38 protein-coding genes and 1 tRNA gene are annotated in these 55,801 nt (G+C 73.2%); 16 read left to right on the top strand and 23 right to left on the bottom strand.

What is annotated here, in order from left to right; translation table 11 throughout:
* Positions 1–158: 158 nt before the first annotated feature.
* Complete coding sequence (locus ACFCY7_RS10340; protein ID WP_376483148.1) at positions 159–830, bottom strand: hypothetical protein; 672 nt, start codon at positions 828–830, stop codon at positions 159–161.
* Between the two features lie 304 nt (positions 831–1,134).
* Between ACFCY7_RS10340 and ACFCY7_RS10335 the strand changes: the two genes are divergently transcribed.
* A complete protein-coding gene (locus ACFCY7_RS10335; RefSeq protein WP_376483146.1) occupies positions 1,135–1,968 on the top strand; it encodes a hypothetical protein in 834 nt (277 codons plus the stop codon).
* A 242-nt stretch (positions 1,969–2,210) separates the two neighbouring features.
* On the opposite strand, the gene ACFCY7_RS10330 is transcribed toward ACFCY7_RS10335, so the two are convergent.
* Positions 2,211–2,747, bottom strand: coding sequence for a hypothetical protein (locus ACFCY7_RS10330; RefSeq protein ID WP_376483144.1), 537 nt, complete (start codon positions 2,745–2,747; stop codon positions 2,211–2,213).
* Between the two features lie 1,009 nt (positions 2,748–3,756).
* On the opposite strand from ACFCY7_RS10330, the gene ACFCY7_RS10325 reads away from it, so the two are divergent.
* Together ACFCY7_RS10325 and ACFCY7_RS10320 are read left to right on the top strand one after the other, a co-directional pair.
* Complete coding sequence (locus ACFCY7_RS10325; protein WP_376483142.1) at positions 3,757–9,639, top strand: RHS repeat domain-containing protein; 5,883 nt, start codon at positions 3,757–3,759, stop codon at positions 9,637–9,639.
* 20 nt (positions 9,640–9,659) lie between these two features.
* Positions 9,660–10,181, top strand: a complete 522-nt coding sequence (locus ACFCY7_RS10320; RefSeq protein WP_376483140.1) for a hypothetical protein — start codon at positions 9,660–9,662, stop codon at positions 10,179–10,181.
* 247 nt (positions 10,182–10,428) lie between these two features.
* Here the strand turns inward: ACFCY7_RS10320 and ACFCY7_RS10315 are convergent.
* Positions 10,429–10,501: transfer RNA gene (locus ACFCY7_RS10315), tRNA-Arg, on the bottom strand.
* A 302-nt stretch (positions 10,502–10,803) separates the two neighbouring features.
* On the opposite strand from ACFCY7_RS10315, the gene ACFCY7_RS10310 reads away from it, so the two are divergent.
* The 8 genes from ACFCY7_RS10310 (at position 10,804) to ACFCY7_RS10275 (ending at position 20,109) form a co-directional block, all read left to right on the top strand.
* On the top strand, positions 10,804–12,426 hold the full coding sequence (locus ACFCY7_RS10310) for a dynamin family protein (protein ID WP_376483138.1): 1,623 nt from the start codon (positions 10,804–10,806) through the stop codon (positions 12,424–12,426).
* 1 nt (position 12,427) lies between these two features.
* Positions 12,428–14,284, top strand: a complete 1,857-nt coding sequence (locus ACFCY7_RS10305; RefSeq protein WP_376483136.1) for a GTP-binding protein — start codon at positions 12,428–12,430, stop codon at positions 14,282–14,284.
* A 276-nt stretch (positions 14,285–14,560) separates the two neighbouring features.
* Complete coding sequence (locus tag ACFCY7_RS10300) at positions 14,561–15,055, top strand: single-stranded DNA-binding protein (protein WP_376483134.1); 495 nt, start codon at positions 14,561–14,563, stop codon at positions 15,053–15,055.
* Between the two features lie 224 nt (positions 15,056–15,279).
* Positions 15,280–16,713, top strand: a complete 1,434-nt coding sequence (locus ACFCY7_RS10295) for a Cys-Gln thioester bond-forming surface protein (protein WP_376483133.1) — start codon at positions 15,280–15,282, stop codon at positions 16,711–16,713.
* A gap of 252 nt (positions 16,714–16,965) precedes the next feature.
* Positions 16,966–18,630 (top strand): energy-dependent translational throttle protein EttA, encoded by a 1,665-nt coding sequence (gene ettA, locus ACFCY7_RS10290; RefSeq protein WP_376483132.1) that lies wholly within the window; start codon positions 16,966–16,968, stop codon positions 18,628–18,630.
* Positions 18,631–18,635: 5 nt separating this feature from the next.
* Positions 18,636–19,061, top strand: coding sequence for an acyl-CoA thioesterase (locus ACFCY7_RS10285; RefSeq protein WP_367828056.1), 426 nt, complete (start codon positions 18,636–18,638; stop codon positions 19,059–19,061).
* A complete protein-coding gene (locus ACFCY7_RS10280; RefSeq protein WP_376483130.1) occupies positions 19,058–19,723 on the top strand; it encodes a hypothetical protein in 666 nt (221 codons plus the stop codon). Before ACFCY7_RS10285 ends, ACFCY7_RS10280 begins: the two co-directional genes overlap by 4 nt.
* Positions 19,720–20,109, top strand: a complete 390-nt coding sequence (locus tag ACFCY7_RS10275) for a GNAT family N-acetyltransferase (RefSeq protein WP_376483128.1) — start codon at positions 19,720–19,722, stop codon at positions 20,107–20,109. Before ACFCY7_RS10280 ends, ACFCY7_RS10275 begins: the two co-directional genes overlap by 4 nt.
* Positions 20,110–20,236: 127 nt before the next feature.
* Here ACFCY7_RS10275 and ACFCY7_RS10270 read toward each other — a convergent pair whose 3' ends face one another.
* From ACFCY7_RS10270 to ACFCY7_RS10250, 5 genes are all read right to left on the bottom strand, one after another.
* Positions 20,237–20,827 (bottom strand): hypothetical protein, encoded by a 591-nt coding sequence (locus ACFCY7_RS10270; RefSeq protein WP_376483126.1) that lies wholly within the window; start codon positions 20,825–20,827, stop codon positions 20,237–20,239.
* Positions 20,828–21,042: 215 nt separating this feature from the next.
* Positions 21,043–22,026, bottom strand: a complete 984-nt coding sequence (locus tag ACFCY7_RS10265; RefSeq protein WP_376483124.1) for an ABC transporter ATP-binding protein — start codon at positions 22,024–22,026, stop codon at positions 21,043–21,045.
* Entirely contained in the window at positions 22,023–25,001 is a 2,979-nt protein-coding gene (locus tag ACFCY7_RS10260; protein ID WP_376483123.1) for an FtsX-like permease family protein, read from the bottom strand. Before ACFCY7_RS10260 ends, ACFCY7_RS10265 begins: the two co-directional genes overlap by 4 nt.
* Positions 25,001–28,369 (bottom strand): FtsX-like permease family protein, encoded by a 3,369-nt coding sequence (locus ACFCY7_RS10255; protein ID WP_376483121.1) that lies wholly within the window; start codon positions 28,367–28,369, stop codon positions 25,001–25,003. The genes ACFCY7_RS10260 and ACFCY7_RS10255 overlap by 1 nt, the downstream gene beginning before the upstream one ends.
* 230 nt (positions 28,370–28,599) lie before the next feature.
* On the bottom strand, positions 28,600–29,004 hold the full coding sequence (locus ACFCY7_RS10250; RefSeq protein ID WP_376483119.1) for a globin: 405 nt from the start codon (positions 29,002–29,004) through the stop codon (positions 28,600–28,602).
* 97 nt (positions 29,005–29,101) lie between these two features.
* Here ACFCY7_RS10250 and ACFCY7_RS10245 point away from each other — a divergent pair, with 97 nt between their 5' ends.
* Entirely contained in the window at positions 29,102–30,055 is a 954-nt protein-coding gene (locus ACFCY7_RS10245) for a methyltransferase domain-containing protein (protein ID WP_376483117.1), read from the top strand.
* 8 nt (positions 30,056–30,063) lie between these two features.
* Here the strand turns inward: ACFCY7_RS10245 and ACFCY7_RS10240 are convergent, their stop codons facing one another.
* The 14 genes from ACFCY7_RS10240 to ACFCY7_RS10175 all read right to left on the bottom strand — a co-directional run bounded on the left by ACFCY7_RS10240 (position 30,064) and on the right by ACFCY7_RS10175 (position 48,936).
* Positions 30,064–31,452, bottom strand: coding sequence for an FHA domain-containing protein (locus ACFCY7_RS10240; RefSeq protein ID WP_376483115.1), 1,389 nt, complete (start codon positions 31,450–31,452; stop codon positions 30,064–30,066).
* 41 nt (positions 31,453–31,493) lie between these two features.
* Complete coding sequence (locus ACFCY7_RS10235) at positions 31,494–32,831, bottom strand: VWA domain-containing protein (RefSeq protein WP_376483113.1); 1,338 nt, start codon at positions 32,829–32,831, stop codon at positions 31,494–31,496.
* Between the two features lie 53 nt (positions 32,832–32,884).
* A complete protein-coding gene (locus ACFCY7_RS10230; RefSeq protein ID WP_376483112.1) occupies positions 32,885–34,267 on the bottom strand; it encodes a PP2C family serine/threonine-protein phosphatase in 1,383 nt (460 codons plus the stop codon).
* A 2-nt stretch (positions 34,268–34,269) separates the two neighbouring features.
* Entirely contained in the window at positions 34,270–36,738 is a 2,469-nt protein-coding gene (locus tag ACFCY7_RS10225; RefSeq protein WP_376483111.1) for a tetratricopeptide repeat protein, read from the bottom strand.
* A gap of 59 nt (positions 36,739–36,797) precedes the next feature.
* Complete coding sequence (locus tag ACFCY7_RS10220) at positions 36,798–38,075, bottom strand: hypothetical protein (protein WP_376483109.1); 1,278 nt, start codon at positions 38,073–38,075, stop codon at positions 36,798–36,800.
* A gap of 56 nt (positions 38,076–38,131) precedes the next feature.
* The gene (locus tag ACFCY7_RS10215) at positions 38,132–39,163 is read right to left on the bottom strand and encodes a glutamate ABC transporter substrate-binding protein (RefSeq protein ID WP_376483107.1); all 1,032 of its coding nucleotides are present in this window, start codon (positions 39,161–39,163) and stop codon (positions 38,132–38,134) included.
* An 11-nt stretch (positions 39,164–39,174) separates the two neighbouring features.
* Positions 39,175–40,602 carry a hypothetical protein gene (locus ACFCY7_RS10210; protein ID WP_376483105.1) on the bottom strand — a complete coding sequence of 476 codons (1,428 nt, stop codon included), beginning with the start codon at positions 40,600–40,602 and terminating at the stop codon, positions 39,175–39,177.
* A gap of 296 nt (positions 40,603–40,898) precedes the next feature.
* Positions 40,899–41,873, bottom strand: coding sequence for an N-acetylglucosamine kinase (locus tag ACFCY7_RS10205; protein ID WP_376483104.1), 975 nt, complete (start codon positions 41,871–41,873; stop codon positions 40,899–40,901).
* Positions 41,864–43,129 carry a 6-phospho-beta-glucosidase gene (locus ACFCY7_RS10200; RefSeq protein ID WP_376483102.1) on the bottom strand — a complete coding sequence of 422 codons (1,266 nt, stop codon included), beginning with the start codon at positions 43,127–43,129 and terminating at the stop codon, positions 41,864–41,866. The genes ACFCY7_RS10205 and ACFCY7_RS10200 overlap by 10 nt, the downstream gene beginning before the upstream one ends.
* A gap of 8 nt (positions 43,130–43,137) precedes the next feature.
* On the bottom strand, positions 43,138–44,022 hold the full coding sequence (locus tag ACFCY7_RS10195; RefSeq protein WP_376483100.1) for a carbohydrate ABC transporter permease: 885 nt from the start codon (positions 44,020–44,022) through the stop codon (positions 43,138–43,140).
* A 3-nt stretch (positions 44,023–44,025) separates the two neighbouring features.
* Entirely contained in the window at positions 44,026–44,907 is an 882-nt protein-coding gene (locus tag ACFCY7_RS10190) for a carbohydrate ABC transporter permease (RefSeq protein WP_376483187.1), read from the bottom strand.
* Positions 44,908–45,040: 133 nt separating this feature from the next.
* Entirely contained in the window at positions 45,041–46,384 is a 1,344-nt protein-coding gene (locus tag ACFCY7_RS10185; protein WP_376483099.1) for an ABC transporter substrate-binding protein, read from the bottom strand.
* Positions 46,385–46,433: 49 nt separating this feature from the next.
* Positions 46,434–47,648, bottom strand: a complete 1,215-nt coding sequence (locus ACFCY7_RS10180; protein WP_376483098.1) for an ROK family protein — start codon at positions 47,646–47,648, stop codon at positions 46,434–46,436.
* A gap of 208 nt (positions 47,649–47,856) precedes the next feature.
* Entirely contained in the window at positions 47,857–48,936 is a 1,080-nt protein-coding gene (locus ACFCY7_RS10175; protein WP_376483097.1) for a mechanosensitive ion channel family protein, read from the bottom strand.
* A 249-nt stretch (positions 48,937–49,185) separates the two neighbouring features.
* Between ACFCY7_RS10175 and ACFCY7_RS10170 the strand changes: the two genes are divergently transcribed.
* On the top strand, positions 49,186–49,749 hold the full coding sequence (locus ACFCY7_RS10170; RefSeq protein WP_366305888.1) for an HNH endonuclease: 564 nt from the start codon (positions 49,186–49,188) through the stop codon (positions 49,747–49,749).
* Between the two features lie 74 nt (positions 49,750–49,823).
* Here the strand turns inward: ACFCY7_RS10170 and ACFCY7_RS10165 are convergent, their stop codons facing one another.
* The gene (locus ACFCY7_RS10165; RefSeq protein WP_376483095.1) at positions 49,824–52,943 is read right to left on the bottom strand and encodes a beta-N-acetylglucosaminidase domain-containing protein; all 3,120 of its coding nucleotides are present in this window, start codon (positions 52,941–52,943) and stop codon (positions 49,824–49,826) included.
* Positions 52,944–53,180: 237 nt separating this feature from the next.
* On the opposite strand from ACFCY7_RS10165, the gene ACFCY7_RS10160 reads away from it, so the two are divergent.
* Genes ACFCY7_RS10160 through ACFCY7_RS10150 form a run of 3 tightly spaced genes read left to right on the top strand, consistent with a single transcriptional unit; the run spans position 53,181 to position 55,751 of the window.
* The gene (locus ACFCY7_RS10160; protein WP_376483189.1) at positions 53,181–53,381 is read left to right on the top strand and encodes a hypothetical protein; all 201 of its coding nucleotides are present in this window, start codon (positions 53,181–53,183) and stop codon (positions 53,379–53,381) included.
* 1 nt (position 53,382) lies between these two features.
* Entirely contained in the window at positions 53,383–55,503 is a 2,121-nt protein-coding gene (gene malQ, locus ACFCY7_RS10155; protein ID WP_376483093.1) for a 4-alpha-glucanotransferase, read from the top strand.
* Between the two features lie 20 nt (positions 55,504–55,523).
* Complete coding sequence (locus tag ACFCY7_RS10150) at positions 55,524–55,751, top strand: hypothetical protein (RefSeq protein ID WP_376483091.1); 228 nt, start codon at positions 55,524–55,526, stop codon at positions 55,749–55,751.
* The last annotated feature ends 50 nt before the right edge of the window (positions 55,752–55,801 follow it).

The raw sequence follows: 55,801 nt of genomic DNA, 5'->3' as shown, positions 1-55,801 counted from the left end.
CATCGGGCGGTGGTGCATGCCCGCCCTCGGGCGCATCGGGCGGTGGTGCATGCCCGCCCTCGGGCGCATCGGGCGGTGGTGCATGCCCGCCCTCGGGCGCATCGGGCGGTGGTGCATGCCCGCCCTCGGACGCATCGGACGGTGGTGCACGCCCGCCCTCAGACGCATCGGGCGGTGATGTCGCCGAACGACGTGTCGGCGTGGATGTGCAGTCCGGCGTCGACCCCCTCGGCGTTCCCGAGGCCGTTGGCGATACGGCCGAAGGCGGTGCGGGCGTCGAGCGTCGCGGACGTGCCGCGGGCCGCGCCGACGGTGATGCCGCCGGCCTCCGTGCGCAGCGTGACCGTGCCCCGTACCGCCTCCGTGACGTCGATGTCGCCCTTCTGGGTCCTGATCTCGGCCGTGCCGCCGAGCCGCCCCACCGCGATGTTCCCGGCCTGCAGCACGATCCGCCCGCCCGCGACCTCGTCGAGCCGCACGGTGCCCGCGGCCCCCTCGAACACCACGTCCCCGAGTCGGCCGGTGCCCCGCAGCTCACCGGCGGCCGTCGTGGCCTCGACCCGCGACCCGGCGGGCAGCAGGACGTCGACCTCGACGACCCCGGAGTTGCCCAGCACCCGATTCTTCGCGGCCGGGGTCGCGATCCGCAGCACGCCGTCCGCGTACCCGACCTCGACCTCCTCGGCGGCCTTCACGTCGCGCCCCTTGGAAGCGTCGGCCGGCCGGACCTCGACGGTCGCCTCACCCTTGTCACCCGCGACGAACCGGATGTTCCCGGCGGCGATGTCCACGACGGCGACGATCTCGGCGGCGGTGGCGAAGTTCTGCATCGTTCTCTCCTTCTCCTTCGGCGAGCGCTCCACCGGCTCGCCGTTTCTGATGATGGAAAAGCTACGTTGCGTTCGATGGTCTGGCAACAGCCCCGTTGCGTAGAAACCTAATAAATGCAGGTCACTCCAGTAATTTCATTGCAACGACTCTGAAGGTAATGCAACAACCCACCCCCTCGCCCATTGCAATGAACTGACGCTGAACGCTCTTCGGTCCCGGCTCGGGGTCCCGATCCGCCGGTGACCGGCGGGAGTCCGGATCGTTGCCCGGTCATCAACGAACGAAGGCAGCCGGAGGTGTGCGGTGGGCGGACAGCGGACGAGCGCGACGCGGGACCTGGTCCTGAGCGAGGCCGAGGACGTGCGGAGGGCGGCGGAGGCGCTGGCCGAAGGGGCTGCCGTGGTGCACGGCTTCGGCAACTTCTACGCCTTGACGGCGCGCCCCGACCGGGAGGTCGTCGAGCGCGTGAACCGGATGAAGGGGCGCCCGGTCGATCAGGTCGGCAGCGTCACCACCGTCCGCGAACGCGTCGGCTCGGTCTTCGACTGGACCCGGCTCCCCGTCCCGCTCCCGCGCCGTCAGGTCGAGGACCTCGTCGACGAGCTGCTCGACCTCGGCCCGTTCGGCGTCCGGGGCCCCGCCGCCGCGCACATCCCGCCCCACCTCACGGCCGTCCAGCACGGCGTCGGCACCGTCCAGCTGATCGTCCCCGGCTACTCCTGCCCCTCCAACGCCTTCCTCGCCGAGGCCCTCGACCGCACCGGCACCGGATTCCTCTCCGTCACCTCGGTCAACCGCTCCCGCCACGCCACCGGCGCGGACCACGAACCGGCCCACTGGACCGCCGACGGCGCCATCGCCGAATTCGGCCACGAGCCCGACGTCCGCATCCTCGCCCACGCCGACGACGCCGCCGCCCGCCGCCGCCACCCCCACCACGCCACCACCTCCACCACCGTCCTCTCCTTCCACCACACCCCCGGCTACGGCCGCCCCGGCATGCCCACCCTCACCCTCGAACGCCACGGCTCCCTCTCCGCCGACCACACCCGCGCCATCGCCGCCAACCACGGCTTCACCCTCGCCCTCTCCCCCCACTCCCCCCACCGCCTCCCCACCCGTACCTACCCCGCCTGACGACAACCCCTCGCGGCCGGCGCCGACCTGCAGCGCAGCGGAGCGCGGCAGCGCGGCGCCGAGCGAGCGCGCACGTGTTACCCGGCGACGCCGGCCGGTCCGCCTTCGCAGACCGGAAGCGGGCCGGCCCGAAGGCATTGCCCCCCGGGGAGATGCCACTGCTCGATGTCCACCTGTTCACCGGCACCCGTGAGCCGCGCGGCCGTTCCTGGTGCTTCGTTCGTAGGTGCCGACCCGCGATGTCACTCCAGCAGGGCGTCGTACAGCTCGGCGTCGGCGGGGATCCACGGGAAGGCGATCAAGGGGTACGCGGTCGAGCGGTCCTCGAGGTCGAAGGCGAGGACGGCGTCGACGAACTCCTGCGGCGGCAGGTAGCCGTGATCGAGCACGTAGTGCCCGATCAGGGAGGGGGCCGCGTAGGCGGTTCCCGGCTCCCCCGGCACCCGTATCTCTCCTGCACCGGCGCTCGCGCACCGATGCCCTGGCCGGGGTTCGTACCATGGGCGGGCGTCGTCGAGCAGTTCCGGACACAGGTCGCACTCGTGAAGACCCAGGGCCTGGTTCACGGCCTGCTCCTCCAGCACCGTCAGCAACTTGGACGTGAACTCTTCGGGTACCGGCCCGGCAGCCCAGGGCCGTCCCGCCTCCAGCCAGCCGACGTTGAGCCGTCGGTAGGCATCGCGCACGGTGACGAACCGCACGCCGGGACCGCCCTCGGTGAACACGTCGCCGTCCTCGGCGATGCAGTAGGCGTAGAGACTGAGATCGTCGTAGAACATGACCGCATCCCAGCAGAACGACGGCCCGCGGGCCGACTGATTACTCGAGCAGCAGCCGTTCCAGCCTGAACTGCGTCTTCGGGCCGGGATGCCGTTGCAGGGAACTCGTCCGCTACAAGCAGGCCAACCTCAACAAACGGCTCGGAGGCTGGGAAGCCATTCCGGGAACTGGTATTTCGACAGTGTCCACGTGATCGAGCGGTACAGCACCGTCCGGATCGCATCACTCCAACACAAGCGCATTGCAGAGCTGACAGAAAAAGCATCTGCCGACCCTGCACCTCAAGGCTGATTCGTGGTCATGGTGGTCCTGTGGCGCACCTGTCACGGGTGCGACGATCGCTCGCTCGGGAGGCTGCGTCGGAGGCAACGAAGCTCCGGTTGTAGACGGATGGCCATCCCAAGTCGTCGTCCACGGGCGGACCTTCGACGTGTCGTCAGTCTGCCGCCGTCGGCCTGGCTTGGCGCACCGCGGAGTGGCACTCAGACGCCCCAAGCCCCGGACTGTTGAGCAGAAAATGATCCGGACCCGACTTTTCCACCAAGATCCACTTTATCTGGTTTTCCTTTCCGGGAGACCTTTGGCTCCCATTTCTCCTGCAACAGGAAAAGCCCTGGCGGGAGGCCTGTTAGCCTGCGTCGGATTCCATGGGACTTTTCTTGGGGGGAATTAATGAGACGCGACCGCAGGCATGGCCTGCATGTACTCATGGCCGCCGTGATATCGGTCGGGATGCTGCCCGGCGCCGCGGCTGCCGCAAGCCCGGACGACAGACCGCGGCTTCCTGATCTGAAACAGCCGAAGCCCGTCGCAGTGACGGGAGTTGCGACGGGGGGTGCCAAGTGGCCGGACGCTGCCACCGCCCACTCCTGGCGGAAGAATCCCCCCAGGGTGACCTGGCCGGCGCAGGGCAGCGCCGAGGTGTCTCTGTCCGCAGGAGGACGGGCGGGAACTCTGCCCGTCTCCATAGCGCAGGCTCCCTCAGCGGGCCGCGCCTCGATGTCGGCCATGGTGAAGGTCTCGCTTGTCGACCGGAACGCGGCCCTCAAGGCGGGCGTCGAGGGCCTGATGCTGACCGTCGCCCCCAGCAAGGCGGGGAGCAAGGCGAATCCGGCCCGGGTCTCGGTGGACTACGGGGCCTTCCGGGGCGCCTACGGTGGTGACTGGGCCTCCCGCCTCCGCCTGGTCGAACTCCCGGCCTGCGCGCTGACCACACCCGAGGCCGCGAAGTGCCGCGTCCAGAAGCCGCTCGCCACGAAGAACGACGTCCGCGCGGGCAGGCTTACCGCGAACAGCACCGTGCCGATGTCCGGCGCCATGGTCCTGGCCGCGACGGCGGATGCCGGAGGGCCCATCGGCGACTACAAGGCGACCTCCCTGCAGGCGTCGGGCTCGTGGAGCGGCGGAGGTTCGACAGGTGCCTTCGCCTGGTCGCAGCCGATCGAGGTTCCCGAGGCCCCGGGTGGCGGGAAGCCCGAGATCACGCTGAACTACAACTCGCAGTCGGTGGACGGGCTCACGGCCGCAGCCAACACCCAGCCGTCGTGGATCGGTGACGGCTGGAACTGGGAGCCGGGGTTCATCGAGCGCAAGTACAAGGGCTGCAACGAGGACAAGACCGGTGGCACCAACACCGCGGACGTCGGCGACCTGTGCTGGTACAACGACAACGCGACGCTGAACCTCGGCGGCAAGAACACCGAGCTCGTTTACGAGTCGGGCAAGGGCTGGCATCCGGCTTCCAACTCGGGCGAGAAGGTCGAGAAGCTGACCGGTGCTGCCAACGGCGACGACAACGGTGAGCACTGGAAGATCACCGCTATCGACGGCACCCAGTACTTCTTCGGTCTGAACCGGCTGCCCGGCTGGAGCGACCACGGCACGGACGCCGACGACCCGGTCACCAACTCCGCCTGGACTGTGCCCGTCTTCGGCAACCAGTCGGGCGAGCCCTGCTACAACGCGAGCTTCGCCAGCGGCTGGTGCCAGCAGGCCTGGCGCTGGCAGCTCGACTACGTGGTCGCGCCCGGTGCTGACGCCATGGCCTACTACTGGGACGCCGAGAAGAACAACTACGCCCGCAACGCCGACCGGACGACGGGCAAGGGCACGGTCACGCCGTACACCCGCGGCGGCTGGCTGAACCGGATCGACTACGGTCTGCGCTCCGACGCCGTCTACACCGGCAAGCCCGCGGGTCAGGTGCAGTTCGGCGTCGCCGAGCGGTGCCTGACCACCTGCGGCACGTTCGACGAGACCAACGCCAAGAACTGGCCGGACGTCCCGTACGACCAGTACTGCAAGGACGGCTCGACCGAGTGCAAGAACCAGTTCTCGCCGACGTTCTGGACTCGCAAGCGGCTGACCTCCATCACCACCAAGCTGCTCACCGGCGGGGCGTACAAGGACGTCGACACCTGGACCCTGGCCCAGGACTTCCCCGCCTCCGGTGACGGCATCTCCACCCCGATGTGGCTCAAGTCCATCCAGCGCACCGGCAAGGTGGGCGGCACCGCCACCCTCCCGCCCATCACCTTCGCGGGCGAGCAGATGGCCAACCGCGTCGACAAGACCGGTGACGGGCTGGCTCCGTTCATCCGTCTCCGCCTCTACCAGATCAATACGGAGACCGGCGGCACCATCGGTGTCACGTATTCCCAGCCGGAGTGCACCGCGACCACTCTGCCCGCGGCTGACGGAACCAACACGACCCGCTGCTACCCGGTCAAATGGGCGTACGAAGGTGAGACGGCGAAGACCGACTGGTTCAACAGCTATGTCGTGAACACCGTGGTCGAGGGCGACAACCTGGTCGAATCCCCGGACAAGGTCACCTCGTACTCCTACCTGGACGGCGCCGCCTGGGCCAAGAGCACCGACGAGTTCACCAAGGCCGAGGACCGCACCTATTCCGTCGCGCGCGGCTACGAGCGCGTCCAGGTCCGCACCGGCGCCGCCTCCGACCCCCGCACCCTGACCGAGACCCGCTACTTCCGCGGCATCGACGGCCAGAGCGTCAAGGACTCCGCGGGTGACTCCGTCACCGACCGCGAACAGTTCGCCGGCATGAAGCGGGAGTCCGCCACCTACAACGGCGACGACACGAGCAAGCTCGTCTCCGCCACCTCGTACACCCCGTGGCGCTCCGCTGTGATCGCCTCCCGCACCCGCAGCGGTCTGCCGGCGCTCGAGGCGTACCAGACGGGCACGGAGCGGGAGGTCAGTCGGGCGACCACCAGCACGGGTGTCGCCAGGACCGAGGTCTCGCGGGACTTCGACGCGTACGGCCTGGTCACCGCCGAGTCCTCGACCGGCGACACGAGCAGGACCGGCGACGAGAAGTGCGTGACGACCAGCTATGCGCGGAACCTCACCACCTGGTCGCTGAACAAGCCCTCGCGGATCGAGACGGTCGCCGTTCCCTGCGGAAGTCCCGTCAGCCGTCCGGCCGACATCATGGACGACGTCCGCACGTACTACGACAACGGCGCCCTGGGCACTGTCCCGGGCCGGGGCATCGTCACCAGGACCGAGCGCATCAACGGTGAGGGCGACGGATACGACGCCACCGCCACCATCCCCAGCACCTGCGGCGCGGACGCCAAGCAGCTGTGCGTGGACGTCCACGGCCGGACGCTGGCCGCGGCCGACGCGCTCGGCAACGTGACCACCACGGCCTACACGCCGGCGACCGGTGAGGTGCCGACGAGTTCCTCGGTGGCCAACTCGCTCGGACACACCACCACCACGGTCCTGGAGCCGCTGCGCGCCCAGCCCACGCAGGTCACGGATCCCAACAACAAGGTCGTCACCACGGCCTACGATCCGCTGGGACGCGTGACCAAGGTCTGGCTGGCGACCCGCTCGGCCACGACGTATCCGGACTCGCCGAACTACGTCTTCGCGTACCTGGTCCGCAACGACGGCCCGATCATCACGACCACCAGCACGCTGACGCACGACTCCCAGTACAAGACGGCCTACGCGATCGCCGACGGCATGCTGCGGCCGCGCCAGACGCAGGAGCCCTCGCCCGACGGTTCGGGCCGACTGGTGACGGAGACCTTCTACGACACCCGCGGCCTGGTCTGGCGCACCTCGGGCAGCTTCTACGCCGAGGGCACCCCCGAGCCGCTTCTGGTGACGGGACAGGAGCTGAAGTACCCGGCGTCGGTCGACACCGAGTACGACGGTGCGGGCCGTGTCGTCGCCAAGATCTCCAAGCGCTTCGGCGACGAGACCAGGCGCACGACCAGCGTCTACACCGGTGACACCACGACGGTGATTCCGCCCGCGGGAGGCACGGCCACGGCTTCGGTGACCGATGCTCTCGGCCGCGTCGTGGAGACCAAGCAGTTCACGAACGCCGCGCGCACGACGGCGTTGTCCACGAAGTACTCCTTCGACAAGCACGGACGTCTCTCCCAGGTGGTCGACCCGGCGAACGCCAAGTGGACCTACGCCTACGACGTCCGCGGCCGGCAGACCGAGGTCGACGACCCGGACAAGGGCCTGTCGAAGACCTACTACGACCAGGCCGACCGCGTCACGGACATCACCGACGCCCGGCTTTTCACGCTGCACTACGACTACGACGAGCTCGGTCGCAGGACCGCGGTGAAGCGGGGCGCCACCACCCTGGCCACCTGGGTGTACGACACCGTGTCCAAGGGACAGGTGTCGAAGTCCACGCGGTTCGTCGACGGCAACGCCTTCGAGTCGGCCGTCACGTCGTACAACAGCCTGTACCAGCCGGTGGGGCAGCAGGTCACGATCCCCGCCTCCGAGGGGCTCCTCGCGGGCACCTACAAGTGGATCAACTCCTACAACCCCAACACCGGTCAGGTGATGTGGGTGCAGCACCCCGCCGCGGGCGGGTTGGCGCAGGAGAAGCTCGCCAACACCTACACCGCAGGCGCCGGCCTGCTCAACAGCGTCGGCGTCGGCTCGGACCCGATTATTTCGGCGAACACCTATGACCACTACGGCCGCAACATCCGCCAGGAGTTCGGCGCCTTCGCCCGGCACCTGTGGGTGAGCAGCGAGTACGACGAGCACACCAGCGCCCTGACCCGCTCGTACACCGACCGCGAGGTCGCACCGCAGCGGATCGAGGACACCCGGTACGGCTACGACCCGGCCGGCAACATCACCTCGCTGGCCACGGCCTACGGTCAGGACGCCGGACGCACCACGGACACCCAGTGCTTCGCGCTCGACGCGCTGCGCCGGATCACCGAAGCCTGGACCAACACCGGTGCGACGTGCGCCTCCGCGCCCGCCGACTCCGTGGTCGGCGGCCAGGACGCGTACTGGACCTCGTACACGTACGACGCGGTCGGCAACCGCACGACCGAGACGAAGCACAAGACCGCCTCCGGTCCGACCGCCGACACACTGCGCACGTACGCGGCCCCGAACCCCGGACGTCACGACCTTCCCAAGGTCGTCCAGACCGGGACCGTCCCGCACGAGGAGTCCTTCACCTACGACGCCGCGGGCAACACCGAAACCCGCACCATCGGCGGCGCGGCCCCGCAGACGCTCGCCTGGGACGACGAGGGACACCTCAAGTCGGTCACCCAGGGCATGAAGGTCAGCACGTACGTGTACGACACCGCGGGCCAGCGTCTGATCCGCAGGGACTCGACGGGCACCACCCTGACCCTGCCGGGTGGGACCGAGCTCAAGCTCGACAAGGCCGGCACCACGGTCACCGGCACCCGGTACTACTCGGTGGCGGGCAAGGCCGTCGCCATGCGCACGGGCGGGAAGCTCACCTTCCTGTTCTCCGACCACCACGGCACCGGCACGACGCAGGTCTCCGCCGACGCCGCCCAGGTGGTCACACGCCGCAAGACGTCGATCTTCGGTGAACAGCGCGGCGCGCAGCCCTCGGGCTGGGGCGGCGACAAGGGCTTCGTCGGCGGGTCCAGGGACGTCGACAGCGGGCTGACCCACATCGGCGCTCGTGAGTACGACCCGGCCCTGGGCCGGTTCGTCTCCGTCGACCCGATCCGCGACCTCACCGACGCGCAGCAGCTGCACGGCTACACGTACAGCAGCAACAACCCGGTGACGCGCAGCGACCCGACGGGGCAGTACGACCCGGACGAGCGCTCGTTCTGCAGCGGCAACCCGGACAGCTGTACCGGCGGCCGTTACGACCGCCAGAAGGCGGAGCAGGACACCGGGGCGAAGAAGCGCAACAAGCCGAACTACTACACCACCGAGTACAAGGCGGTCGACGGCTCGTACCTGTTGAGCAGGTTGAACTCGACGCGGGCCGCCGAGCTCCGCAAGAAGCGGTTCCAGAACATCTACTACAAGCGGGACGGCTATTACGGCGACGTGGTCCAGCTGCTCGACACCGCGACCAGCCTGTGCTGGGACACCCGCTTCGCCTGCCAGCGGGCAAAGAAGTTCGACATGGACGTCATGGAGGACAGGATCGAAGCGGCTCTGGAGAAGATCGACGAGTCGGTGGGCCACCCCAACGAGGACACCGAGTTCGCCTGGGAAGACGACGACTTCCACGTCGCCATGCGGATCGCGATGGACATGCACGACGTCCACTCGATCGTCGCCCGCCGGGAGAACGAACCGGCTCCCGGCGCCGCCGGAAACAAGCAGTTCGACGGATGGGTGGACGGTGTCAGGTCGGAGTTCAAGCGGATCAAGGGTGACAACCCCGACGCGCTCCAGAACCATCTGACCACCGCCAACCGCCAGGGCGCCGACCGGGTGTACGTCGCCGTGGAAGACATCGGTGAGCGGGACATCATGAACAAGTTGAACGGCTGGGTGCAGAACCCGAGGACGCGTGAGGTCCGACTGACCACGGTGATCTTCCTCGGTGAGAATTACATCAAGGAAGTCGACCTCAAGTAGAAAGGGAGAAGACCAGCACCATGGGTAGCTCGTACGCGTTTCCCGTCCTGGCGACCTCCGATGCCGCCGAGGCCTTGGCCGTGGCCCGGCGCCTGCTGCTGCTTGCGGAGAACCGGCATCTGACCACGGTCGACGGGCAGGTCCGTGCGGCCGACGAGGCCGCACTGCGGCGGCTCGCCGCCGTGGTGCCCGAAGGCTCCGACTACCTCGCGGAGGCACCGCCGCTGACGCTGGAGGTGCCCGAGGGCATCGCCGAGGGAACCTTCGAGGAGGCGTTCGTGGGGGCGCTGGGCGATGCTCCGGCCTGGCTCCGGTGGGATGTGGGAGCCTGGCCGGCCGGACCCTTCGGCTTCCGTGACACGGAGTACAGCGGGGTGCAGATCGCGTTCAACTCGCGGGATCTGTACTTCGCGCCGCCTCCGCCGGGCGGCGAGTCGCACATGCTCTCCGTCTGCGTGGGTATGAGGGACCTGGCGCGCGCCCGGTGGATCGCGGAACAGACCGGGCTGGAGGTTCTGGGCGAGCCCGTGCAGTCTCTCTGACCGGATCCCGTGCGGGACGGCGGTCCCCAAGACCCGATGGGTCTTGGGGACCGCCGTCGTCGTACGGAGGAGGGTGCTCCGCACCCGTAGTCGTACTTGTTCCGTCGCGGCGACCTTGACACCTTGCCTCGCCCCGCCCCCGTGCCCCGGTCCACCCTGCCGACGGGAGTCGAGGGGCGACTCACCGCCGACCAAAACCACCCCCGACCAGCAAAAAGGACCCTCCCGAAGGAGGGTCCTTTCCTTGCGCCCCCGGCAGGACTCGAACCTGCGGCCAAGTGCTTAGAAGGCACCTGCTCTATCCACTGAGCTACGGGGGCCGGGTGGTGATGGTGGGGCTGGGCGGCCCGGGTGGGTGGGGTGGGGCCTGCCGGGACAAGGATAGGGCTCCGGTGGCCTTGGCCCGGTTGCTTCACCTGCGTGGCACGATGTGGAGGTTCGGTGAAGCGGAACGATAATCGCAGGCAGGTGCGATTCGCGCAGCGCTTTTGACGTCGCTGCGGGCGGGTGTTGTGCACTCGTTATGCCGTGGCTTCCGGTTGTGACCCCTTTCTTCGGCGCGCAGGGCCGTAATAGGCTTCAAAAACACTCATAAATTGGGCATTCTTCGCATGTGGTGACCTTGGACGAACGGCCTCAGCTGATCGACGCACTTTCCGCCCTGCGCGACCGTGTCGCCGCCGTGCGTCTTCCCCTCCCTCTGCCGGACACGCCGCGGGCCCGACAGACGAGGGCGGAGTTGCTCGCCCAGCTGGACGACTACCTGGTGCCACGGTTGAAGGACCCCGACGCGCCACTCCTCGCGGTGGTGGGGGGCTCCACGGGGGCGGGGAAGTCCACACTGGTCAACTCCCTTGTCGGGCGGCGCGTCAGCGAGGCGGGGGTGCTGAGGCCGACGACCAGGACGCCGGTGCTCGTGTGCCATCCCGAGGACCACCACTGGTTCGCGGGGATGCGGGTGCTTCCGCAGCTCACCCGCGTCTGGCTGCCCCAGACCGACGAGGACCACCCGGCGGAGGAGCACGCCCCCGAGGAGAACGCGCTCCGGGTCGAGACCGCCGCCGCGCTGCCCCGGGGCCTCGCCCTGCTCGACGCGCCCGACATCGACTCCCTGGTCGTGGAGAACCGGCTGCTCGCCGCGGAGTTGATCTGCGCCGCCGACATCTGGGTGATGGTCACGACGGCCTCGCGGTACGCCGACGCCGTGCCCTGGCATCTGCTGCGTACCGCCAAGGAGTACGACGCCACCCTCGTCACCGTCCTCGACCGCGTCCCGCACCAGGTCATCGGCGAGGTCTCCCGGCAGTTCGAGGCGCTGCTCGACAAGGCGGGGCTCGGCGAGGTGCCGCGCTTCACCATCCCGGAGCTGCCCGAGTCGACGGGGGGCGGCAGCGGCCTGCTGCCCGACAGCGCCGTCGCCGCCCTGCGGGGCTGGCTCGCCCACTGCGCCCAGGACCCGGCGGCCCGGCAGCAGGCCGCCGACCGGACCGCCTCCGGCGTCATCGACTCCCTCGACACCCGCCTCCCCGAGCTGGCCGGCGCGGTGGCCGCGCAGTACGCCGCGGCGGTCCGCCTCGGCGGCGTCGTCGAGACCGCGTACCGGGAGCAGGCCAGGCGGGTGCGGCAGCAGTTGGGGCGCGGCGCCGTCCTCGCGGGCGACGCCCGGACGCGCTGGCGCGGCTACCCGCGCGACAGCACCGCCGAGGAGCTCCTCGACGCCCTCGCCGAGTCCCTCGCCGCCCTCCTGCACTGCGCGGTCTCGGCCGCCGAGGAGCGCGTACGGGACATCTGGCGCCGCGAGCCCGCTTCGGAGCCCCTCGCTCCGCTCCGGACCGGCGGGGGCGACCGGGAGGCGGTGGAGCGGATCGGCATGGAGGTGCGGCGCTGGCGCCGCGTACTCGAAGAACTGGCCGAGGAGGAGGTGCGCGCCGTCGAGCGCCCCTCCGGTTCGCGCGCGGCCCGCACCGCCGTGCCCGAGGCCGACACCGTCGCCGCCCTCCTGGCCGCCTCGCTCCTCGGCGGGCGGCGCACCCGGTCCGCCGGCGAGCGCCTCGCCGAACTCCTCGGCGCCCAGGCCGCCCTGCGGCTGCGGGACAAGGGCGGTGAGCTGGTCCTCTCGTACGTCGACCGCGTCCTGCACGCCGAGCGCGACCGGCGCCTCGCCCCCCTCGAATCGCTCGACGTGACCCCCGAGCCGCAGGCGGAGCTGATCGCCGCGCTCTCCGTACTGCAGAAGGAGAAGTGACGTGGTGGACGTGGCGGACGACGGCCGGGGGCGCGGGCGGGACCGGGACGGGGCGGGCGGCCGCGGCCGGGAGAGCTGGGACGACGGGCTGATCGCGCGGCGCGCGAGCGAACGGGCCGCCGCCAAGGACGCCCACCCCGGGGAAGACGCGCGGGAGCCCGGGGAGGCCAGGGAGGAGGACACGCTCCCGCCCCTCGGCGGGAGTTACGGCGGTCCCCTCCGCACCCGCCTCGACGCCCTCCACGAGCTCGTCGGACTCTCCCGCACCCGGGTCGAGGGCGAGGCCCTCGCCGAGGCCGGGCGGGTGCTCGACGAGGCCGCGGCCCGGCAGCGGCTCTCCTCCCGGCACACCGTGATCGCCATCGCCGGCGCGACCGGCAGCGGCAAGTCGACGCTCTTCAACGCCCTCGCGGGCGTGCCCGTCTCCGAGACCGGCCTGCGCCGCCCCACCACGTCCGCACCGATCGCGCTCAGCTGGTCCGAGGGCGCGGCGGGGCTGCTCGACCGGCTCGCCGTGCCCGGCCGGCTGCGCCGCAAGCCCCTCGCGGGCGGCGCCGCCGACACCGAACTCCAGGGGCTCGTCCTCATCGACCTGCCCGACCACGACTCGGCGGTCATCGCCCACCGCGACCAGGTCGACCGGGTGCTCGGGCTGGTCGACGCCGTCATCTGGGTCGTCGACCCCGAGAAGTACGCGGACGCCGCCCTCCACGAGCGCTACCTGCGGCCGTACGCCGGGCACGCCGAGGTCACCTTCGTCGTCCTCAACCAGATCGACCGGCTCGGCACCGACGCCACCGACCTCGTCCTCGACGACCTCCGCCGGCTCCTCGACGAGGACGGCGTGGCCCTCGGCGAGCACGGCGAACCCGGCGCCACCGTCCTCCCCGTCTCCGCGCTCACCGGCGAGGGCGTACCCGAACTGCGCGAACTCGTCGCCCGGTTCGTCCAGGAACGCACCGCTCCCGAACGCCGGCTCGCCGCCGACGTCGACGCGGCCGCGGCCCGGCTGCGCACGGCGTACGTCGCCGACGGACGGTCCGGCCTCGACGAACGGGCCCGGGACGCCTTCACGGACCGGCTGGCCGTCGCCGTCGGCGCCCAGGCCGCGGGCGAGGCCGCCGAGCGGGTCTGGCGCCGGGGCGCCATCCGCGCCTGCGGCACGCCCTGGCTGCGGCTCTACCGCCGGTACGAGCGGATGCGCGCGCACGGCTTCACCGACCCGAACCCCGCCTCCCCGGTCGAGGAGGAGCTGACGGCGCGCCAGCGCGTCGAGCAGGCCGTACGGATCGTCGCCGACGAGGCCTCCCGTGGACTGCCCGTGCCCTGGGCGCAGGCCGTGCGCGAGGCCGCGGAGCGCGGTGCGGACGGACTGCCCGAGGCCCTGGACGAACTGACGGTCACCATCGGCGACCCGGCCGCCCGGCCGCCGCGCCCCGCCTGGTGGCCCGCGGCCGTTCTTGCCCAGGTCGTGATGACGCTCCTGCAGATCTTCGGCGCGCTCTGGCTGATCGGCCAGATCGTCGGCGTCGTACCGCCCGGCCTCCTGCCGCCGGTCCTCGTGATGCTCGGCGGCATCGTCGGCGGCCCGCTCGTCGAATGGGCCTGCGAGGGCGCCGTGAAGGGCCCGGCGCACCGGTACGGGCAGGAGGCCGAACGCCGCCTGCGCGAGGCGGCCGCCGCCTGCGGCCGGGCCCGCGTGCTCGACCCCGTGGCCGCGGAACTGGTGCGCTACCGCGAGGTGCGCGAGCAGTACGCCACCGTGGTGGGCACTCGCCCGTCGGCCCGGGTCGTCGGCGGAGGCCGCCCCGGTACGGCCCGGCTGGGTGCCACGCGCGCGGGGGCACGGGGGAGGTAGCGCGGGGCCGCCCCTCCCGCGCGGGCCCCGCCCCCTCCGGGCCCCGCCCTCTCCCGCTTTGCCCGGTATCCCCCTTCCGGGCGGGGGAGTTGTCCCCATACGCCCGGTCGTCCACAGGCCCCGGCGGGGTTTCCCGTGACGCTCCACCATGGAACAAGCCCGGACACAACGGGAACAGGCCAGGGGCGCAACGGGAACAAGCCCGGACACAACGGCAACAAGCCCGGGCGCAACGGGAACAGGCCCGGGACACAACGGGAAACAAGGGGGCGAACCATGAACGACACGACCGTGACGCTCGTCGGCAACGTGGCGACGGCGGTGGAGTACCGGGACACGGCGGCGGGCGGGGTGGCCAGGTTCCGCTTCGCGGTGACCGCGCGCCGCTGGGACCGCGAGCAGGGCACCTGGTCCGACGGGCCCACCAGCTTCTACACGGTCTCGGCCTGGCGCTCGCTCGGCGCCAACCTCGCCGCCTCCGTTTCGGTCGGCGAACCGCTGGTGGTCCACGGTCGGCTGAAGGTGCGTGAGGACGAGCGCGACGGTCAGCGCAAGACCTTCGTGGACGTCGTGGCGCTCGCCGTGGGCCACGATCTGAGCCGCGGGACCGCGGCCTTCCGCCGCGCGGCCCGACCGGACCCCGAACTCCGCGCCGACGGGGGGCCTCAGCCGCTGGTCGGGACGGCTCAGGGGGCACCGCCGGGACCGGAGCAGGACCCGTGGACAGTGGCTGCGGACGAGGCGACGACGCGCCTGGTAACCGCCTCCTGACCATGTGTCGTGGGGATTTGTCGACCAACTCGTTTGGTGGATAACGATTCCGAGACGGAATGGTTATCTGACCGTATGGCCGGGCACCGGGGGGTTCCGCATCCCTAGGATTCCCGGGTACTCATGTGGCACGTGAGCCCATCGAGTCTGTGAGTCTGCTGGCGTGCGCTCCCCCCACGTGAATCGACCAAAGTTCGCGGAGCTGCCGCCCGGAGGGGAATCCAATGTTTTCAGTTCGTGGGCGGGGCACTGTTCGCCGCCTTGCCGCTGCCACCCTGGTCTCGGGCCTCGTCGCCACCGGCGCGATAGCCGTCGCGGGACCGGCTGCGGCCGATGAGGTTCCGGGTGCGAGCGGTGGCGCCACCGCCACGCTCGGCCAGCTGAAGATCGCCGACACGGTGAAGGTCGTCGAGAAGGTCGACGGCGAGGACAAGGTCCGCGAGTACGGCGCCGGTCTCTTCGAGATGAAGGTCGACAACGGCGGCAAGCTGCAGACCTACTGCATCGACTTCCGCACCGGCGCGCGCGAAGGCAAGCAGTACAAGGAGGTCGGCTGGGGCGAGTCGTCCCTCCACAACAACCCCGACGCGGGCAAGATCCTCTGGATCCTGGAGAACTCCTACCCGAACGTCTCGATCGCCGGGCTCGCCGAGAAGGCCAAGGTCGAGGGGCTGACCGAGGAGACCGCCGCCGCCGCCACGCAGGCCGCGATCTGGCACTTCTCCGACAAGGTCGACGCCACCCCGAAGGACGAGCACGGCAAGGAGCTGACCGAGTACCTGCTCGAGAAGGCCACCCAGGTCGAGGAGCCCAAGGCCTCCCTCAGCCTCTCCCCGTCCTCGTTCGCGGGCAAGGCCGGTGACCGTCTCGGCCCGTTCAAGGTCGGCACCAACGCCTCCGAGGCCGTCCTCTCGATGGTTCCGGGCGCCCCCGCCGGTGTCGGCGTCGTCGACAAGGACGGCAAGGCCGTCACCAAGGCCAAGGACGGCGACGAGATCTACGTCGACGTTCCGGCCGGCACCGCCGACGGCACCGCCGACGTCAAGGCCGAGGCCACCACGAAGGTCCCGCTCGGCCGCGCCTTCGTCAGCGTCAAGGGCAAGAGCCAGACGATGATCCTGGCCGGCTCCAGCGACTCCACCGTCACCGCGACGGCCACCACGTCCTGGGCCAAGAAGGGTGCCGTTCCGGCCGTCACGGTCGCCAAGGACTGCGCCAAGGGCGGCCTGGAGATCATCGCCTCCAACGCGGGCGACGAGGCCTGGACCTTCGACCTGAAGGGCACCTCGTACACGGTCGCCCCCGGTGAGAAGAAGACCATCACGGTCCCGCTCGCCGAGGACGAGGCGTACAAGTTCACGATCACCGGCCCGAACAAGTTCTCGGAGACCTTCGAGGGCATCCTGGACTGCAAGACGGCCACCCCCGGCCCGCAGCCCTCCGAGACCCCCTCCACCTCCCCCTCGGTCGAGCCCTCCCCGTCCACCCCGGGCGCCACGGGTGACACCACCACCGGCACCACCACCGGCGGCGGCGACCTCGCCGAGACCGGCAGCTCCAACGCCACCCCGATGATCGCCGGCATCGCCGCCGCGCTCGTCGTGATCGGCGGCGGCGCGGTGTTCTTCCTCCGCAAGAAGAAGACCGCCGGCCAGTAATTCCCGGCCACGGGTGCCGGGCCCCGCGCCCGGCACCCCCACGGGGTGATCCACGTCACACGTGACCGCCCCGTACCCCCGCCCGACCCCGGACCGCACCCGCGCCCGGGGTCGTCGCACGTCACACCCCGTTTTCCACCCCTCACGCCCCCCTCCGGGCCCCCGCTCCACCCGAACCGGTTTCCGCCGGAGGGTGGCGGTCAGGCAAGATGGGGTGTATCTGCCCACTCACTCCTAGCCGGACGGTTTCTCTTGGCTGAGTACATCTACACGATGCGCAAGACGCGCAAGGCGCACGGCGACAAGGTCATCCTCGATGACGTGACGCTGAGCTTCCTGCCGGGTGCGAAGATCGGTGTGGTCGGCCCGAACGGTGCCGGTAAGTCCACCGTTCTGAAGATCATGGCGGGCCTGGAGCAGCCGTCGAACGGTGACGCGTTCCTGTCGCCCGGGTTCTCCGTCGGCATCCTGATGCAGGAGCCGAAGCTCGACGAGACGAAGACCGTCCTGGAGAACGTCCAGATGGGCGCCGCCGAGATCATGGGGAAGCTGAAGCGCTTCAACGAGGTCGCGGAGCTCATGGCGACCGACTACTCGGACGCGCTCATGGACGAGATGGGCAAGCTCCAGGAGGACCTGGACCACGCCAACGCCTGGGACCTCGACACCCAGCTGGAGCAGGCCATGGACGCCCTGGGCTGCCCGCCCGGCGACTGGCCGGTCAACAACCTCTCCGGTGGCGAGAAGCGCCGTGTCGCGCTCTGCGCGCTCCTCCTGGAGGCCCCCGACCTGCTGCTCCTCGACGAGCCCACCAACCACCTCGACGCCGAGTCGGTGAACTGGCTGGAGCAGCACCTCGCGCAGTACAAGGGCACCGTCGTGGCCATCACCCACGACCGGTACTTCCTCGACAACGTCGCCGAGTGGATCCTGGAGCTCGACCGCGGTCGCGCCCACCCCTACGAGGGCAACTACTCCACCTACCTCACCAAGAAGTCCGAGCGACTCAAGGTCGAGGGCCAGAAGGACGCCAAGCGTGCGAAGCGCCTGAAGGAAGAGCTGGAGTGGGTGCGGTCGAACGCCAAGGGGCGTCAGGCCAAGTCCAAGGCGCGTCTGGCGCGCTACGAGGAGATGGCGGCCGAGGCCGACAAGATGCGGAAGCTGGACTTCGAGGAGATCCAGATCCCGCCGGGCCCGCGCCTGGGCTCCATCGTCGTCGAGGTCGAGAACCTCTCGAAGGCCTTCGGCGACAAGGTCCTCATCGACGACCTGTCCTTCACCCTGCCGCGCAACGGCATCGTCGGCGTCATCGGCCCGAACGGCGCCGGCAAGACCACGCTCTTCAAGATGCTCCAGGGTCTGGAGACCCCGGACTCCGGCTCCGTCAAGGTCGGCGAGACCGTCAAGATCTCGTACGTCGACCAGAGCCGCGCCAACATCGACCCGAAGAAGACGCTGTGGGCCGTCGTCTCCGACGAGCTCGACTACATCAACGTCGGCCACGTCGAGATGCCCTCCCGCGCGTACGTCTCCGCGTTCGGCTTCAAGGGCCCGGACCAGCAGAAGCCGGCCGGCGTGCTCTCCGGCGGTGAGCGCAACCGCCTGAACCTCGCGCTCACCCTCAAGCAGGGCGGCAACCTGCTGCTCCTCGACGAGCCGACCAACGACCTCGACGTCGAGACCCTGTCCTCGCTCGAGAACGCGCTCCTGGAGTTCCCGGGTGCGGCCGTGGTCATCTCCCACGACCGCTGGTTCCTGGACCGGGTCGCCACGCACATCCTCGCGTACGAGGGCGAGTCGAAGTGGTTCTGGTTCGAGGGCAACTTCGAGTCGTACGAGAAGAACAAGATCGAGCGCCTCGGTGCGGACGCGGCCCGTCCGCACCGCGCCACGTACAAGAAGCTGACCCGAGGCTGAGGTCCGTGACGAGGCACATCTACAGCTGTCCCCTGCGCTGGTCGGACATGGACGCCTTCGGGCACGTCAACAACGTCGTCTTCCTGCGGTACCTGGAAGAGGCGCGGATCGACTTCATGTTCCGGCTGGCTCCGGGGGACGGTTCCCCCTCGTTCTCCGGCGGGTCCGTCGTGGCCCGGCACGAGATCGACTACGTGCGGCCGCTGGTCCACCGGCACGAGCCGGTGACCATCGAGTCGTGGGTCACGAAGATAGGCGCGGCGTCGCTGACGATCGCCTACGAGATCAAGGACCCGGACGTGACCTACGTCCGCGCGTCCACGATCGTCGTGCCCTTCGACCTGGAGGCGCAGCGCCCGCGGCGGATCACCGCCGAGGAGCGGAGCTTCCTGGAGGAGTTCGTGGACGACGGGATGTCCGCCGCCGCATGACCGTCCTCGCACCGCTCCACTTCGCCGACGCCAGGGAGGCGGCGGCCCTCGCCGCCTTCCTGACCCGGCTGGTCCACTACGACCGGGCCGCCGCCGTCCGCCTCCAGGCGGGCGGCGGGGCGCTGGCCGTCTTCGGGCGTCCGGCGTCCTTCGAGGTGCTGGCGATCCGCACGGCCCGCCTCGTCGACGCCGTGGACCTCGACGTCACCGTCTCCGCCGGCGAGCTCCTCGAAGGCATCGAGGAGTCGGCCGGCAAGGCGGTCGTCCCGGACTCGGTGACCGGACCGCCCTGGGCGGGCGTCCTGCCGCCGCGCTCGGGCTGGCGGCCCGTCGAAGGCCTGCCGGGCGCCGCCGAGATGCGGGGTGCGGTCGCCGCCGCGGTCGCCGAATTCCGCGCCCGCGACGAGGAGTTGCCCGAGGAGCGCCGAACCAGGGCGGAGCGCGACCGGATCGGTCACGACATCTGGTCCCGCACCCTCGGCGCCACCGGACTGCCCCTGCGCGCCGTGCACGCCGCCCAGTCGCTCGGCTTCCTGCCCCCGGTGGAGCAGGAGGGCGCCGTCGCGCTCCTCGCCTCCGGCCCGTGGCTTCGGCTGCGTACCCCGTACGGCTCGATCGCGCTGCGCACCGCGCCGATGTCGCTGACGGTGGCCCCCCGGTGATCGACGTACGGGTCGACGGACCCCTCACCGGGGACGAGCTCAACACGCTCTTCCACGCCGCGTGGCCCGGGCACCGGGACACCGACTTCGGTCCCGTCCTCGCCCGCAGCATGCTCCGGGTCACCGCCCGTCGCGCAGGGCAGCTCGTCGGGTACGTGAACGTCGTCGGCGACGGAGGCGTGCACGCCTTCCTGCTCGACACCACTGTCCACCCCGACGCGCGCCGGCAGGGCCTCGGCGTCGCCCTCGTACGGGCCGCCGCCGCGGCCGCCCGGGAGCGCGGCGCGCACTGGCTGCACGTGGACTACGAGCCCCACCTGGCCGTGTTCCACGAGCGGTGCGGCTTCCGGCCCACCGCCGCCGGGCTCATGGACCTGACGGGCTGATTCCGCCTGACGGGCTGACTTCGCCTGACGGCCTGAGGTCCTGACTTCGCCTGACTCCGTCCGACGGCCTGACTCCGTCCGACGCCCGAGGCGGCTGAAGCCCAGGGCGCCCGAGAGTCCGCGCCGGTCACTCCTCTCCGCGCCCCTCACGGGAGATCGCGACCACCGACAGCACCGCCGACAGCGCGAGCAGGGACGCGGGGACGACGGGGGAGCCGTGGGCCTTGTTCCGGCGTTCCAGGACGGGGTCCATGCGGTGGGCGGGGTCGTAGGCGATGCGGACCGCGGTGCCGGAGGAGCCGATGCGTTCCTCGGCCGAGAACTCGGTGGGGTAGCCGCCGGCGCAGTCCAGGGTGTGGTGGTAGAGGGTCTTGGCTTCGGGTGCGCCCTCGCCGAAGGTCGGGTGGTGGGTCACCTCGACCTCGCCCACCACCACGCAGTCGGTGACCGCGCCGCGTACGGCGGAGTCCCGGGCCTCCACCCAGACCGCCGTGAGGCCCGCGAGCACGAGGACGGCGGCGGCGATGCTGCCGCCCTCGCGGAAGAGCGCGTTGTGCGCCAGGAGCGCGGCCGCGGTGAGCACGAGGCCGCCCGCCACCCCCAGCGCGGTGGGCAGCCCGTGCGGGCTGCGCAGGCTCCGGTCCGCCCACGTCCACAGGAGCGTTCCGGCGAGCGCGGGCACGAGCAGCGCCCCGGCGTACGGCACGGCCTTCCCCATGGGTCCCCCCCCCGGGAGTGACGTCGACCGGTCCCCGTCGGGAGTGGCGTCGACTGCGGTCAGGTCCGTGGGCGGGGACGCCGGTTCGGGGGTACGCGGTTGCGCGGCCGCTTGAACTCCGGTCCCAGGATCCCCCGGATCCCCCGGATCCCCCGGATCCCCCGGATCCCCCGGATCCCCAGGAGGCCCAGGAGGCCCAGGGATCGGGGCCCGCCTCAGTGCTCCGCGTCGTCCGGCCAGACCCCGATGTGGTCCTGTTCGAGTTCGAGGGCGACCCGGTGCTCCATGCCCAGGGCCTGGGTGTACTCGGCGGGGAGCTGGAGGCGGCCGGCGCGGTCGAGCATGGCGTACTCGCGTGCGACGAGGGACTCCTGGCCGAGCTCGTCGACCTCGGTGCGGCGGAGCACCTCGGAGGAGGTGCGGCCGTCGCGGATGGCGACGGTGCGGCGGACCTCGGAGGCGACGGCCTGGTCGTGGGTGACGATGACGATCGTCGTGCCGAGCTCCTCGTTGGCGCGGCGGAAGGCCGCGAAGACCTGCTCGCCGGTGGCGGAGTCCAGCTCGCCCGTCGGCTCGTCGGCGAGGAGCACGGCCGGGTTGTTGGCCAGGGCGACCGCGATGGCCACCCGCTGCTGCTGTCCGCCGGAGAGCTGGTGCGGCCGCCGGTCGCGGATCTCGGAGATGCCGAGCATGGCGAGCAGTTCCTCGGCGCGCTCGGCCTTCTGCTTGGAGCGGCCCCGCAACTGCATGGGAAGGGCGACGTTCTGGGCGGCCGTCAGGTAGGGGAGGAGGTTGCGGGCGGTCTGCTGCCAGACGAAGCCGACGACCTCCCGGCGGTAGCGGAGGCGCGCCTTGCCGTCCATGGCGAGCAGGTCGCAGCCGGCGACGCGGGCCGCGCCGGCGGTCGGTACGTCCAGGCCCGCGAGGATGTTCATCAGGGTCGACTTGCCGGAGCCGGAGGCGCCGACCAGGGCCATCAACTCGCCTTCCTTCACGAGGAGGTCGAGTCCCTGGAGCGCCTGCACCTCGACGCCGTCCGTGGTGAAGATCCGGACGAGGCGGTCGCAGGCGATGAGGGCGTCGTGGCCGTACGAGGGCCGGTCGCGCCGCGCCGTGGCCCGCCGCTCCAGCTCTTCGAGGGTGGTGTCCGAACCGGTGTCGGTCAGCGTCGTCCCACCCGGGGTCCCGGTCTTGGTCATCGTGCGTCTCCTGCCCTGAGTTCCTTGATCGAGCCCCTGCGCCCCGCCCACCAGGCCTGTCCCGCCGCCGCCAGCCCCGTGAGGACGACGACGGCGAGGGCGGGCAGCACCAGCGACCACGGGTCCGCCCGCAGCGGGGCGCTGTCCAGTCGGGCGAATCCCGGCGCCGTCGCGAGCGCCAGTCGGAACAGGTCGATGCCCGGGGCGAGCAGCGGAACCGTCGCCCAACCGACCAGGGTGCCGCCGAGTGCCGCGAGGACCGCCTGCGGCAGTGCTTCGAGGCCGAGCAGCCGCCGGCCCTGCTTGCGGGTGAGGCCCATCGTCCGGAGGCGGGCGAGGAGCTTGGTCCGTTCCGGCGCGCTCTGCATGAGGGAGAGCAGGACGGCGACCATCGCGTAGCCGGCGCCCGCGCCGATCGCGCCCAGGTAGATGCCCTCGGCGCCCGACTGGAGCGGCGAGTCCACGTAGGTGGCCCGCTCCTCGCTCCGCATCGTCACCAGGAAGTCGCCGGACGCGGACCCGGACTCGGACGCGGACTTCGCCCCGGGCGCGGACCCCGACCCGGACCCCGTCGCGGACCCCGACGCGTCCGCGACGGCGGCGCGCAGCGCGGCGCCGTTCGGCGAGCCGGTGACGAGCAGCGTCGTGGGGATCCGGCGGGTGAGGTCGGCGGCGTTGACGAGGAGGAAGTCGGCGCCGGAGACGGCCGGGGTCGTCGACCGGACGGCGACCACCTTCACCCGGAACGTGCCGGCCGCCGCCACGATCTCCAGGGACTCCTTGCCGAGCCGCTCGGCGACCGACGGCGAGGCGACGGCGGGCAGCACCCGGCCGGTGTCCCCGACGGCGTCCGGGCCGCCCCGCCCGGTCGACGCGAGCAGCGCGGCCGGGAAGGGGCCGAAGCCGGTCCGGTCGGCGAGCCGGGTGTACGAGCCGGGCTCGACGCCGACGAGCTGGGCGCTCATCTGCTGGGCGGAGGTGCCTTCGACGGACGGCACCGTCACCCCGTACTCGACCTGCACCGGGGCCAGGTCCCGTACCCCGGCGGTCCGGCGCACCCGGTCGGTGAGCCCGGCCGGCAGCGGCGTCCACTCGACCGAGCCGTCGATGCGGGCGTCCGCGCCGGTCGCCAGGAGAGCGGCCCGGTCGCGGGCGTCGGCGACACCGGCGAGGACGGAGCCGCCGAAGGCCGCCGTGGTCAGCGCGAGGACCAGTGCGAGGAGCGGGAGCGTGCCCGTCGACGAGGAGCGTCCGGCGCGGGCCAGGGCCAGCGGTCCGACGGCCCCGCGCAGCCGGCGGGCCGGGCGGGCGGCCCACCGCAGCGGCAGCGGGTAGATCCGTACGAGCAGCATGGCCGCGATCAGGCCGACGAGCACCGGCGCGGCGCTCACCAGGTGGTCCCCGGAGTCGGCGGTGCCGCGCAGCCGCAGCGAGGCGACGGCGCCGACGGTCAGCACGAGCACGGTGAGTTCGAGGACCGTGCGGCGGCGCGAGGGGCGGGCGGTGAGCAGGTCGTCGCGCCCGCCGTGCAGTCGCGGGGTCCGGTGGACGAAGGCCGCCCGCAGGGGCAGGACCAGCATCGCGATGAGGGCGACGGCCGTGGCGGCGAGGAGGGAGGGCGCGAGCGGGATCCCGCCGGACCCGCCGTCCGGGCCGGGCACCGTCGCCACCGCGAGGCCGAGGGCGAGGGCCGCGGCCGGTACGGCGACCGCCGAGGTCTCGCCGAGCAGCCGCAGGCCGATGCCGGTGAGCGAGGCTCCGCGGGAGCGGATCAGTGCCAGTTCGCTGTCGCGGCGGGCGACGAAGAGGCCGCCGGTCATGGCGAGGACGACCGCGGCGACGGCGCCGATGCCGAAGACGGCGACGGCCACGACCGGGTCGATCGCGTCGCGCATCGAGCGGAACGAGTCGACGATGGCGTCGAGGTCGGTGCCGAGGGCGCCGGTGGGCCCGATGACCCGGCGGATCTTCACCAGGTCGGGGCCGCTGCCGACGGAGTCGAGCGCGGCGGTGAGCCGGTCGGTGTCGCGGGCGGTGAGGTGGTCGGCCGTCGGCATGAACCGGAAGAAGACCTCCGGGTCGCCGAGGGTGCCGAGCAGGGCGGGCGCCGACTCGGGGGAGACCAGCAGCGCGCCCTGCCAGTAGTACTTCACCTCGTCGCTGACGATCGGGGCGAGCGCGGGCGTGCGCAGCAGCGGCTCGACGGACCAGTACGCGGTCTCGGGGCCGCGCGGCTCCACGATTCCGGTGACGGTCACGGCGACCGGCACCGCGCTGACCCGGCCCGGCACGTGCACGACCGAACCGGGCTTCAGGTGCAGGGACTCGGCGGTCTTCGCCGTCACCACGGCCTCGGGGCGGCGCGCCGTGCCGGCGGCGGGCCGGCCCTGCTTCAGCGTCGCGTGGCCGGCCAGCTCGGACGGGGAGGAGAGGACGAACTCGGGGGGGATCCCGTCGGGCCGCGGCAGCCACGGGTCGAGGGCCTTGACCCGGGTGACGGTGCGGACGCCGTGGACGGTCTGCCGCGGGTCGGTGCGCAGGGTCGGGGGGAGCAGGGTGAGGACGTCGTCGCGCTGCCGCTGGAGCGCGTCGGGGGCCAGGTCCTTCTCGCGATCGGCCTGCTTGCGCTCCAGGCCGGGTGCCTCGGCGGTCAGTTCGAGGACGCTGTTGCGGGGCGCGGCGGCCCGGATGTCGTGGCGCAGGCCGTCCGTCTCGTAGGCGTCCACGGCGCGCGGCAGCACCGCCGCGAGGTAGGCGGTGACGAGCACGAGCAGGGCGAGGGACACGGCGGCCCAGGGCGCGGTCCGCAGCCGGGTCCGCACCCAGGGCGCCACGGCGCGGGCGGGCTTGTCGGACCGGGACGGGGACATGTCGGGTGCCTTCCTGCGTGCGGCGGGGGTCTCGGGCGCTCCGGTGGGAGGTCCGGGGTTCTCGGCGGGCTGCCCGCCGGTCACGTCGTCGTCCGCGGCGGGCATCAGTGGTCCCCCTGGTGGCGCAGGGTCACGACGGGGTCGGTGCGGCGCAGGGCGATGGCGGCGACGATGGCCAGCGGGAGGGCGGCGACGCCGGCGAGGAGCAGGGCCACCTGGCCGAGGGGCAGTTCGACGAGGACCCCGGGGACGGGGCGGGCGGCCTGGCCGGTGAGGACGACGAGCGGGACGACGGCCCGGGCGAGGACGGTGCCGAGCCCGATGCCGACGAGCAGGCCGATGCCGATGAGGATGCCCTGTTCGGCGGCGATGAGCCGGGCGAGCCGGCGGCGCGGGGTGCCGAGCGCCTGCAGCACGCCGAACTCGGCGGACCGTTCCCGCATCGCGCCGGCCGAGCCGACGGCGAAGCCGACCGCGGCGAGCGCGGCGGCGGCGGCCGCGACCGCCATCAGGGCGGCGTTGGGGCCGGCGCCGAGCGGGTCGCCGAGGAGGTCGGTGGCGGCCTCGTCGCGGACCAGGACCTGGGCGGGGTCCGCGTTGGGGCGGGCGCGCAGGGCCGCGGCGACGTCGTCCGCGCGGCCGGGGGCGACGGTGAGCCACCACTCGGTGGGCGGCAGGGTCGCGTTCTGCTCGGCGTCGCCGGCGAGGTAGCGGTTGGCCGACGCCAGGTCGACGAGGATCGCGCCGCCGTCCTCGGGGGTGGCGATGGGCGAGGTCGCGGACACGGTCCGGGCGCCGGGGCCGGTGGTCGGGAGCTCCTTGACCACGCGGGTGACGGAGACCTCGATCTGCCGGCCGTCGACGGAGACCTCGATCGGGTCGCCGGTCTTGGCGCCGGTCGCCGCCATGAAGGCCTCGGTGGCCACGGCGGGCAGGTGGTCGGGGGCCGGGGGCATGGGCGCGAGCAGCCGCAGGGTGTACTCCTCCGACTCCCAGTGCGAGTCGTCGGGGATCCCGCCGGTGACGACGAAGGGGACGGAGTACGGCGCCGGGCCGCCGCCGGGTCCGGTGGGCCCGGCGGAGCCGACCGCGGGGCCGCTGCCTCCCGGGTCGCCGTACTCGGTCTGCTCGAAGACGGCCTTCCAGGAGGCCAGGACCCGCGCCGGGTCGTGCTGCTGCTCGGTGCCGTCCGCGCGGACGGTGCCGAAGCGCTCGACGCGGAGGGTCTGCGTGTGGGACGCGCCCTCGGCGATCGGGCCGTCGGCCTCCAGGCCGGTGAGGGTGAGCAGGCCGCCGGAGCCGCGGCTCGCGTCGGCGCCGGGGCCGGCGGTCAGGGCACCGAGGTCGACGGTGAGCCGGTGGGTGCGGCCGTCGGACGGCAGCGTCCCCATCAGCTGCGTGTACGGGATGCCGTTCGGGTCCTCCAGGACGGCCGTGACCTTGCTCTCGGGCGTGCCGGCCGGCGCGAGCGTGCGCACGTCGGCGGAGAGGGTGCGGGTGCCGGCGGGCAGCTTGAGGCCGGGCCGGTCGGCGCCCTTCGGCACGAGCGGGGCGAGGAGGGCGGGGGCGGTGGCGCCGGTGAGGTCGGGGCGGAGCAGCATGCCGGTGGAGGCGTTGCGGGCGTCCATGGCCAGGACGGTCGCGGTCTTCCCGGCGACGTCCGTGTCGGCGCGGTACACCGGGGCCACGGCCGTCACGCCCGGCACGGTGGCCAGCCGCTCGGTCTCCGTCGGTTCGCCGGGCCCGGCGCTGAGGACGCGGACGGCCGCCCCGGTGCGGAAGTCGGCCTGGTCGCGCTGCGAGCGCTCCCACGAGCCGCTCTGCCCGATGGCCAGCATGCCCATCGCCACGGCGAGGACGAGGAGGAGGACGGGGCCGGCGCCGCGCAGCGGCCGTCGGCTGAACTGCCAGCCGGCGAGGGCGGCGGAGAGGCCGCGGCCGCCCGCCGCGCGCCGCTCGGCCAGCTTGGCGGCGGGCGGCAGCAGGCGCAGGGTCAGGACGGTGCCGGCGAGCAGGGCGAGCGAGGGCGCGGCGACGAGCACCGGGTCGATGGAGCCGCCGCCGTCCTCGTCCGCGCCGAGGGTGCCGCCCGCGGCGGCGGGCCGCTGCAACTGCCAGTAGGCGACGGCCGCGACGGCGAGGAGGGCGACGTCGGCGCCGGCCCGCACGGGAGCGGGCAGCGACGCCGAGCGGGCCTTGCGCAGCGAGACGCCGGAGCCGTCGCCGGCGGCGAGCGCGGGCGCGACGACGGCCGCCGCGCAGAGCAGGGCCACGGCGGCGGCGACCAGCCACACCTGGAGCGAGGGGGTCGTGTCGAGCCGGACGCCGAGCGAGGAGAGCGCGGACCGGTCGGCGAAGAGCCGGGTCAGCGGTCCGGACAGGAGCGGTGCGGCGACGGCCGCCGGCAGCGCGAGCAGCAGCGCCTCGGCGCCGGCGAGCCCGGCGATCCGGCGCCGCGAACCGCCGCGGGCCCGCAGCAGCGCCGTCTCGCCGGAGCGCTCGGTGCTGAGCAGCCGGGCGACGAGCAGCAGGGCGTAGGTGGCGAGCAGCACCAGCTGTACGGCGACGATCAGCAGGGTGGAGCGGGAGACGAGCAGTGCGCGCTGGGTCTGCTCCAGGGAGGTCGGCAGCGCGGTGGTCGCGGAGATCGTCGTCCCGAACGCGTCGGTGTTCTCGGCGAGGGCCTTCGGGCCGGCGGTCGCCGAGGCCCGCAGGGCGTCGATCCGGTCGGTGGTGAAGCCGGTGAAGTCGGCGGAGCCGAGCCAGGACGTGGTGCCGGCGCTCAGTACCCCGGCGCCGAGCACGGCCGGGTCGACGAGCAGCGGCCCGTACGTCGTGAACGCGACGGTCCGTACGCCGCGCCCGCCGGCCGGGTCGAGCTGCCAGTACAGGTCGGCGGTGTCGACGGGCCGGTAGACGCCGGTGATCCGGGTCTTCACCGGTCGCTTCTCGTCGAGCCGGTCACCGAGGTCGAGGACGGTGCCGGGCTCCACCCGCAGCCGTCGGGCGGCCTCTTCGGGCAGCGCCGTCTCGACCACGCCCGCGGTCCGGGTCGCCGAGGGCCAGGCGCCCTTGACGAGCGTCAGCCGCGAGCGGTCGAGGGCGGCGAAGTGCGTCAGGTCGGGGTCGCCCTTGCGGGCCGCGGCGGGCTGGAGGTTCCGCGGCAGCGCGTACGGTCCCGAGCGCTCCAGGCGCCGTACGGTGACCGGCAGTCCGTCGAAGGTGCGCCGCACGCCGTCGGTCACGGCGGCCTCGGCGCTCGCCCGTTTCGCCTCGGTCACCTGGCCGGTGACGAGCAGCGACGCGGCCGCCGCCGACCGGCCCCGCAGGCCGGCCTGGAGCGCCGCGTCACCGATGGCACCGGAGAACGCCGCGAGCGTGGCCAGCACCGAGGTGGTCAGGAGCACCGCGAGGAGTGCGGCGGACAGCAGCAGCCGGTGCGCCCTGACGCGCAGAAATACGAACCCCGTCACCCGTCCCCCTGGCCACCCTGATCACGGCACGCACGTCGAACACTCGCCGAACGCCCCCGGAACTTCTCTCGGATGCTTTCAGAGTGCACGGGCTGCTGGAAACCGCTTGCAGACCGACCTTGATGCGATTGTGACCGTTATTTGGGGCACACTCTCCGGAATGTGTCCGTCCATGCCCGGTCGGGGCGTGAGCCGGGCCGCCGCGGCGACGGGGGCGGGGTGAGGGAGCGTCAGTCCGCGGTGTTCACCATCGACGCGGCGGCGTAGGTCAGGTAGTTCCAGAGCTCCGCCTCGTGGGCGGGGGAGAGGCCGAGCGCGTCCACGGCGTCGCGCATGTGGCGGAGCCAGGCGTCGTGGGCGGCGCGGTCGACGGTGAACGGGGCGTGGCGCATCCGGAGGCGGGGGTGGCCGCGGTGGTCGCTGTAGGTACGGGGGCCGCCCCAGTACTGGATCAGGAAGAGGGCGAGCCGCTCCTCGGCGGGGCCGAGGTCCTCCTCGGGGTACATCGGGCGCAGCAGCGGGTCCCCGGCGACGCCCTCGTAGAAGCGGTGGACCAGACGGCGGAAGGTCTCCTCGCCGCCGACCTGCTCGTAGAAGGTCTGCTCCTGCACTGTTTCCCCGGGAATCTCGTTCACCGTTCCATCGTCTCAGATGACCCGGCCTAGGACCGGAGGTCCAGGACCGCCCCCGGGAGCGCTCGCCGGGCCTCTCCCGCGGCGGCAGAGTGGAGGCATGGGTGAGCCGTGGGACGAGTTCGCCGGGGCCGGTGCGCGGGCGCGGCGGGCGCTCGTGCGCGAGGTGGAGGCGGCGGGAGAGCTGGCCGATCCGGCCTGGCGGGCCGCCTTCGGCGAGGTCCCGCGCCATCTCTTCGTCCCGTACTACTACGTCGCGGGGTCGGGCGGCTACGAGCGGCTCTGGTCCGGCGACCCCGACGCCGGGCGCCGGGAGCGCTGGCTGCGCGGGGCGTACGGGGACACGGCGATCGCCACCCGGGTCCGGGACGGCGAGCTGGTCTCCTCGGCCAGCCAGCCGTCGCTGATGGCGCTGATGCTCCGGGCCCTGGACGTACGCGACGGGGACGACGTCCTGGAGATCGGCGCCGGCACCGGCTACCACGCCGCCCTGCTCTGCCACCGGCTCGGCGACGCGCACGTCACCACGGTCGACCTGGACGAGGAGATCGCCGAGTCCGCCAGGACCCACCTGGCCGCCGCCGGGTACCGGCCGGCCGTCGTGACCGCCGACGGCGCCCGCGGCTGCCCGGAGCACGCCCCCTACGACCGGATCGTCGCGACCTGCGCGGTGCCCTCGGTGCCGTACCCCTGGCTCGCGCAGGGCCGGCCGGACGCCCTGGTCCTCGCCCCGCTCTCCACCGGCCTCGTCCTGCTGCGGGTGCGCGACGCCACGCACGCCGAGGGCCGGTTCCTGGCGACCTCGGCGTACTTCGTGGCGCTCCGGGGCGTCGCCGCCCGCGTCCCGCGCCGCGGACCGGCCGGGGACGAGGGCTTCCGCTTCCTCTGGGGGCTGGCCGGGGAGGCCCTGGACAGGCGCGAAGCGCTCTCGCTCTGGCTGCGCGAGCGGCGGCCGGAGCGGGAGCGCTTCGGGGTGACGGTCAGCGGCGACCGGCAGTGGGCCTGGCTGGACGACCCCGCGGGACCGTACGCCTGGCCCCTGCCCGAGGCCTGAGGCCGGGGCTATCCCAGCCGGATCGTGATCGTCGTCCAGGCGCCGACGTGCACGCGGTCGCCGTCCTGGAGCTGGACCGGGACGTACGGCTGGATCGGTTCCTCGCCGCCGTTGATCGTGGTGCCGTTGGTGGAGTTCTGGTCCACCACCGCCCACGAGCCGTCCGGCTGCTGCACGAGCACGGCGTGCTGGTGCGAGACGCCCGGGTCCTCCGGCGGCACCGACAGGTCGATGTCGGGGGACTCGCCGGTGGAGTGCCGGCGGCGGCCGATGGAGACCTGGTTGCCCTGGAGCGGCAGGTGCTTGTCCGGCGAGTACGCGGGCAGGTTGAGGCCCGAGGCCTCGGGCCCGCTGCGGTGCATCATCGCCATGAAGTACTCGCGGTCGGGGCCGATGACCGCGGTCCAGGTCAGCGGCTGCCGCGGCGGCTGGAACTGCTGCGGAGGCCCCTGGGGCGCCTGGTGCGGCGGCGGTCCCTGGTGCGGAGGAGGCCCCTGGTGCTGCGGGGGCTGCGGAGGCTGCTGCACCGGCGGCTGCTGGTGCTGCGGAGCCGGCGGCTGCGGGGCGTGCGGCTGCGACGGCGGGGACAGGACCCAGTCGTCGTCGGCACGCGGCTGCGGCGGTGCGGGGGGCGCCGGGGCCTGGAGGTACGCGGGCGGGGCCGGCGGCTGCTGCGTCCCCGGCTGCTGCACCGGAGGCTGCTGCACCGGCGGGCGCTGCGGAGGCGCCTGGTGGTGCGTGGGCTCGGCGCCCAGCGGCTCGGCCGGCCGGTTCACCTGCGAGGGCCGCGACCCCTGGTAGCCGAACGGGTCGGGCTGCGGCGCCGGCGGCTGCTGGTGATGCGGCGGCGGGGGCGGCGGGGACTGGAAGCCCGGCGGCAGGTTGAGGCCGGGCGGCGGCCCGGGCTGCTGCGCCGGCGGGTTGTGCGGGGCCAGCGGCGTGTACGAGGTCGCCGTGTTCGTGAGGAAGTTCCAGCGGCACTCCTCGCAGAACGGCGCCATGTGCTCGCGCGGCGTACGGCACTGCGGGCAGAGCTCCGCCTGGGCCGTCGCGTTCGGGTCGCCCCCGTGGCCGAAGCCGCCGGGAGCCGGAGGTGTCGGGGGAGCCGAGGGGGCGCCGTGGCCGAAGCCGTCGAAGCTGCCGGGAGCACCGTGCGCACCAGGGCCGTCGAAGCCGCCGGGAGCACCGTGCGCACCGGGGCCGTCGAAGCCGCCCGGCGCGCCCGGCGGCGGGCCCGGCGGGGCCTGGCCGGGGCCGGGGTATCCGTACGCGGGGGGCGGCGGCGGGGGAGGCGGCGGTACGGCACCCGCAGGCGCGCCCGCCCCGGCCATGCGGTGGCCGCAGACCTCGCACCAGTCGTCGGAGACCGACTGGTGTCCGTTCGGGCAGGTCGGCATGTCGGTGCTTCCCCCTCTCGTCGTCCGGCCCGGTGGCCGGGCTACCTCTTGACGCGAACGGTCTTGGTGGAGCGGGTCTCGAGTGTCATCTCGTCCGCTTCCGCGACCTTCGCCTTCAAACGCACAGTACCGGTCGCCGCGTCGACGACGTCGACCACCTTCGAAAGGAGTTTCGCCGTATCCGCGTTGCCGGAGGCCGCCGCGAGCTGCACGGCGCGGCCCAGTTTGGCCGTCGCACCGTCGTGATCGCCCGATTTGCGCGCATCGAGCCCCTGTTGGATGACATCCGCGAGCTCCGCCTGGCCGGTGTAGTGCGCGACCTGGGGGTTGATCGACGTCGACATCGCGAGGTCGTCCGTCCACACCGCCCGTACCAGCCCTTGAGACAGCGGCCGCGGGTCGCCGCCCGCCGGGTCCGGGGCGATCAGCGAGACGCGGGCGGCGAGCATCTCCTGGCCCACCGCGGCCCGCGGGACCCGCACGCTCACGTGGTAGTCGCGGGACTCGTCACCCCACGAACCCGTCGGGTAGTCCCCGGCGCGCGGGCCGGCCTCGGTGCGCCGCCCGGTGAGGTCCTCGACCGACGGCGCCACCTGCTTCACGAACGCGATCTCGACCCCGACCGGGGTCCACAGGCGGAGCACGACGTCCGCCACGCCCTTGCCCATCGCGGTCTCCATCATCGACGTGAAGTCGGCGGAGAGGCCGGCCGGGTCGGCGACGATGTCGGCGGTGCCGAGGAGCGCGGACGCGATGCCGGTGACCTCCTTGACCTCCCAGTCGGTGCCGACCCCGCGCGCGTCGCAGGTGAACCGGCCCGCGCAGGCGTCCAGGGCGGCCCGCAGCTCCTCCGGCGTCTCGTGCTCGTTGCGGCCGTCGGTGAGCAGGATGCCGTGCCGGATGGTCAGGTCGGCGGAGGAGAGGAGCCGGTCCGCGAGGCGCAGCCAGGTGCCGATCGCCGTGCCGCCGCCGGCGGAGAGGCGGCGCAGCGCCTCCTTGGCCTCGGCGCGGGTCCGGGCGTCGGCGACGGCGAGGCCGCCGTTGCCGGGGTAGACCTCCTTCGCCACGTGCGTGCCGGCGACGACGGCGAAGGAGGTGCCGTCGCGCAGGGTGTCGACGGCGGCGGCGGTCGCCTCGCGCGCGCCGCGCATCTTGGTGGCGGGGTAGTCCATCGAGCCGGAGCAGTCGACCATGATCACGACACCGGCCGAGCCGCCCCCGAAGCCCCCGAGGCCGCCGTGCCCCGCGCCGCCGGTGCCGCCCCCGGTCGAGGTGACCGTGACGATCGCGCTGACGTCCCGGCCGCCTTCCGGCAGGAACTCGTTCTGGTAGACGTCCACCGAGAAGTGGGGCACGGTCGACTTGGAGAAGTTGGCCATCTGTTCGGGCTCCTCGGGCAACAGCGGTGAAGGGACGGAGGACCGGCGACCGCTCAGGCGGACCCCGCCCCGTGCGGAGTGACGGTGAACGGCACGAGGGCGACCGTGATGTTGTCGTGGCCGCCGCCGTCCAGGGCGTGCCCGACCAGGACCTGGGCGCCGTGCAGCGGGCGCTCCGCCGCGTCCGCGGGGACGACCCTGGCCATGTCCTCGGGTCCTTCCGCGTAGTTCCACAGGCCGTCGGTGCAGACCACCACCACGCCGGAGTGGTCCGGCTTGAACGAGGCGGTGTGCGGCTCCAGTTCGTACGAGTCGGCGCCGAGCCAGCCGGTGATCGCGTGGGCGCGCTCGTCCGCGTACGCCTCGGCCTCGTTCATCAGGCCCGCCGCGACCATCTGGGCGGCCCACGAGTCGTCCTCGGTCAGCCGGACGGACTGGGTGCCCCGGTCGTCCGGCACCCAGTAGGCGCGGCTGTCGCCGACCCAGCCCACGACGAGCAGGCCGTCGGCGACGATCGAGCCGACGATGGTGCACGCCGGGGCGTTCCGGTGGCGGTGCGGGTCGTGCTCCGAGCCGTCCTGACCCGGCTCCTCCGCGAGGGAGTTGACGGCCTCGGCGGCCGCCACGATCGCCTCGTGCATGGCCTGCTGCGGGTGGGTGCCCCGGGGCAGCGCGGCGAGCAGCGAGGCGTCGGCCGCGGCCGCGGCGGCGGCGGAGGCGTCGTCGGGGCGGGTCGCCGAGGAGACGCCGTCGCAGACGATCGCGAGGAGGGCGGGGGAGCCGTCGGGGAGGGTGGTCGCCGAGACCGCGAACGCGTCCTCGTTGCGGTGGTGGCGCAGTCCCCGGTCGCTGACGGCGGCGGCGGGGCCGGCCTCCCGCTCCATGTGGTCCCGCTCGCGCGGCTGCGCGTGCCCGCAGTTCTCGCAGTAGCCGTCGGTGTCCACCCGGCCGGCCCGGCAGGCCACGCAGAGCGCCGCCGCCGGGGCCGTCGCCGGGGCGGCCGCGGCCGGTGCCTGGGCGGGGGCGGCGGGCGGATCGGTCCGCACGGCCGTACGGGGATCGGGAGCGGCCAGTTCGAAGTCGCCGCCCGTTCCGGTCCCGGACGCGGTCGCGGAGGCCGGCGCCGCGGGGGCCGGCGCCGGGCCGTCCGTGCGGACCTCGATCGTGGGCAGGTCCCGGCCGCCGGAGTCGGTGCCGGGGAGGTCGCCCGGGTGCTGGGTCATCGTCGAGAGCGAACCGGGGTCCCGGGGCGGGGCGTCCGGCCAGGTGACGGGGGTGACGATCGCCACGGTCGGGCGGTCCGGCTCGGCCTCGGCGGCCGGCAGGGCCGAGAGGTCGTAGCCGCACGCCCCGCAGAACCGGTCACCCGAATCCAGTGGCTCCGCGCAGCCCGGGCAGGCGGCGAGTCCGTGCGACGGCTTCGGCTTCTGGGACATCCTCACACCCACGTCCGGGGACGGAAGCGGTTGGCCCGCTCCACCAGTTCGATCCTCTCGTCGCCCTGCTGGGCGAGCCGGGCAAGCACCCGGTACGAGCGTTCGAGGCCGAAGCGCAGTCCGCGCTCGTCCAGTTCACTTCCGAGCAGCAGCGCGCCGCCGCCCGGTGCCGCACCGGGACTCCCGGAGAGTACCCAGTCGAGGGCCGTTCCGAGGACCTCCGTCGACAACTGCTCGCGGCGCACCGCGTCCAGACCGAAGCCCTGGAGCGCGGAGACCTGCGTGGCGGCCGCCGTCAGATCGGTGCCGAGCGGCTCGTGCGCGGGGCGCCGCCGCAGCCGCGCCCGCACGGCCGCCACCCGGGCCGCCGTGTAGTGGATGGACGCCTCGGGCACGGACTCCAGGGCCTGTACGGCCCCGGTGCGGTCGCCCGCCGCGAGCCGTACGCGGGCGAGTCCGAAGGCCGCGCTCACGAAGCTCGGGTCGGTGGTCCACACCAGGTGGTAGTACTCGGCGGCGTTGTCCAACTGGCCGAGCACCTCGGCGCAGACGCCGAGGGCCAGCTTCGGCGCGGGCTCGCCGGGGAAGGCGTCGTACACCGCGTCGAAGGCGAGGGCCGCCTGCTCGTGGTCGCCGGTCACCAGGGAGGTGACCCCCCGGTACCAGACGACCCGCCAGTCGTCCGGGTCCCGCTCCTCCAGGCCCGCGAGGGTCCCGGCGGCGGACCGCAGGTCGCCCAGCTCCAGCTCGGCCCGCAGGGTGCGCAGCCGCAGCTCGACGGAGGGCGCGGGCGCGGCCTGGAGCGCCGCGAGCAGTTCGCCGGGCGCGGCGGCGGCGAGGCCGGCGAGGAATCCGGCGTTGGGGTCGCCCGGGTCGACGCGCGGCACGGGCAGCGCGAGCGCGGTGGCGGGCGTGTCGACGGGGGCGAGCAGTCCGGCGAGCGCCGCACCGGCGGGCAGCCCGGCGGCGGTCGGGGTCCCGGGGGCGCCGGCGGTCCCGCCCCGGCGTCCGCGGCCGCGGCGGGCACCGAGCAGCGAGACGTCCTCGGCGAGTTCGGCGAAGAGCGCGGTGTCGGTGACCCGCACCTCCGTGCCGAACAGGGTCGAGAGGGCCGGGCGGGGGCGTCCGGACTGGAGTGACACCACTTCGCGCAGGACGCCCGTCAGCTGCTCGGCCATCTCCTGCGCGGAGGCGAACCGGCGGGCCGGGTCGGGGTCGGTGGCGCGGACCAGGAAGCGGTAGAACGACTCGTAGGTCCGGAAGACCGCGATGTGCTCCGGGTCGGGCAGGGAGTCCACGAACACGTTCGTGTAGCCCTGGAAGTCGAAGGTCATCACCGCGAGGGTGCGCGCCACCGTGTACAGGTCGCTCGCCACGGACGGGCCGACCTCGGCCACCTCGGGCGCCTGGTAGCCGACGGTGCCGTAGATCGCGGACTCGTCGTCGTCCATCCGCCGGACCGCGCCCATGTCGATGAGCTTCAGCTGGTCCTCGGTCTGGATGGCGTTGTCGACCTTGAAGTCGCAGTACAGCAGGTTCCGGCTGTGCAGGTGTCCGAGCGCCTCCAGGGCCTCGATCCCGTACGCGCAGGCCTGCTCGACGGGCAGCGGGTCGCGGCGGCCGTCCGGGGTGCGCCGGTCGTTGGCGATCTCCTTGAGGGACTTGCCGCCGACGTACTCCATGACGATGTAGCCGTCCAGGGAGCCGGTGCGCTGGTCGAGGTGCTCGACGAAGTTGTAGATGCGGACGATGTTGGAGTGCTCGATCTCGGCGAGGAAGCGGCGCTCGGAGATCGCCGCCGCCATGGCGTCCTGGTCGCCGGTGTCGAGCAGGCCCTTGAGGACGACCCACCGGTCGGAGACCGCCCGGTCGACGGCGAGGTAGATCCAGCCGAGGCCGCCGTGCGCGAGGCAGCCCACGACCTCGTACTGGCCGTGGACGATGTCCCCGGCGCGGAGCTTGGGCACGAAGGAGTACGGGTGGCCGCACTTGGTGCAGAAGCCCTCCGTGCGGCCCGGCCGGTCGCCCCGCGAGCGGCCCACCGGGGCCCCGCAGTCGGAGCGGGAGCAGAAACGCTTCCGCTCGGGAACCTCGGCGTTCTCCATCACCGCGGCCCGCGGATCGGGCCGCGGCACCTCCGGAATGGCCACCAGACCCGCACCCAGCCGGTTCCTGGCGGACTGGCCGGTCGACGAACCCGAGCTGCGCACCGAGACCGAGCGGGCCGTGGACGCGCCGGAGAGCGCGCGCGACAGCCGGCCGGAGACCGACCGGCGGGAGGTCGAGGAGCGCGACGAGGCCCGCGACGAGGCGCGCGAACTGCTCCGCGAGGAGCCCGAGTCCGACCCCCCGACACCGCCGGTCCCCTTCCCGGGCACGGCCATCCCGGTCGGCGTCGAGCCGATCAGCCCTCCGGGCGCGACGACCGGGGCGAGCCCGCACGTGTCGCAGTACAGCTCGCCGCCTCCCATGTCCTCGTACGATCCCTCGCACGAAGGACGCTGACAGCTCCCCACGCCCGTCTCCCCGCTCACCACTGTCGTCCTCCCGCGTCTCTCGGGCCGGACAGTACGTCCGCCGCCGCCTGCTGGTAGCGCAGCACGGCCTGTTCCGCGACCCGCAGATCGCAGGGCGCGCTCCACAGCATCCTGCGGGCCGCGTCGTACCGCTCGACCAGCAGCGGGTCCTCCGCCGCGCCGAGCCGGGCCACCTTCGCCTTGTAGGCGTCGAGCCGGCCGCGCAGTTCGGCCCGCACCGCGAGCGGCGCCGTGACCGCGGTCAACGACTCCCTGGCCCGCAGCAGTTCCTCCTCCGCCTCCCGCTCCAGGGACTCCAGCAGCGGGGAGAGCCGGTGCCACTGGGCGTGCCTGCGGTACTCGGCGGCGACCGAGAGCCGCTCCTGGAGCACCGTCGGCGGCCCGCTGACGGCCGGCACCTCGGAGGCGGCGATCTTCGCGAGGACCTCGCCGCGCGCCGAACGAGCCTCGGCGAGCGTCCGGTCGGCCCGCGAGAGCACGTCGCGCAGCCGCAGCAGCCGGTCCTCGGAGTCCTGCCGGACCGCCAGGACGGCCTCGATCTCGCGCCGGATGTCCTCAAGGGCCAGCGCCGCCCGGTCGTACCGCTCGGTGTCGGGACGGCCCCCGCCGGGCGCCGAACTCCCCGCCGCCGGGTGCCAGAAGGCCAGCGGGTCGGTCACCACCTGGGACCGCAGCGCGGTCAGCTCGGCCGTGATGGCCTCCAGCTCGTCCCCCGCCGGATGCTCCCCGGGGCGCACGCCCACCGAGTGCGCCAGCGAACGCGTCCGCCCCAGCTCGGCGGCGAGCAGGTCTATCCGGGCCGGCAGCGCCGACCAGACGGCGTCGGAGGTGACGACCAGGTCGAGCGAGGCGGCGTACAGCTCGTTCATCCGCCGGACGAGCCCCTCCAGGCTGAAACGCTCGGTGAGCAGCGCCTGTTCGCCCGCTCCGCCGGCGACGAGCACGCTCTCGCCGCGCAGCCGGTCGGTCAGCTCCACCAGCTCCTCGCGGGTGGGCCAGCGGCGTCGTCCGCGCACCTCACGGGCCTCCCGCAGGGCCCCGGTGTACACGTCGAAGCAGGTCCAGAGCAGCGTGATGGTGCGCTCCGTCGCCGCCCACCGGTCCCGGGTGGTGCCGGTCAGCTCGGCCCCTTCGAGCAGCCTGCGGCCCGCGTGGTCCTGCAGCGCGAGGAGCGAGTCCTCGATCGCCTTGTGCTCGGCGCCGAGCCGCGCCAGCGCACGGTCCACCTCGTCCCGGTCCATCACCGGCCCGGGGGGTCCCGTGACGCCCATCTCTTACCTCTTCCGCTGTCGTGTACGGGCTTGCTCGTACGGGGGCGTGTACAGCGCTACTTGTACAGCGGAGCGGGCGGCCCGGTTATGCCGGGCAGGTCCTTCTCCAGCCACTCCTTGTACGCGGCCTGCCAGGGGCCCTGCCGGTAGCCCACCAGGACCTGGTTGACCCGGCGGACCAGGTCGTCGTTCCCGAGCTTGGCCGCGACCCCGTAGTACTCCTCGGTGAACGGCCGGCCCTTGAGCTCGACCGCCGGGTCCTGGGCGGCCTGGCCGGCCGCGAGCGCGTTGTCGGTGACGACCGCGTCGACCTCGCCCATCTGGAGCCGGGCCAGGCAGTCCAGCTGGTTGGGGACGGTCAGCAGGTCCTTGTCGTCCTTGGTGCCGTCGGCCTCGTCCTTGAAGACCGCGCCGAAGGAGTTCTCCGCCAGCGCGTCGTAGGCCGTGGAGCCCTCGGCGGTGCAGATCCGTTTGCCGCGCAGCGAGGAGTCGTAGCCGGTGATGTCCTTGGCGAGCTTGGGCGCGAGGACCTGCTGGCCGGCCTGGAAGTAGGCGGTGGAGAAGGCGACCTGCTCGATCCGCTTGCAGTTGATCGTCATGGTGCGCACGACGAGGTCGACCTTGCCGTTGTTCAGGGCGGCGATCCGCTGGTTGGTCGGGATCGCGCGGAAGATGATCGCGTCCGGGTCGCCGAGGACGTCCTTGGCGATGGCCCGGGCGAGCGCGATGTCGAAGCCCTCCAGGACGCCCTTCTCCGGGTTCCGGTAGCCCCACCGGTAGCTGGACTGGTCGACGCCGACGATCAGCTTCCCGCGGTCCTTGATCGCCCGTATCGACGGGCCGTCCGCCGACGAGGGCGTGAGGGAGGCCTCGGGGTGCTCGCAGGTGTCCGCCTTGACCTGGACGCCGGTGCCCACGCCGGGCCCGGGCGTCCACGGCGCGGCCGCCGGGCCGGCCCCGTCCTGGGCGAGCGGCAGCAGGGTGAGCGAGGCGGTGAGCGCGCAGGCCACGGCCATGGAGGCCACTCCGCCCCAGCCCCGCAGCCGGCCCACCGTCCGCCGCGCCAGCGGGTACGCGCCGTTCGGCATCCCGCCCCCTCTCACCGGTACTCCGACAGTCTGCGGTTGATGCCGAGCAGCGCGCCCGCCGCGCCCAGGGCGCCGAGTGCGGCCGCGCCGAGCGGCAGCCCCGTCAGCGCGTCCCGGGCGTCCCCGGCGGAGCGGGTGAACTCGGTCTGCTCGTGGGCGAGGGCCCGCTCCAGGGCGGCGTCGATCTGGTCGAAGGACCGGCCCGTGGACTCCTTCGCGCCGATGATCCGGCCGAGGGCGCCCTCGTAGTCGCCGGCCTCGTCCTTCGCGCGGGCGTCCTTGTGGCGCTCCCGCCATTCGGCGGCGCGCGCGGCGGACTCGTCGACGGGACCGCGCCCGGCGTCGTCGTCGGCCCGCTCGCGGGCCGTGGCGAGCGCGTCCGTCAGGGCGCCCATGCTCGCCGTGTACTCGGCCTCGTACTTGTCGCTCTTGCCGTCCTCGGTGAGGACGGCGCCCCGGGCGACCAGCGTCAGGTTCTCGTTGGCGCGGGCCGTGAGCGAGCTGATCCGCGCGGTGTTGAGGACCTGGAGGGACTCCTGCCCCTGCACGCGCGCGCTGTCGAGCCCGGCGCGCGCGACCGTGTGCGCGGCGGCGAGCCAGAGCAGCACGACGACGGTGGCGGCGGTGGCGGCGAGCAGGCCGTGGTTGAGGACCCGGTTGGTCCGGACGTAGTTGCGGCGCTGGGCCCACAGCAGGACGCCGAGGGTGAGCAGGCCGAGCGCGAGCGACAGGAACGGCCAGGTGCGGGCGGACTCGTCGTCGCGCTGGAGCCGTACCGTCTCCGCCGCGTAGAGCCGCTCGGCGGCCGGCAGCAGCGTGTCGGCCATCTGCTGGTTGGCGTACCGCAGGTAGGCGCCGCCCAGCGGCAGGCCCTGCCGGTTGGCGGCCCGGGCGCGCTCGACGAGGCCGGTGTAGCGGGGCAGTTGCTCGTTGAGGGTGGCGATCTCGCGGGCCGACTCGGACGAGCCGCCGGCGTTCGCCGCGGCCTTGACGAGGAGCCGGGAGGCCGTGGTGATGTCCCTGGTGTACCGCGCGCGGGACTCCGCGGGCTCCAGGGTGCCCGCGAGGAAGCCGCTGGCGGCGGTGGTGTCGGCGTCGGCGAGGGAGCGGTAGATCGCGGCCGCGTCGGCGCTCAGCGGCTGGCTGCGGCTGACGACGTCGTCGGCGGCGGAGGCCCGGTCGGACACCTCCAGGGCGCTGACCGCCCCGAACGCCACGACGAGCAGGGCGAGTACGGCGCCGAGGATCTGGAGCCGGCCGGGCTCGGTCGTCGCGGCCACGCGCAGTCGCTCGCGGCCCACGGCCCAGGCACCGCGCCCCGCGGGCGGGGCCGCGGTGGGCACGGGCGACGGCTGCGCGGGCACGGAGCCCGGGCGCGCGGGCGCCTGCGCCGTGCCGTGCGCCGCCGAGGCGGCGGGCGCGTTCGGCGGGTGTGTCACTTGACCTCCCCCTCGGTCGCTGACGTCGGCCGGCCCGTCCGGTGTCCCGGTGGCGACCGGTTCCGGTGGACGACCACCCGGCCAGCAGTATGGCCTCAGGGGGCCCTCCGCACACCGGGATTGACTCGATCTTGTTCCTATCGTGCCCCATGCCCCCGGCACATCAGCAGGCGAACCCCCTCACTCTGAATACGTCGCCGGCCGAAGATCGGTTCCCTTTCGGACACCCCTCGAACGGGTGAACATGCGTGCGGGGTGCCCCGTCGAGACGACGAGACACCCCGCGACGGCGTTCCTCAGGCCCCGAAGTGCTCCCGCAGCCGGGCCTTCGCCTCCGGACCCGCCTCCGCCGCGTCCAGGGCGAGCAGCCCCGCCCCGAGCACCGGCGGCGCGGTCACGAACCCGACCACGGCCTTCGGCGCCCGCGCCGCGAGGAGTTCGAGGATCCGCTCCTCCAACTGCGGGTGGCGGGCCGCGAGCACGCTGCCGCCCAGCATCACCGGCGCCTCCTCGTGGTGCAGCCCGAGCCGGCGGAGCGCCACGTACGCCATGGCGACGACCTCTTCGGCGAGCCGGTGCACGAGGGACAGCGCCACCGGGTCGCCCTGGGCCGCGACCGCGAACAGCACCGGCGTCAGCTCGTGCCGCCGCTCCATCGGGATGCCGCCCAGGTGCAGGGCCTCGATCAGGAGGTACATCGACCCCAGTCCGAAGTGCGCGGGCAGCGCGTCCGCGAGCGCGGTGGGCAGGCCCCGCCCGTCCTCGGCGCGCGCCGCGAACCACAGCGCCTCGTCGGCGAGTCCGCCGCCCCCGCCCCAGTCGCCGGAGATCTTCCCGATCGCCGGGAAGCGCGCGGTCCGACCGTCCGGGGTCATCCCGACGCAGTTGATCCCGGCCCCGCAGACCACCGCGACGCCCCGGGGCTCGTCGATGCCGGCCCGCAGGATGGCGAAGGTGTCGTTGTGCACCCGTACGGACGGGCTCCAGCCCCGGGCGAGGAGCGCGGCCTGCAGCTCGGCCTCCTCGACGGGCAGGTCGGCGTTGGCGAGGCAGGCCGCGACGTGGGCGAACCCCGCCGGGACGCCGGCCTCCGCGCAGGCCCGCCCGACGATCTCCGCGAGCCGGTCGACCGCCGTCTCCACCCCCACCACGGGGGGCTGGAAGCCGCCGCCGCGCGCCGTGCCGAGGACCGTGCCGTCCACGGCGACGACGGCGACGTCGGTCTTGCTGTTGCCGGCGTCGACGGCCAGCAGGGTTTCGGTCACGCCCACGCGAGGTGCTCCCGGTTGTGCGCGATCAGCCGGTCGGTGAGCCCGTCGGCGTACGCGTACTGGCCCACCAGCGGGTGTGCGAGCAGCGCCTTGAACACCCGGTCGCGGCCGCCGCGGAGCGCCGCCTCCAGGGCCAGGTCCTCGTAGGCCGTGACGTGGGCGATCAGGCCGGCGTACAGCGGGTCCACCGGCGCGACCGGCAGCGGCGTGGCACCGTGCGCGCCCACCGCGGCCTGCGTCTCGATGACGGCGTCGTCCGGCAGGAACGGCAGCGTGCCGTTGTTGTACGTGTTCACCACCTGGTACGGCGATCCGCCGCCGCCCAGCAGCGAGGCCGCCAGGTCCACGGCCGCCTCCGAGTAGAAGGCGCCGCCGCGCTTGGCGAGCAGGGCCGGCTTCTCGTCGAGCGCCGGGTCGCCGTACATCTCCAGGAGTTCCCGCTCCATCGCCGCGACCTCGGCGGCCCGGGACGGCTTCGTGCCGAGCTCGCGCACCACCTCGTCGTGCGCGTAGAAGTACCGCAGGTAGTACGAGGGGACGACGCCGAGCCGGTCCAGGACCGGGCGCGGCAGCCGCAGGTCGTCGGCGACGGCGTCGCCGTGCTCGGCGAGCAGCCGGGGCAGCACGTTCTCGCCCTCGGGGCCGCCGATCCGTACGGCCCGCTCCCAGGTCAGGTGGTTGAGCCCGACGTGGTCGAGGTGGACCTCGGCAGGGGTCACGTCCAGGAGCGCGGCGAACTTCCGCTGGAAGCCGATGGCCACGTTGCACAGGCCGACGGCCTTGTGCCCGGCCTGGAGCAGCGCGCGCGTGACGATGCCGACGGGGTTGGTGAAGTCGATGATCCAGGCGTCCGGGTTGGTGCGCCGGACCCGCTCGGCGATGTCCAGGACCACCGGGACCGTGCGCAGCGCCTTGGCGAGGCCGCCGGCGCCGGTCGTCTCCTGGCCGACGCAGCCGCACTCCAGGGGCCAGGTCTCGTCCTGCCGGCGGGCGGCCTGCCCGCCGACCCGCAGCTGGAGCAGGACGGCGTCGGCGCCCTCGACCCCGGCGTCGAGGTCGGTGGTGGTGGTGACCTTCCCGTCGTGGTCCTGCTTGGCGAAGATGCGCCGGGCGAGCCCGCCGACCAGTTCGAGCCGCTCGGCGGCCGGGTCGACGAGGACGAGTTCGGTGATGGGCAGGGTGTCGCGCAGTCGCGCGAAGCCGTCGACGAGTTCGGGGGTGTAGGTGGAACCGCCCCCCACGACAGTGAGCTTCATCTTTCGTATCAGCCCTTCACTCCGGTCAGGGTGACTCCCTCGACGAACGCCTTCTGCGCGAAGAAGAACACGAGGATCACGGGGGCCATGACCAGCACGGTCGCGGCCATGGTCAGGTTCCAGTCGGTGTGGTGCGCGCCCTTGAAGGACTCGAGGCCGTAACTGAGCGTCCAGGCGGCCGCGTTCTCGGAGGCGTAGATCTGCGGCCCGAAGTAGTCGTTCCAGCAGTAGAAGAACTGGAACAGGGCCACGGCGGCGATGCCGGGCTTCGCCATCGGGATCACGACCCGTACGAGGGTGCGGAACTCGCCGCAGCCGTCGATCCTCGCGGCCTCGACGTACTCGTTCGGGATCGTCAGCAGGAACTGGCGGAGCAGGAAGATCGCGAAGGCGTCGCCGAAGGCCATGGGCACGATCAGCGGCCACAGCGTCCCGGAGAGGTCCATCTGCTTCGCCCAGAACAGGTACATCGGGATGATCACGACCTGCGGCGGCAGCATCATCATCGAGATGACGAGCAGGAGCGACAGGTGCCGGCCGCGGAAGCGGAACTTGGCGAGCGCGTACGCCACGGGGATCGAGGACACCACGACGAGGACGGTGCCGAGTCCGGCGTACAGCAGCGAGTTCTTCCACCAGGTGAGGAAGCCTTCGGTCCGGAAGACCTCGACGTAGTTCTCCCAGTGCCAGGAGTTCGGCGTCAGGTCCCGGGTGAGCGCCTGCTGGTCGCTCATCAGGGAGGTCAGGACGACGAACACGAAGGGGAGCACGAAGAACAGGGCGGCGGCGATGCCGAGCGAGTGCACGGCGATCCAGTGCAGCAGGGACGTCCGGCGGGCCCGCTTCTCGGCGGGGCTCACGGCGGGACGGGTCCGGGTGGTTGCGGTCGTCATGTGTCAGTCACCCGAGCCGATCAGGCCGCCGCGCCGGCGCATGAGGAGCGCGGTGAAGGCCATGGAGAGAGCGAAGAGCACGAGCGCCACGACGCAGGCGGCGCCGTAGTTGAACTGGCTGAAGCCGAGGTTGTAGACCAGCTGCGGGAGGGTCAGCGTGGAGTCGTCCGGGTAGCCGGGGACGAAGGCCTCGCCGGAGCCGCCCATCTTGCCCGAGGCGACCTTCGCGGCCACGATCGGCTGGGTGTAGTACTGCATCGCGCCGATGATCCCGGTGACGACCGCGAAGAGGACGATCGGCGAGATGTTCGGCAGCGTGACGTAGCGGAACCGCTGCCAGGGGGACGCGCCGTCCAGTTCGGCGGCCTCGTACTGCTCCTTCGGCACGTCGAGCAGGGCGGCCATGAAGATGACCATGAGGTCGCCGACGCCCCACACGGCGAGGACGGTCAGGGCGGGCTTGGCCCAGTCCGCGTCGTTGAACCAGGAGGGCGCCGGGAGGCCGACGGCCTCCAGGAGCGAGTTGACCGGTCCGGTGCCGGGGTTGAGCAGGAAGACGAAGGCGAGCGTGGCGGCCACCGGCGGGGCCAGGTAGGGCAGGTAGAAGAGGGTGCGGAAGACCCCGGCGCCCGTCTTGATCTTGGCGATGAGCATGCCGACGCCGAGGCCGAAGACGACCCGGCAGGTCACCATGACGACGGCCAGCCAGAGCGTGTTCTGCATCGCCGGCCAGAACTTCGGCATGTCGGCGAAGACGTACGTCCAGTTCTCCAGGCCCCGCCAGGTCGGCGGGTTGAGGCCGTCGTACCGCATGAACGAGAAGTACAGGGTGGAGACGAGCGGGTAGGCGAAGAAGAAGCCGAACCCGATCAGCCAGGGGGACATGAACAGTGCGGTGCGCAGCGCGTTGCGCCGGCGCTTGGACCGCAGGGTGTTCCGTCCCTCGGGGGAGGCGGCTGCCGGGGCGGCCGCCTCCTTCGTGGGCAGGGTGTCCGTGCTCATGGTCGGGATCCGGCCGTCACTTCGCCGCGGCGATGTCGCGGTCGATCTGGGCCGCGGTGTCCGCGAGCCCCTTCTTCAGGTCGGTGACCTTGCCGTTCTCGTACTTGTGGGCGAGCTCGGAGAGGGCCTCCTGGTAGGCGGGGCCGTTCACCGCGCCGTCCATGGTGGTGGACTCGGGGTGCTGGGCGATCTCCAGGAAGGTCTTGAAGCGGTCGTCGAAGGTGAGGTTCGGGGACTTCAGCGCCTCGAAGGTGGAGGGCACGTTGCCGATGGCGTTGGCGAAGGCGACCACCGCGTCGGTGTCCGTGGTCATGTACTTGACCAGCTCCCAGGCCGCGTTCTGCTTCTTGCTCTGCGGCGCGATGCCCATGATCGTGCCGGACAGGTAGCCCTTGCCGTACTCGCTCAGCTCGTCGTCGGCGACCGGCAGCGGCGCGACGCCGACCTCGAAGCCGACCTTGGCGTCCTTGATGAAGTTCAGCCGCCACTCGCCGTCGAGCTGCATGGCGACCTGGCCGGTCTGGAAGGGGTGCTTGGCGCCCCACTCGTCACCGAAGGTGGTGCGGTACTTGTCGAGCTTCTCGAACCCGCCGAGGCCGTCCACCAGGGACTTCTGGTAGGTCATCATCTCGGCGAACGCCGGGTCCTTGGCGACGTTCGACTTGCCGTTGTCGTCGAAGTAGTCGTGGTCCCACTGCGACATGTAGTGCTCGACGACGGTCTCGTAGCCGAGGTAGTTCGGCATGAAGCCGAGCTGCTCGTACGAGTCGCCCTTCTGCTTCGTCAGCCGCTTGGCGACCTCGGCGAACTGGGACCAGGTCTTCGGCGGGGCCTCGGGGTCGAGTCCGGCCTTCTTGAACGCGGTCTTGTTGTAGTAGAGCCCGTACGCGTCGGAGAGCAGCGGCAGCGAGCAGCGCTTGCCCTCGAACTGGGTGTACTCCTGGAGGACCTTCGGGAAGGTCTTGTCCAGGTCGATCTTCGACTTCTCTATGAAGGGCTTGAGGTCCGCGAGGGCGCCCGAGGAGCAGAACTTGCCGACGTTGGAGGTGGTGAACGAGGAGACGACGTCCGGGCCGTTCGAGCCGCCCGCGCGGAGCGCCTGGCCGAGCTTCGCGTCGTTGATGTCGCCGACGAGCTTCACCTTGATGTTCGGGTGGGCCTTCTCGAAGCGGGCGACGCTGTCCTCGATCGCCTTGACCTCGGCGGGCGCCGACCAGCCGTGCCAGAACGTGATCGTCGTCTGCGCGTTCGGGTCGTCGGAGGCCTTGTCGTTCGCGGAGCCCGTACAGGCGGAGGCGAAGAGGGCGATCGAGGCGGTGGCGGCGAGCGCGGCGGCGGCTCTGCGCGGACGTGCGGGCATGGCGATGTCTCCCTGGGGCGGGTCGGGGCGTGCGGAGGGGCGGGGACGGTCAGCGCGAGGTGTCGAAGACCTCGTCGCGCGTGGTGGCGAGGGCGCTTTCGAGGGCGCCGCGCAGGACGGGGCTCCGGCGTACGGCGGAGAGGACGAGCCGCGGCCGGGACGGGGCGAGGTCGGCGAGTTCGGACTGGACGCGGGCGCGCAGGGGTTCGCCGCCGGTGACGAGGGCGTCCCCGGACAGCACGATCAGTTCGGGGTCGAGGACGGCCACGAGGGCGGCGAGCCCGGTGGCGAGGCGCTCGGCGTAGCGGTCGAGCAGTTCCGCGTACCGGGGGTCGTCCTCGTGGGTCTCGGCGGCCCGGGACAGCAGCCCGGCCACCACCGGTACGAAGGGGTGGTCGGGGGTCGCGATCCCGGCGGCGCGGGCGATCCGGGGCACGGACTGGATGCCCGCGAGTTCCTGGAAGCCGCCGGAGTTGGCCTTGGTGACCTGCCGTACCAGCGGGGTGCCGGGCACGGGCAGGAAGCCGAGCTCGCCGGCGCCGCCGGTGAAGCCGCGGTGCAGTCGCCCGCCGAGGACGAGGGCGGCGCCGAGGCCCCCCTCGTTCCACAGCAGGACGAAGTTCTCGTGGCCGCGGGCGGCGCCCACGCGCTGCTCGGCGACGGCGACGAGGTTGACGTCGTTCTCGTACTCGAACGGCATGGGCAGGACGGCGGCCAGCTCCTCCAGGAGGGTGGGGGAGTGCCAGCCGGGCAGGTGGGAGGCGTACCGCAGGCGCCCGGTGGCCGGGTCGAAGGCGCCGGGGGTGCCGATGACCAGGCGCCGGACGTCCTCGCGGGCGAGTCCGGCGGCCTTGGTCGCCCCGTCGAGGGCGTCGGTGACCTGGCGGACGACGCCGGAGTTGGCGCGGCCGGGGGTGCGGAGCTCGAACTCGCCGACGATCTCGCCCGTGACGTCGGCGACGGCGGCGTGGATGCGGTGCTGGTCGACGTCGAGTCCCGCGGCGTACGCGGCGCGCGGGTTCACCGCGTAGAGCTGGGCGTTCGGTCCGGGCCTGCCCGCGGTGGTGCCGGTGGCGACGACGAGTCCGGCCGCTTCGAGGCGGGCGAGCAGCTGGGAGGCGGTCGGCTTGGACAGGCCGGTGAGCTTGCCGATGCGGGTCCGCGAGAGCGGGCCGTGTTCGAGGAGCAGGTCGAGGGCGGCGCGGTCGTTCATGGCCCGCAGGACGCGCGGCGTGCCGGGGGTTCCCGGGGTCGTACCGGCCATTGAGTCCGCACCTGCCTTTCCACGATGGTCGGGCCATTGTGCTGCCTGTCGGCCGGCCCGTTCTCCCACTGCTCTGTTAGGAAAGTTTCCTATTCGGTGGGAGGAAGGTAAGGCGGCCGTCGCGGAGGCGTCAATACCCGGGAACGCGGGACGCCCCCGAAGGCAACCAAAGCGTTACCTGCGGGGGCGTCGGGCCGTACGGGCGGTGCTACTTCGAGAGGTCGGGCTTCGGCAGCGGGGTCGCCGCCGCCGACTGCGGCGAGGTCGTCGAGGCGAACGCCGACGGCGCCGCCATGCCCGCCGTCGGGTCGCCCGCGGCCTCCTCGGCCTGCGCCGGGACCCCGCCGACGATGCGGATGCCGGCCTCGTCCAGACCCCGCTTGATGCGCCAGCGCAGCTCGCGCTCCACACCCAGCTTCTTCCCCGGCATCGTCTTCGCCGAGACCCGGACCGTCATCGAGTCGAGCAGCACCTCGCTCAGACCGAGCACCTCCACCGGACCCCACAGGCGCTCGTCCCACGGCTCCTCCTTGGCCATGGAGTCCGCCGCCGCGGTGATCACGGCCCGCACCCGGTCCAGGTCCTCCGTCGGCCGGACGGTCACGTCCACGCCCGCCGTCGCCCAGCCCTGGCTCAGGTTCCCGATCCGCTTGATCTCGCCGTTGCGCACGTACCAGATCTCGCCGTCCACCCCGCGCAGCTTGGTCACCCGCAGGCCCACCTCGACGACCTCGCCGGAGGCCACGCCCGCGTCGACCGAGTCACCGACGCCGTACTGGTCCTCCAGGATCATGAAGACGCCGGAGAGGAAGTCCGTCACCAGGTTCCGCGCGCCGAAACCGATCGCCACGCCGGCCACACCGGCCGAGGCCAGCAGCGGCGCCAGGTCGATCTTGAAGGCGCCGAGGACCATCAGGCCCGCCGTGCCCAGGATGAGGAACGACGCGACCGAGCGGAGGACCGAGCCGATCGCCTCCGAGCGCTGCCGGCGCCGCTCGGTGTTGACGAGGAGACCGCCGAGAGCCGTCCCCTCCACCGCCTGCGCCGACCGGTTCATCCGCTCGATCAGCTTCGTCAGGGCGCGGCGGACGGCCATCCGGAGCAGGAGCGCGACGACCAGGATCAGCAGGATGCGCAATCCGGTGTTCAGCCAGGTGGACCAGTTCTCCTCCACCCAGCTCGCCGCGTTCGTCGCCTTCTCCGCGGCCTCGTCCAGGGTCACCGGAATGGGTTCGGGATCGGTGGCAGCCGCTAGGGCGGACCAGGACACGGGGCAACCTCCAGGCATCGCGTACGCAGGCCATCCACACTAACGGGGCATCGGACGTGCTCCCGCTGCCCTGTTCGAGGGAGAGACCGACCTCACCTGGGCAAGTAAGAGGCAGGTAAGAGGAGGAGCTGCCGATGTGGTCGAGAACACTCCGGACCCGCCACCCCGATCCCGGTACGTGGTGGCGCTCCGACCAGGCCTGAGGAGAGACTGAGAGCAGTTCGTCCCGGCGCGAGCCACGCGCCGCCGGCGTCATAGGAGGCATCCGTGCCGCATGTCCTGGTCCTCAACGCGTCGTACGAGCCGCTCGGCGTCGTACCGCTCCGCCGCGCACTCGTCCTCGTCCTGGAGAACAAGGCTCTCTGCCTCGAGGAGTCCGGCGCCTTCCTGCACAGCGAGACCCAAGTCCTCCCCGCGCCCAGCGTGGTGCGACTGAAGCGCTTCGTGCGGGTCCCCTACCGGGGGCCCGTTCCCTTGACCCGCAGAGCCCTCTTCGCCCGTGACGGCGGGCGCTGCGTGTACTGCGGGGGCGTCGCCACCAGCGTCGACCACGTCATCCCGCGCAGCCGCGGGGGCACGCACGCCTGGGACAACGTGGTGGCGGCCTGCCGCCGCTGCAACCACGTCAAGGCCGACCGGCACCTCCGCGAGATCGGCTGGCGCCTGCGCCACCAACCGGCCCCGCCGTCCGGCCTGGCCTGGCGGATCATCGGGACCGGACACCGGGACCCCCGCTGGCTGCCGTACCTCCAGCCGTACGGCGCCGAGGACGTGATGGCCCGGATCGACTCCGTCGCCGACGCCCCCGTGAGGGCGCTGACGACGGGTTGAGCCGGGCCTTTCGCGTATGCGGGGCCTCCGGCATTCGCGTATGCGGGGCCTCCGGCACGGGAGCGGTGCCGCCCCTACGGGGCGGGCCGCTCCTCCGCCGTGTCCGCGGGTCGCTCCTCCGCCGTGCCCGCGGGCGGCTCCGCCCGCTCCTCCGGGGCCACCGCGTAGGTCTCCACCGACCAGAGGGAGTAGCCGAACCGGGTCGCCCGCGCCTCGCCCTGCACGCGCAGGAAGCGGGTGTCCGCCGCGTCCATCCGGACCGACTCCCGGCCGCCCCTGCCGTCCGCGACCGTCGCCGCCGTCCGCCACACGCGCCCGTCCGCGGAGACCTGGACGCGGTAGCGGGAGGCGTACGCGTCCTGCCAGTGCAGCACCACCTGCCCTATCCGCGCCGGCTCGGCCAGCTCCAGCTGCCACCAGGCCCCGTCCTCCGCGGGCGAGGACCAGCGGGTCGCCGCATCGCCGTCCACCGCCGAGGCGGCCGGGAAGTCCGGGGTCTCGTCGCCCGAGGAGGACGCCGTCGCCGCCCGCGCCAGGTCGGGGCCCGCCGTGCGGGGGAAGGCCCGCACCGTCAGGACGCGCTCCTCGCCCGCGAACGACACCGGCACCCGGTACGTGCCGGCCGGCACGTCCGCGCCCACCGACACCTCCAGGGGGACGCTCGTCCGCGCCCCGCGCTCCACCGCGACCTCCTTCGGGAGGCGGACCGCGATCCCCTTCGGGGCCTTCGCCGTCAGCGCCCCGCGCACCTCGTCCGCGCGCACGCCCGACAGCCGCACGTCCACCCGCCGCGCCGGTCCGCCGATCTCCGCGTCCGTCTCCGCACGGGCCAGTTCGAGTCCGGCCCGGGGGCCGTCCGCGAACCACGGCACCAGCGAGCGCACCCCGGGGTCCCGGTCGTCGCCGCTCCACACCACGCGCAGCGCGTCGGCCCGCAGCCCCTTCAGATCGGTCTGCGTCCAACCGGACGCCGACAGCGGGCCGAGCGGCCGCCAGCCCTCGCCGGAGACGTACGCCTCCACGCGCGCGTCCGTGCCCGCCCCCGTGCCGCCCGGCCGGGTCATCACCGTGAGGGCCGCCACGGGCCGCGACCGGTCGAGCCGCACGGTGTACGAGCCGGGGGCGCGGTCGGCCCGCGCCGCCGCGGGGCGGTCGGCGCCGGTCCAGGCCGTCGACTCCGCCACCGCGCGCGTGAGGAAGGGATCGAGCACCCCCGCGCCGACCGTCACCCGGCCCCCCGCCAGCGCCTCCCGCAGCGGTTCGAGGGCCAGCCGCGCCCGCCAGGCCGCCGCGCCGTCGCCGCGGCCCTGGGCGAGCAGCATGTCGACGGCCGTCTCGCCGGCCTCGCCGTACCGCGCGAGCCGGTCGAGCCACGGGCCCGCCTCGTCGTCGAGGGCGGAACCGGCGGTGGCCGCGAGCCGCTCGGGGGCCCGGCGCATCACCGTGAACGCGGCCCGCAGCTCGCGCGCTGCCCGTTCCCTGGCGGCCCTGCCCGCCGGGGTGTCCGGAGTGGTGCGCGAGGCCCAGAACGCCGCCAGCAGCGGCTTCAGATAGGCCGATTCGCCCTTCGGGTCGAGGATCGACGAGGCGCCGTTCCCGGCGAGCGCCCGCAGCGCCTCGCGGGCCGCGGGGTCCGGGCCCGCGAGGTCGTCGACGGCGGCCCGCCAGGACTCCTGCGGCCGGTAGCCCCGCGGGTTCCAGGCGTAGTCGGCGGCGGTGAAGAGCGGGATCCGGGAGGCCGCGGCCTGCTCCATGGCGTGGGCGAGGAACGCGGCGGAACCGGCGGCCACGGCCGGCTCCCGGCCCGTGGCGGGACCGAGGAACAGCCGGTCCTGCGCGTAGTCGTTGACCGGGTAGTTGTCCATCGTGACCAGCGGATGGCCGCCCAGGGCCGCGCGCGCCCCGGCCAGTTCGCGGCCGGTGATCGTGCGCGGGACGACGCCGACGCCCGTCCACGCCACCCGCACCTCGGCGTCGAGCGCCCGGGCGAACTCCGTGCGGTACGCGGTCGCGCCGTCCTGGTAGTACTCCGTCGGCAGCACCGTCAGCGGCTCGGCGTCCGGGTACCGCTCGGCCAGGTGCCGGGCGACGGTGTTCGCCACGCGCGCGTGGGCGGCTGCCGCGGCCGCGGGACCCCGCCCGAAGGTGTCGGCGTCCTCGTCGCAGTGCCACTCGTCGTACGAGGCGTCCTGGAACTGGAGCTGGAAGACGCGCACCCCGAGCTCCCACATGGCGTCGAGCTTCCGCGTCAGCGCCCGCACGTCGCCGGCCGAGGCCAGGCACATGGACTGCGCGGGCGCCACGGCCCAGCCGAGCGTCACCCGGTTGGCTCGGGCCCGTTCGGCGAGCGCCAGGAACTCCCGCCGCTGCTCCTCCGGGTAGGGCTCGCGCCACTGCGCCCGGCGGTACGGGTCGTCCCCGGGCGCGTACAGATAGCGGTTCTGCTTGGTCCGGCCGAGGAAGTCGAGCTGGGCGAGCCGCTGTTCGAGGGTCCAGGGGCTGCCGTAGAAGCCCTCGGTGATCCCGCGCTCGACCGTGCCCGGCCAGTCGCGGACGACGACCCCGGGGACCTCGCGACCGGTGCCGACGAGCTGGCGCAGCGTCTGGACGGCGTGGAAGAGGCCGTCCTCGCCGACCCCGTCGAGGACGACGGTCTCCCGCCCCTGGTAGCGGCCGGTCGCGAGGCGGTAGCCGCCGCGCGGGAGGTCGAGCCGCTCGGGCACGCGCAGGGCCGTCAGCGCCGCCTCGGCCGCCTCGCCGCCGGGCCCGGCGAGCCGCAGGACCGGGCCCCGGCCCGGGAGTCCGGCGTGGACGGTCCGCACCCCGGCGGCCCGCAGCAGTTCGCGCAGGGCGGCGACCGCGTACGGATCGGCGTCGGCGTCCGCGAGCAGCGTCACCTCGTCCCCGAGGCGTACGGAGGGCCCGGCGCCGGTCAGCGACTGCGGCCGGGGCCACACGGCGGGCACGGCCGGCGCGGCGACGGCGTCCGCACGCCCCGCGACGGGAACCCCCGGGCCCGGGGGAGCCGCCGGTGAGGCCGGCGCCGCCGGCGAGGCGGGGGCCGACGGGGCCGCGGGTGAGGCCGGTGCCGCCGGGGTGGCGTACACCGAGCCCGGTGCGGCACTGCCCAGGAGGCCGCCGATGACGGCGGCGGCGACGGCCGTCGCGGTCCGCTTCCTGCGCCCGACGTGCACGGGGTCTCCCTCCGGACAGGCCCGGCCGCTCCGCCGGGTTGGTCACGAGTGGGTCACGAGCCCACCACCCGTCGCACGGCAGTGTCAATGAGAGAGGGCGATGTGTCGCCTTTGCCCGGCGAGCCGTCGGCGAGGTGACGTCACTTCGTCACTTTCCGCCGGTAAAACGAGGTGCGGTGGGTAGGGCTCAGTCGCACGCCCAGGTCCCACCTGTCGAGACGAAACCGGGAGACCCCCGTGACCACGACCGCCCGCCACCTCGGACGGATACGCGTTCCGCAGCAGGTGCCGCCCGCCGGCGCGCCGCTGACCAGCGAACCGCCGCTGCCCGACGCGGCCCCCCTCACCAGTGAACCGCCCCTGACCGAGGCGGCCCCCCTCACCAGCGAGCCCACCGCCCCCGGCAGCGCGGGTGGCACGGAGTCCCCCGGAGTGTGAAGTGACCCTGGCCCGTCTCGCCGCCCGTCACGGCGTCGCCACCGCGTACAGCCCTTCCGAAGGCGTCACCGTTCCCGTGCCCGACGCCACCGTGGTCGCCGTCCTCGGCGCCCTGGGCGTCGACGCGGCCACGCCGGAGGCGGTCGCCGCCGCCCTCGGCGCGGCGGAACGGGCCGACCGGGACCGCCTCCTGCCGCCCACCCTGGTCCACCGGCGGGGCGACGAGCCCCTCCGGCCCCCGGAGGACCTGCCGCCCGGCACCCGCCTCCGGGTCACCACCGAGGAGGGGGCCGTCCTCACCGGCCAGGACTGGGAGCGGCTGCCCCTCGGCGTCCACGCGGTCACGGCGCAGGCCCCCGACGGGCGCGCCGCCTCCGCCACCCTGATCGTGAGCCCCGCGCGCGTGCCCGCGCCCGAGCGGCGCGCGTACGGGCTGCTCGTCCAGCTGTACTCGCTGCTCTCCAGCCGCTCCTGGGGCATGGGGGACCTCGGCGACCTGCGCGAACTCGCCGGCTGGGCGGGCCGCGTGCACGGCGCGGGCTTCGTCCAGGTCAACCCGCTCCACGCGGGCGTGCCCGGGGCGCCCACCGACCCCTCCCCGTACCGCCCCTCCTCGCGCCGCTTCCCGGACCCCGTCCACCTGAGGGTCGAGGAGATCCCCGAGTACGCCCTGGTGGGCCCCGAGCGCCGCGAGGAGCTCGACCGGATCCTCGCCGACGCCGCCGAACTGCGCGAACGGGTCCTCGGCAAGGGCGCGCTGATCGACCGGGACGCCGTGTGGGACGTCAAGCGGCGGGCCCTGGAGATCGTGGTCGGGAGCGTGGACCTCGGGCCCGGGCGGCGCGCCGACTTCCACGACTTCCTCGCCGACCGGGGCCGCGCCCTGGAGGACCACGCCACCTACCAGGCCCTCGCCGAGCGGCACGGCCACCACTGGCGCGACTGGCCCGAGGAGCTGCGCGGGCCGCGCACGGCGGAGGCGGCGGTGCGCGCCGACCCGGAGCTCGCCGCCCGGGTCGACTTCCACTGCCGGCTCGCCTGGCTGACGGACCGGCAGCTGGCCGACGCCGCCGCGACCGCCCGCGCGGCCGGGATGGAGATCGGGATCGTCCACGACCTGGCCGTCGGCGTCCACCCGGAGGGTTCGGACGCCTGGGCCCAGCAGGACGCCTTCGCGGCCGGCATGTCGGTCGGCGCCCCGCCGGACGCCTTCAACTCCCGCGGCCAGGACTGGGGGCTGCCGCCCTGGCGGCCGGACGCCCTCGCCGCCGCCGGCTACGCCCCCTACCGGGGCCTGCTGCGCGAACTCCTGCGCCACGCGGGCGCGCTGCGCATCGACCACGTCATGGGTCTGTTCCGGCTCTGGTGGGTGCCGGAGGGCCACCCGCCCACCGAGGGGACCTACGTCCGCTACGACGCCGAGGCGATGCTCGCCGTCCTCGTCCTGGAGGCGCACCGCGCCGGCGCCCTCGTCATCGGCGAGGACCTCGGCACGGTCGAGCCGGGGGTGCGCGAGGAGCTGGCCAGGCGCGGGGTGTTCGGCACCTCCGTGCTCTGGTTCGAGCGGGACTGGGCGGGCACCGGCCGCCCGCTGCCCCCGGCGGAGTGGCGCCCGGAGTGCGTCGCCACCGCCACCACCCACGACCTGCCTCCCACCGCCGCCCGACTCTCCGGCGACCACGTGGCCCTGCGGCACCGGCTCGGCCTGACCGACGGCGACCCGGAGCGCGACCGCGCGGCCGACGCGGCCGAGACCGCCGAGTGGCTGGCCCTGTTCCAGCGGCTCGGGCTGCTGCCCGAGGGGCCCGGGGACGAGGAGGCCGGCATCCGGGCGGTGCACCGGTTCCTGCTCGCCACGCCCGCCCGGATGGTGGGGGTGTGGCTGCCGGACGCGGTGGGGGACCGCAGGCCGCAGAACCTGCCGGGCACCTGGGACGAGTACCCCAACTGGCGGCTGCCGCTCGCGGGCCCGGACGGCCAGCCGCTCACCCTCGAACGGTTCGCCGCCTCCCGCCGGGCGCACGCCCTGCTGCGCGAACTGCGCGACCGCACGGCGTCCGGCGACGGGGCCGGCGAGCGGGGGAGTGCCCGTACGGCACCCCCGGGCGCGCGGTCCGTTTAGGTGTTCGCTACGTTTGCACCGTGGACAAGAAGAACGCACTGCGCGCCGGCTCCGTCGCGGCCGGTACGACGCTGATGATGCTGCTCATGTCGTCCCCCGCGCTCGCGCTGACCCGCGATGACGGTGACGACCCGGCCCCCAAGCTGAGTGTCGTCGAGACGCTCGGCCTCTACGTGGTGACCCCGCTGGTGCTGTTCCTGGTCATCATCGGCCTGGTGATGGTGCTCGACAAGTCCAAGAAGGCGTAACCGCCTCATCGGTCTCCGCCGAGGGCGCCGCACGGTACGACGTACCGTGC

Source organism: Streptomyces sp. NPDC056361 (genome assembly GCF_042262805.1).
Lineage (GTDB): Bacteria > Actinomycetota > Actinomycetes > Streptomycetales > Streptomycetaceae > Streptomyces.
This window is presented reverse-complemented; position numbering and strand designations above follow the sequence as displayed.

Excerpts from the sequence above, each read along its gene's own strand:
- ACFCY7_RS10340 (WP_376483148.1), bottom strand. The coding sequence starts at position 830 with ATGCAGAACTTCGCCACCGCCGCCGAGATCGTCGCCGTCGTGGACATC.
- ACFCY7_RS10330 (WP_376483144.1), bottom strand. The coding sequence starts at position 2,747 with ATGTTCTACGACGATCTCAGTCTCTACGCCTACTGCATCGCCGAGGAC.
- ACFCY7_RS10325 (WP_376483142.1), top strand. The coding sequence starts at position 3,757 with ATGGTGAAGGTCTCGCTTGTCGACCGGAACGCGGCCCTCAAGGCGGGC.
- ACFCY7_RS10320 (WP_376483140.1), top strand. The coding sequence starts at position 9,660 with ATGGGTAGCTCGTACGCGTTTCCCGTCCTGGCGACCTCCGATGCCGCC.
- ACFCY7_RS10300 (WP_376483134.1), top strand. The coding sequence starts at position 14,561 with ATGAACGACACGACCGTGACGCTCGTCGGCAACGTGGCGACGGCGGTG.
- ACFCY7_RS10295 (WP_376483133.1), top strand. The coding sequence starts at position 15,280 with ATGTTTTCAGTTCGTGGGCGGGGCACTGTTCGCCGCCTTGCCGCTGCC.
- ACFCY7_RS10280 (WP_376483130.1), top strand. The coding sequence starts at position 19,058 with ATGACCGTCCTCGCACCGCTCCACTTCGCCGACGCCAGGGAGGCGGCG.
- ACFCY7_RS10270 (WP_376483126.1), bottom strand. The coding sequence starts at position 20,827 with ATGGGGAAGGCCGTGCCGTACGCCGGGGCGCTGCTCGTGCCCGCGCTC.
- ACFCY7_RS10265 (WP_376483124.1), bottom strand. The coding sequence starts at position 22,026 with ATGACCAAGACCGGGACCCCGGGTGGGACGACGCTGACCGACACCGGT.
- ACFCY7_RS10260 (WP_376483123.1), bottom strand. The coding sequence starts at position 25,001 with ATGCCCGCCGCGGACGACGACGTGACCGGCGGGCAGCCCGCCGAGAAC.
- ACFCY7_RS10245 (WP_376483117.1), top strand. The coding sequence starts at position 29,102 with ATGGGTGAGCCGTGGGACGAGTTCGCCGGGGCCGGTGCGCGGGCGCGG.
- ACFCY7_RS10240 (WP_376483115.1), bottom strand. The coding sequence starts at position 31,452 with ATGCCGACCTGCCCGAACGGACACCAGTCGGTCTCCGACGACTGGTGC.
- ACFCY7_RS10235 (WP_376483113.1), bottom strand. The coding sequence starts at position 32,831 with ATGGCCAACTTCTCCAAGTCGACCGTGCCCCACTTCTCGGTGGACGTC.
- ACFCY7_RS10230 (WP_376483112.1), bottom strand. The coding sequence starts at position 34,267 with ATGTCCCAGAAGCCGAAGCCGTCGCACGGACTCGCCGCCTGCCCGGGC.
- ACFCY7_RS10225 (WP_376483111.1), bottom strand. The coding sequence starts at position 36,738 with ATGGGAGGCGGCGAGCTGTACTGCGACACGTGCGGGCTCGCCCCGGTC.
- ACFCY7_RS10220 (WP_376483109.1), bottom strand. The coding sequence starts at position 38,075 with ATGGGCGTCACGGGACCCCCCGGGCCGGTGATGGACCGGGACGAGGTG.
- ACFCY7_RS10215 (WP_376483107.1), bottom strand. The coding sequence starts at position 39,163 with ATGCCGAACGGCGCGTACCCGCTGGCGCGGCGGACGGTGGGCCGGCTG.
- ACFCY7_RS10200 (WP_376483102.1), bottom strand. The coding sequence starts at position 43,129 with ATGAAGCTCACTGTCGTGGGGGGCGGTTCCACCTACACCCCCGAACTC.
- ACFCY7_RS10195 (WP_376483100.1), bottom strand. The coding sequence starts at position 44,022 with ATGACGACCGCAACCACCCGGACCCGTCCCGCCGTGAGCCCCGCCGAG.
- ACFCY7_RS10190 (WP_376483187.1), bottom strand. The coding sequence starts at position 44,907 with ATGTCCCCCTGGCTGATCGGGTTCGGCTTCTTCTTCGCCTACCCGCTC.
- ACFCY7_RS10185 (WP_376483099.1), bottom strand. The coding sequence starts at position 46,384 with ATGCCCGCACGTCCGCGCAGAGCCGCCGCCGCGCTCGCCGCCACCGCC.
- ACFCY7_RS10180 (WP_376483098.1), bottom strand. The coding sequence starts at position 47,648 with ATGGCCGGTACGACCCCGGGAACCCCCGGCACGCCGCGCGTCCTGCGG.
- ACFCY7_RS10175 (WP_376483097.1), bottom strand. The coding sequence starts at position 48,936 with ATGCCTGGAGGTTGCCCCGTGTCCTGGTCCGCCCTAGCGGCTGCCACC.